General features: G+C 70.2%; 52 protein-coding genes and 1 riboswitch (1 of these 53 only partly in view). Of the genes, 17 read left to right on the forward strand and 35 right to left on the reverse strand.

Annotated elements, in window-relative coordinates; genetic code table 11:
- Positions 1-122: 122 nt before the first annotated feature.
- The 6 genes from AB0M01_RS17800 to AB0M01_RS17825 form a co-directional block, all read right to left on the reverse strand.
- Positions 123-491, reverse strand: coding sequence for a DoxX family protein (locus AB0M01_RS17800; RefSeq protein ID WP_363670607.1), 369 nt, complete (start codon positions 489-491; stop codon positions 123-125).
- A 27-nt stretch (positions 492-518) separates the two neighbouring features.
- Positions 519-1,841 (reverse strand): M14 family zinc carboxypeptidase, encoded by a 1,323-nt coding sequence (locus tag AB0M01_RS17805; protein ID WP_363670609.1) that lies wholly within the window; start codon positions 1,839-1,841, stop codon positions 519-521.
- 82 nt (positions 1,842-1,923) lie between these two features.
- Complete coding sequence (locus AB0M01_RS17810; RefSeq protein WP_363670611.1) at positions 1,924-2,748, reverse strand: GNAT family N-acetyltransferase; 825 nt, start codon at positions 2,746-2,748, stop codon at positions 1,924-1,926.
- 48 nt (positions 2,749-2,796) lie between these two features.
- Complete coding sequence (locus AB0M01_RS17815) at positions 2,797-4,053, reverse strand: MFS transporter (RefSeq protein ID WP_363670613.1); 1,257 nt, start codon at positions 4,051-4,053, stop codon at positions 2,797-2,799.
- Positions 4,050-4,688, reverse strand: coding sequence for a VOC family protein (locus tag AB0M01_RS17820; protein WP_363670615.1), 639 nt, complete (start codon positions 4,686-4,688; stop codon positions 4,050-4,052). Before AB0M01_RS17820 ends, AB0M01_RS17815 begins: the two co-directional genes overlap by 4 nt.
- Positions 4,685-4,849, reverse strand: coding sequence for a CopG family transcriptional regulator (locus AB0M01_RS17825; RefSeq protein WP_363670617.1), 165 nt, complete (start codon positions 4,847-4,849; stop codon positions 4,685-4,687). Before AB0M01_RS17825 ends, AB0M01_RS17820 begins: the two co-directional genes overlap by 4 nt.
- Positions 4,850-4,885: 36 nt before the next feature.
- Between AB0M01_RS17825 and AB0M01_RS17830 the strand changes: the two genes are divergently transcribed.
- The gene (locus AB0M01_RS17830; RefSeq protein WP_363670619.1) at positions 4,886-5,248 is read left to right on the forward strand and encodes a VOC family protein; all 363 of its coding nucleotides are present in this window, start codon (positions 4,886-4,888) and stop codon (positions 5,246-5,248) included.
- Between the two features lie 10 nt (positions 5,249-5,258).
- On the opposite strand, the gene trxA is transcribed toward AB0M01_RS17830, so the two are convergent.
- The gene (gene trxA / locus AB0M01_RS17835; protein ID WP_363670621.1) at positions 5,259-5,588 is read right to left on the reverse strand and encodes a thioredoxin; all 330 of its coding nucleotides are present in this window, start codon (positions 5,586-5,588) and stop codon (positions 5,259-5,261) included.
- Complete coding sequence (locus tag AB0M01_RS17840) at positions 5,575-5,955, reverse strand: MerR family transcriptional regulator (protein ID WP_363670623.1); 381 nt, start codon at positions 5,953-5,955, stop codon at positions 5,575-5,577. Before AB0M01_RS17840 ends, trxA begins: the two co-directional genes overlap by 14 nt.
- A 114-nt stretch (positions 5,956-6,069) precedes the next feature.
- Between AB0M01_RS17840 and AB0M01_RS17845 the strand changes: the two genes are divergently transcribed.
- A complete protein-coding gene (locus AB0M01_RS17845; protein WP_363670625.1) occupies positions 6,070-6,597 on the forward strand; it encodes an NUDIX domain-containing protein in 528 nt (175 codons plus the stop codon).
- On the opposite strand, the gene AB0M01_RS17850 is transcribed toward AB0M01_RS17845, so the two are convergent.
- Complete coding sequence (locus tag AB0M01_RS17850; RefSeq protein ID WP_363670627.1) at positions 6,518-7,729, reverse strand: MFS transporter; 1,212 nt, start codon at positions 7,727-7,729, stop codon at positions 6,518-6,520. The two genes, AB0M01_RS17845 and AB0M01_RS17850, sit on opposite strands and share 80 nt — an antisense overlap.
- Positions 7,730-7,872: 143 nt before the next feature.
- Here AB0M01_RS17850 and AB0M01_RS17855 point away from each other — a divergent pair, with 143 nt between their 5' ends.
- Positions 7,873-8,943 carry an ArsR family transcriptional regulator gene (locus tag AB0M01_RS17855; protein WP_363670629.1) on the forward strand — a complete coding sequence of 357 codons (1,071 nt, stop codon included), beginning with the start codon at positions 7,873-7,875 and terminating at the stop codon, positions 8,941-8,943.
- Positions 8,944-8,947: 4 nt separating this feature from the next.
- Here AB0M01_RS17855 and AB0M01_RS17860 read toward each other — a convergent pair whose 3' ends face one another.
- From AB0M01_RS17860 to dxr, 4 genes are all read right to left on the reverse strand, one after another.
- Positions 8,948-9,502 carry a nucleosidase gene (locus AB0M01_RS17860; protein WP_363670631.1) on the reverse strand — a complete coding sequence of 185 codons (555 nt, stop codon included), beginning with the start codon at positions 9,500-9,502 and terminating at the stop codon, positions 8,948-8,950.
- 105 nt (positions 9,503-9,607) lie between these two features.
- The gene (ispG, locus tag AB0M01_RS17865; protein WP_363670633.1) at positions 9,608-10,759 is read right to left on the reverse strand and encodes a flavodoxin-dependent (E)-4-hydroxy-3-methylbut-2-enyl-diphosphate synthase; all 1,152 of its coding nucleotides are present in this window, start codon (positions 10,757-10,759) and stop codon (positions 9,608-9,610) included.
- A 24-nt stretch (positions 10,760-10,783) separates the two neighbouring features.
- Entirely contained in the window at positions 10,784-12,094 is a 1,311-nt protein-coding gene (locus tag AB0M01_RS17870; RefSeq protein WP_363670635.1) for a M50 family metallopeptidase, read from the reverse strand.
- The gene (gene dxr / locus AB0M01_RS17875) at positions 12,091-13,317 is read right to left on the reverse strand and encodes a 1-deoxy-D-xylulose-5-phosphate reductoisomerase (RefSeq protein ID WP_363670637.1); all 1,227 of its coding nucleotides are present in this window, start codon (positions 13,315-13,317) and stop codon (positions 12,091-12,093) included. Before dxr ends, AB0M01_RS17870 begins: the two co-directional genes overlap by 4 nt.
- A 97-nt stretch (positions 13,318-13,414) precedes the next feature.
- On the opposite strand from dxr, the gene AB0M01_RS17880 reads away from it, so the two are divergent.
- The 4 genes from AB0M01_RS17880 to AB0M01_RS17895 all read left to right on the forward strand — a co-directional run bounded on the left by AB0M01_RS17880 (position 13,415) and on the right by AB0M01_RS17895 (position 16,072).
- The gene (locus AB0M01_RS17880) at positions 13,415-13,990 is read left to right on the forward strand and encodes a DUF1707 domain-containing protein (RefSeq protein WP_363670639.1); all 576 of its coding nucleotides are present in this window, start codon (positions 13,415-13,417) and stop codon (positions 13,988-13,990) included.
- Between the two features lie 68 nt (positions 13,991-14,058).
- A complete protein-coding gene (locus tag AB0M01_RS17885; protein ID WP_363670641.1) occupies positions 14,059-15,222 on the forward strand; it encodes an acyl-CoA dehydrogenase family protein in 1,164 nt (387 codons plus the stop codon).
- A gap of 128 nt (positions 15,223-15,350) precedes the next feature.
- Positions 15,351-15,644 (forward strand): hypothetical protein, encoded by a 294-nt coding sequence (locus tag AB0M01_RS17890; protein WP_363670643.1) that lies wholly within the window; start codon positions 15,351-15,353, stop codon positions 15,642-15,644.
- A 53-nt stretch (positions 15,645-15,697) separates the two neighbouring features.
- Positions 15,698-16,072, forward strand: coding sequence for a nuclear transport factor 2 family protein (locus tag AB0M01_RS17895; protein WP_363670645.1), 375 nt, complete (start codon positions 15,698-15,700; stop codon positions 16,070-16,072).
- Here the strand turns inward: AB0M01_RS17895 and AB0M01_RS17900 are convergent.
- The 6 genes from AB0M01_RS17900 to recA all read right to left on the reverse strand — a co-directional run bounded on the left by AB0M01_RS17900 (position 16,069) and on the right by recA (position 24,007).
- Entirely contained in the window at positions 16,069-16,557 is a 489-nt protein-coding gene (locus AB0M01_RS17900) for a GNAT family N-acetyltransferase (RefSeq protein WP_363670647.1), read from the reverse strand. The genes AB0M01_RS17895 and AB0M01_RS17900 overlap by 4 nt on opposite strands.
- A 41-nt stretch (positions 16,558-16,598) precedes the next feature.
- On the reverse strand, positions 16,599-18,410 hold the full coding sequence (gene rny, locus AB0M01_RS17905; RefSeq protein ID WP_363670649.1) for a ribonuclease Y: 1,812 nt from the start codon (positions 18,408-18,410) through the stop codon (positions 16,599-16,601).
- 497 nt (positions 18,411-18,907) lie between these two features.
- A complete protein-coding gene (locus AB0M01_RS17910) occupies positions 18,908-19,327 on the reverse strand; it encodes an antitoxin (RefSeq protein ID WP_363670651.1) in 420 nt (139 codons plus the stop codon).
- 202 nt (positions 19,328-19,529) lie between these two features.
- Positions 19,530-20,024, reverse strand: coding sequence for an NUDIX domain-containing protein (locus AB0M01_RS17915; RefSeq protein WP_363670653.1), 495 nt, complete (start codon positions 20,022-20,024; stop codon positions 19,530-19,532).
- Positions 20,025-21,069: 1,045 nt separating this feature from the next.
- Positions 21,070-21,591, reverse strand: coding sequence for a regulatory protein RecX (locus AB0M01_RS17920; RefSeq protein ID WP_363670655.1), 522 nt, complete (start codon positions 21,589-21,591; stop codon positions 21,070-21,072).
- Between the two features lie 1,339 nt (positions 21,592-22,930).
- Positions 22,931-24,007, reverse strand: coding sequence for a recombinase RecA (gene recA / locus AB0M01_RS17925; RefSeq protein WP_363670657.1), 1,077 nt, complete (start codon positions 24,005-24,007; stop codon positions 22,931-22,933).
- Between the two features lie 243 nt (positions 24,008-24,250).
- Between recA and AB0M01_RS17930 the strand changes: the two genes are divergently transcribed.
- From AB0M01_RS17930 to AB0M01_RS17940, 3 genes are all read left to right on the forward strand, one after another.
- Positions 24,251-25,042, forward strand: coding sequence for a hypothetical protein (locus AB0M01_RS17930; protein WP_363670659.1), 792 nt, complete (start codon positions 24,251-24,253; stop codon positions 25,040-25,042).
- A 40-nt stretch (positions 25,043-25,082) separates the two neighbouring features.
- Positions 25,083-25,649, forward strand: a complete 567-nt coding sequence (locus AB0M01_RS17935) for a GrpB family protein (RefSeq protein ID WP_363670661.1) — start codon at positions 25,083-25,085, stop codon at positions 25,647-25,649.
- Positions 25,650-25,779: 130 nt separating this feature from the next.
- Entirely contained in the window at positions 25,780-27,897 is a 2,118-nt protein-coding gene (locus tag AB0M01_RS17940) for an MMPL family transporter (RefSeq protein ID WP_363670663.1), read from the forward strand.
- Positions 27,898-27,919: 22 nt separating this feature from the next.
- On the opposite strand, the gene AB0M01_RS17945 is transcribed toward AB0M01_RS17940, so the two are convergent.
- Both AB0M01_RS17945 and AB0M01_RS17950 read right to left on the reverse strand, forming a co-directional pair.
- Positions 27,920-28,114 (reverse strand): DUF3046 domain-containing protein, encoded by a 195-nt coding sequence (locus AB0M01_RS17945; protein ID WP_363670665.1) that lies wholly within the window; start codon positions 28,112-28,114, stop codon positions 27,920-27,922.
- On the reverse strand, positions 28,111-29,220 hold the full coding sequence (locus AB0M01_RS17950) for a hypothetical protein (RefSeq protein ID WP_363670667.1): 1,110 nt from the start codon (positions 29,218-29,220) through the stop codon (positions 28,111-28,113). Before AB0M01_RS17950 ends, AB0M01_RS17945 begins: the two co-directional genes overlap by 4 nt.
- A gap of 90 nt (positions 29,221-29,310) precedes the next feature.
- Between AB0M01_RS17950 and AB0M01_RS17955 the strand changes: the two genes are divergently transcribed.
- The 3 genes from AB0M01_RS17955 to AB0M01_RS17965 all read left to right on the forward strand — a co-directional run bounded on the left by AB0M01_RS17955 (position 29,311) and on the right by AB0M01_RS17965 (position 35,265).
- Positions 29,311-33,882, forward strand: a complete 4,572-nt coding sequence (locus tag AB0M01_RS17955) for an ATP-dependent helicase (RefSeq protein ID WP_363670669.1) — start codon at positions 29,311-29,313, stop codon at positions 33,880-33,882.
- Between the two features lie 10 nt (positions 33,883-33,892).
- On the forward strand, positions 33,893-34,702 hold the full coding sequence (locus AB0M01_RS17960) for a DNA-formamidopyrimidine glycosylase family protein (RefSeq protein ID WP_363670671.1): 810 nt from the start codon (positions 33,893-33,895) through the stop codon (positions 34,700-34,702).
- Positions 34,703-34,770: 68 nt separating this feature from the next.
- Positions 34,771-35,265, forward strand: a complete 495-nt coding sequence (locus tag AB0M01_RS17965) for a hypothetical protein (RefSeq protein ID WP_363670673.1) — start codon at positions 34,771-34,773, stop codon at positions 35,263-35,265.
- An 11-nt stretch (positions 35,266-35,276) separates the two neighbouring features.
- Here AB0M01_RS17965 and AB0M01_RS17970 read toward each other — a convergent pair whose 3' ends face one another.
- From AB0M01_RS17970 to AB0M01_RS18005, 8 genes are all read right to left on the reverse strand, one after another.
- On the reverse strand, positions 35,277-35,561 hold the full coding sequence (locus AB0M01_RS17970) for a helix-turn-helix transcriptional regulator (RefSeq protein WP_184794210.1): 285 nt from the start codon (positions 35,559-35,561) through the stop codon (positions 35,277-35,279).
- Between the two features lie 163 nt (positions 35,562-35,724).
- On the reverse strand, positions 35,725-36,366 hold the full coding sequence (locus AB0M01_RS17975) for a CinA family protein (protein ID WP_363670676.1): 642 nt from the start codon (positions 36,364-36,366) through the stop codon (positions 35,725-35,727).
- The gene (pgsA, locus tag AB0M01_RS17980; RefSeq protein WP_363670678.1) at positions 36,363-36,986 is read right to left on the reverse strand and encodes a CDP-diacylglycerol--glycerol-3-phosphate 3-phosphatidyltransferase; all 624 of its coding nucleotides are present in this window, start codon (positions 36,984-36,986) and stop codon (positions 36,363-36,365) included. The genes AB0M01_RS17975 and pgsA overlap by 4 nt, the downstream gene beginning before the upstream one ends.
- A complete protein-coding gene (locus tag AB0M01_RS17985; protein WP_363670680.1) occupies positions 36,983-38,725 on the reverse strand; it encodes a radical SAM protein in 1,743 nt (580 codons plus the stop codon). The genes pgsA and AB0M01_RS17985 overlap by 4 nt, the downstream gene beginning before the upstream one ends.
- 84 nt (positions 38,726-38,809) lie before the next feature.
- Entirely contained in the window at positions 38,810-39,718 is a 909-nt protein-coding gene (locus AB0M01_RS17990; RefSeq protein ID WP_363670682.1) for a phosphotransferase, read from the reverse strand.
- A gap of 33 nt (positions 39,719-39,751) precedes the next feature.
- Positions 39,752-40,507 carry a RodZ domain-containing protein gene (locus tag AB0M01_RS17995; RefSeq protein ID WP_363670684.1) on the reverse strand — a complete coding sequence of 252 codons (756 nt, stop codon included), beginning with the start codon at positions 40,505-40,507 and terminating at the stop codon, positions 39,752-39,754.
- An 87-nt stretch (positions 40,508-40,594) separates the two neighbouring features.
- Positions 40,595-41,395: a hypothetical protein gene (locus AB0M01_RS18000; RefSeq protein ID WP_363670686.1), complete on the reverse strand. Its 801-nt coding sequence runs from the start codon at positions 41,393-41,395 to the stop codon at positions 40,595-40,597.
- A 521-nt stretch (positions 41,396-41,916) separates the two neighbouring features.
- A complete protein-coding gene (locus tag AB0M01_RS18005) occupies positions 41,917-44,556 on the reverse strand; it encodes a DNA translocase FtsK 4TM domain-containing protein (RefSeq protein ID WP_363670688.1) in 2,640 nt (879 codons plus the stop codon).
- Between the two features lie 774 nt (positions 44,557-45,330).
- Between AB0M01_RS18005 and AB0M01_RS18010 the strand changes: the two genes are divergently transcribed.
- On the forward strand, positions 45,331-46,224 hold the full coding sequence (locus AB0M01_RS18010; RefSeq protein WP_363670690.1) for a hypothetical protein: 894 nt from the start codon (positions 45,331-45,333) through the stop codon (positions 46,222-46,224).
- Positions 46,225-46,377: 153 nt separating this feature from the next.
- On the opposite strand, the gene AB0M01_RS18015 is transcribed toward AB0M01_RS18010, so the two are convergent.
- Entirely contained in the window at positions 46,378-47,142 is a 765-nt protein-coding gene (locus AB0M01_RS18015; protein WP_363670692.1) for a DUF4184 family protein, read from the reverse strand.
- A gap of 204 nt (positions 47,143-47,346) precedes the next feature.
- Complete coding sequence (locus tag AB0M01_RS18020) at positions 47,347-47,862, reverse strand: DinB family protein (protein ID WP_363670694.1); 516 nt, start codon at positions 47,860-47,862, stop codon at positions 47,347-47,349.
- A 377-nt stretch (positions 47,863-48,239) separates the two neighbouring features.
- Positions 48,240-48,353, forward strand: a riboswitch (SAM riboswitch).
- Between the two features lie 15 nt (positions 48,354-48,368).
- Between AB0M01_RS18020 and AB0M01_RS18025 the strand changes: the two genes are divergently transcribed.
- On the forward strand, positions 48,369-49,724 hold the full coding sequence (locus AB0M01_RS18025) for an aminotransferase class V-fold PLP-dependent enzyme (RefSeq protein ID WP_363670696.1): 1,356 nt from the start codon (positions 48,369-48,371) through the stop codon (positions 49,722-49,724).
- A 103-nt stretch (positions 49,725-49,827) separates the two neighbouring features.
- Here the strand turns inward: AB0M01_RS18025 and AB0M01_RS18030 are convergent, their stop codons facing one another.
- Complete coding sequence (locus tag AB0M01_RS18030; protein WP_363670698.1) at positions 49,828-51,894, reverse strand: prolyl oligopeptidase family serine peptidase; 2,067 nt, start codon at positions 51,892-51,894, stop codon at positions 49,828-49,830.
- A 156-nt stretch (positions 51,895-52,050) separates the two neighbouring features.
- Positions 52,051-53,583, reverse strand: a complete 1,533-nt coding sequence (locus AB0M01_RS18035; RefSeq protein WP_363670700.1) for an alkaline phosphatase D family protein — start codon at positions 53,581-53,583, stop codon at positions 52,051-52,053.
- Between the two features lie 134 nt (positions 53,584-53,717).
- On the opposite strand from AB0M01_RS18035, the gene AB0M01_RS18040 reads away from it, so the two are divergent.
- Positions 53,718-54,419, forward strand: coding sequence for a GAF and ANTAR domain-containing protein (locus AB0M01_RS18040; RefSeq protein WP_363670702.1), 702 nt, complete (start codon positions 53,718-53,720; stop codon positions 54,417-54,419).
- 116 nt (positions 54,420-54,535) lie between these two features.
- Positions 54,536-55,612: an acyl-CoA desaturase gene (locus tag AB0M01_RS18045; RefSeq protein WP_363670704.1), complete on the forward strand. Its 1,077-nt coding sequence runs from the start codon at positions 54,536-54,538 to the stop codon at positions 55,610-55,612.
- Here the strand turns inward: AB0M01_RS18045 and AB0M01_RS18050 are convergent.
- Both AB0M01_RS18050 and AB0M01_RS18055 read right to left on the reverse strand, forming a co-directional pair.
- Positions 55,609-56,637: a LacI family DNA-binding transcriptional regulator gene (locus tag AB0M01_RS18050; RefSeq protein WP_363670706.1), complete on the reverse strand. Its 1,029-nt coding sequence runs from the start codon at positions 56,635-56,637 to the stop codon at positions 55,609-55,611. The genes AB0M01_RS18045 and AB0M01_RS18050 overlap by 4 nt on opposite strands.
- Positions 56,638-56,664: 27 nt before the next feature.
- On the reverse strand, positions 56,665-57,171 hold the final stretch of the coding sequence (locus AB0M01_RS18055) for a ribonuclease J (protein ID WP_363670708.1). It continues 1,188 nt past the right edge of the window; only the last 507 of its 1,695 coding nucleotides appear in the window; the start codon falls outside the window, past its right edge; the stop codon is at positions 56,665-56,667.

Here is a 57,171-nt window from a genome sequence, read left to right on the forward strand (position 1 = left end):
TCTGCACCAGCAGCCGAGCCAGCCGGACGCCGTCCGCACCCTGCGTGGACGGGTAGACCGCTGCGCGGCGCACGGCGGGTGGGAAGAGGCGAGGAGTCCGGGGGGCCTGACCGACCCGGTGGCTACACCTCGCGCGAGGCCTTCAGCGCCGCGCGGATCAGCGGGATCTGCAGCGGCAGCCGCCCGAACGCGATCGCCTTCGCGCGCGGCGATCCCTTCCGGTTCACGTCCGCGGCCATCTGCACGTTCGCCGGGAAAACGACCGCCAGCAGCCCCGCGCTGGCCAGCCCCGCGAGCCGCCGCGTCCGCGGGTGGAGCAACCCCGCGGCGCAGACCAGCTCGGCCACCCCGGAGGCGTAGACCAGCTCACGCTTGGCCGGCAGCGCCTTCGGGACGATCCGCTCGTACGGCTTGGGCTGGGCGAAATGCAGCACGCCCGACACGGCGAACAGCGCGGCCAGCCCGGTGGTGCTCCTGCTCCGTCGACTCATGAGCACCACCTTATTACCTGCCAGTAATCACGGCAGCGTCCCGTACGGCGTGGCCGCCGCCTTCGCGGCGTACAGGAACGCACCCTTGTTCTTCGGCCAGAACGTCGAGTCCATGCACGAGTACGCCGGGAAGAACCCGCTGCACGCCCCCGACCCGGCGCCGACCTCGAACGTGTACGACGGCACGCCCCGCGTCCCGTACAGCCAGTCGTCGGTCGCACCCGGCGCGAAGTACCCGACCCCGCCGTCCCCGGTCGACACCGGGTACCCGTTGAAGGCCCCCATCTTCTTGCCCAGAGCAACCAAAGCGGCCCGGTTCGGCGCGGCCGTGTTGGTGTACCCGTACGGCGCCAGAATGTCGTTGCCGTAACTGTGCAGCGTCAGGAACACCCCGGTCGTGTCGGGCGAAGCCGGCGACCCGACGTCCCCCTTGGTGTCCCGGAACAGCTTGTCCAGCAGTCCCTGAACAGCAACGGTCTCCGGCTCGGAGACCGCCTTGACACCCGGGTACGTCTCGTCGCACGGCCCGCCTTCCTCCGGATCCCACTGGAAGCTCGAGTTCCGGTTCAGATCGATCCCGGCCGACGAGGCCGGGCAACCACCAACAGTGTTGTTCACGTTCTTCCGCTGCATCACCGGCCGGCTCGGCGACGACGCGACCACGTCGACACCGTCCGGATTGGCCATCGGCACAACCCACAGCTCGCGGGTGTCCATCAATGAGGTGATCTCCGCGTCCTTCCCGTACGACGAAACCAGCAGGTCGATCCAGCGGTACGCCAGCTCGCCCGTCGACAGCTCGCGCGCGTGAATCTGCGCGTGCAGCACGAACTTCGGCTTCTTCCCGGTACTGCTCAAGGTGCAGTCGCCGGCCGCGAGCTTGGTGATGCAGAGCGCCTGGATGTCGTGCCCACCCTGGCCCTTCGTCTTCTTCCACGAGTCGCCGATGTCGTACAGCTTCACCAGGTCCGGGTGCGCGGCCGCGACGGCTGCGTTGTGCTCCTCGTGCCCGATCGACGTGTGGTAACCGCCGTAGAACGTCCCAGCAGCGGCCGCACCACGCGGGAGCGGCTGGTACACGTCCCCGATCTTCCCGAGCTCGACTCCGCGCTCGCGCAGCGACGCGACCTCGTCAGGAGTCGCAACGACGACCGGCCGCGACCCGTGGCCGTGGCTGATGTCGTACCCGTCGCGGATCAGCCCGGCGACCGTCGTACCGGCCGGGAGCTTGAGCGAGTAGTACGCCGGTTCAGGTGCGGCGATCGGTGGGGCGGCATTGCCGCTGGGGGCGACGACGACAGCTGCGGCGGCGAGGGCCAGACAGGCCAGGGGGACAGCGATTTTCCGCATGGGGTTCCTTCCGCGGGGCGGGGCGGTTCGGAACAGCAAACCTCACCCGCAGTCGCCGTACCATCACAGCGAGCGCTCAGCCTCAGAACAGGATGGTCGCGAAGGTCTCGACGGTCCGGAACCCCACCCGCTCGTACGCCGCTCGCGCGGGCGTGTTGAACGCGTTCACGTACAGCGTCACCACCGGCGCGATCTGCCGCGCCAGCTCGACCACCGCGGCCATCCCGGGCGCGGCCAGGCCCTGACCGCGCCGCTCCGGATCGACCCAGACGCCCTGGATCTGGCAGACGCCGGTCCCGACCGAGCCGACCTCGGCCTTGAACACGACCTTGCCGTCCTCGATCCGCGCGAACGCGCGCCCGGCGCGGATCAGCTCGGCGACCCGCGACCGGTAGAAGGTGCCGTCGGGCCCGGTCTGCGGCGGGACGCCGACCTCCTCGGTGTACATCGCGACGCAGGCCGGGTAGAGGATCCCGAGGTCGACCGGCTCGACCGGACGGACCAAGGGATCGGGCTCGACCTCAGGCGGTCCGTCGATCACCATGAACGGCTGCTCGCCACGGATCTCGCGGGCCGGTCCCCAGTGCGGTTCGAGCGCCGTCCACAGCTGGTCGACGGCGACCGCGGGCCCGAGGATCTGGAAGCAGGTCCGGCCCCGGCGCAGTGCGTACGCCGCGAACGCGCGCAGCGCGGCCTCGCCCGCGCCGACCGGAACCATGTTGCCGCCGGCATGGCACAGCGACTCGAGCACGCCCTTCTCGACGTACCCCCAGACCTCCGCGCCGCGGCGCGGATCGAGCCCGGACGCCTGCACCAGACTGTCCACGAACACGTTCACGACAGGGTCGCGGGCGATGACGGCCCTCGCCGCTGAGAGGTCGCGAGGACCCAGAACCCGTACGCCCACGCGGAGAACCTAGCCGATCGCACGCGTTCTGGCGCGTAGCGGGTCGCTTCAGACTTGCACCGGGCCGGATTCACCCGCCAGCCGGCGCAGCGGCGAGGTCCACGCGACCAGTACGCCGGTGAACGCGAACACCCCGAGCACCACCATTCCGGTGCGCACACCGAGGTGGCTGCCGAGCAGTCCCCCGGCCACCGAACCGAGCGTCCAGCCGACTCCCCAGGACAGCATCCGGCCGGCTGTGTTGACCCGCCCGAGCAGGTGCTCGGGCGTGACCTGCTGCCGGTACGAGATCGAGTTGACGATCACCAGCACGTACGCCGAACCCCAGACCAGCAAGGCGATCGCGGCCAGCGGCCAGGTCGGCATCAGCGGCGTCACGACTCCGAGCGCGGCCGACATCGGCAGCGCGTACAGCGTGATTGCGGCGGGTTGCAGGCGGCGCAGCAGCCGCGGCAGACCGGCCGCCGCGGCGAGGGCGCCGATCCCCCAGGCGCCGTACACGAGACCGAAGCGCAGACCCGACGTACCGATGTGCAGGACGCGGTCGGTCCAGACCACCATCAGCGCCATGAAGCCGCCGCCGGCGAAGGACTGGATGCTGCCGACGATCGTCATCGTGCGGACGCCGGCGTGCCCGATCAGGTACCGCACGCCTTCGGCGATGTCGGCGAACACGACGCGCGGTCGCAACGGCGCACGTCCGGCGCGCTGCTCCGACATCGCGCGGAGGATGCCACGGATCGCGAGCGCCGACGCGGCGAAGCTCAACGCGTCGAGGGCGAGCAGGGTCGCCGGGTTGATCACGGCGAGCGCGAGCCCGGCGAGCGCCGGGACGAACAGCTCGACCAGACTCGACGCGGTCCAGACGGCCGCGTTCGCCTGCGCGACCTGGGCTCGTCCGACCAGCACCGGCAGGGCGCCGAAGTTGGCGCCGTCGAAGAACGTCGCGACGCCTTGGACGAGGAAAGCAACGACGAGCACCTGCGCGACCGTCAGCGCGTCGAGCCAGTACGCGATCGGCACCGAGCTGATCAGCGCGGCGTTGACGAGATCGGCCGCGACCATCACCCGCTGCCGGTTCCAGCGATCGGCCAGCGCTCCGGCGAACAAGCCCGCGAGCAGGTACGGCGCCGCCTCGAGCGCGGTCACCAGGGCCGTCAGCAACGGCGACCCGCTGAGCCGGTAGACCAGCACCGGCAACGCGATCGCCGTCACCATCGAGCCGGCCGTCGACAGCACCCGGCCGAGCCAGTACCGGCGGAAGTCGGGGTCGTCGCGCAGGCGGACCGACGTACCGGCGGTCACGCGTGGACCTGCACCGGCTGACCGTCCGGGTCGATGAGGGTGATGCTCTGGGCTTGAAGCTCGGCGCCGGGCAGACGCGCGGCGACCTCGGCCAACGGCTCGCTCGTCCACAGCTCGAGCCGTACGTCGAACTCCCCCGCCGGCGCGCCGAAGGTCACCGCGTCCCGGGCACCGAGGAGCTCCAGGAACGGCATCCACTCCGCTTCCGCCGCGCCGAGCAGCCGAGGCCTGACCGCGAGCCGCTCGTCAGGCTTCGACTCGTGCAACCGGTACCCGTACAGGTCCTCGGAGCGCTCGTCGATCCAGATCACCACGCCGCCCGGCCCGGTGACCGACAGCACCCGGCCGTACGCCTCGTCGAAGGTCGTCGCGTCGTCGTAGCCCGCGGCAACCAGCCGGTCCCGCAGCTCGTCGATCGTGTCGGCCTCGAAGGTCAGCCGGGTGTCGCCGTGCTTGCCGCCGGTCGACGACGACGCCGCGTCGTGCAGCGCGACCATCCCGTTGCCCGCCATCAGATCCACCCAGCCACCTTGCGTCCCTTCGACGCGCGGCGCCAGACCGAGCGTCTCCAGGAACCCGCGCATCGCCGCGACGTCGGCCGTGAACCGCAACGGCCGGATCACCACGTGGTTCATCCTCGCGCCTCCCCGTGCTTGTCCAGGTACTCCGTCATCGCCTGCTCGACCAGGGCGGACAGGCTCGCGCCCTCGTCGATCGCCTTGTGCTTGACCCGGCGGATCAGGTCGGGCGGCAGGTAGACGTTGAACTGCGCCTTCTTGGCAGCCTCGTCGGTCATGGTTAGGATGCTAGCAAGCTACCAAGGAGGACGGCAATGCGCTTGAACCACCTGAGTCTGCTGACCGACACCGACGCGAAGAACCAGGAGATCGCGGACTTCTTCGGCCAGGTCCTCGGCCTGCCGGTCCGCGGCAACGCCGGCGAGGGGTACGCCGAGATCGACGCCGGCGACATCGTCGTCTCGCTGCACCGCGGCGCGCTGATCGACGACTACGGACCGCTCGGCGGCACGCTGCTGCAGTTCGAGACCGAGGACGTGCACGGCGACATCGAGGCGATCCGCGGGCGCGGCGGGAAGGTCGTGCTGGAGCCGATGGAGACCGACTGGGGCAGCACGAGCGCGTACGTCGCCGGGCCGCACGGCGTACTGGTGGAGATCTGTCACATGCACGGGTGACCCGTGCATTTCAGACGGCAGCGGCGACCAGCGCGTCGTCGAGGTTCTTCAACAGCCAGGCCTTCGGCCGGGCGCCGACGACCGACCAGATCAGCTCGCCGCGGTGGAACAGCATCAGCGTCGGCATCGCCATCACCCGGTAGCGGGCCGGGATCTCCGGGTTCTCGTCGGCGTTGAGCTTGACGATGCTCATCCGGTCCGCGCGCTCGGCCGCGATCTGCTCCAGGACCGGGACGATCTGGTGGCACGGCGGGCACCACTGCGCCCAGAAGTCCACCAGCACGGGCTTGTCGGCCCGGAGGACGACCTCGTCGAAGTTGCCTTGGTCAACGATCTGCATCGGTACTTCTCCTTCTCCAGCTCTCGGCATCGGCGAGGAGGCCGGTCAGCTTGCCGCGCAGGTCGGTGAGCTCGGCGATCCGCCGGTCCACCTCCGCGATCCGCAGCCGGTACGCCGTCAGCGACGCCGGGCACACGTCGGCCCGGTCGTTGCCGGCCCGCAGGCACTCGATGAACGGGTAGGTCTGCTCCGCGGTCAGCCCGAGACTCAGCAGCGCCTTCACCTCGCGGACGATCACGACGTCCTCGGCGCGGTAGCGCCGGTAGCCATTCGGCTCCCGCTCCGGCTTCAGCAGCCCCTGCGCCTCGTAGTACCGCACCGCCTTGACCGTCACACCGGCCTCGGCCGCCAGGTCCCCGATCTGCATCCCTGCCTCCTCGTCCCCGACCGTAAACCTTGCCCCTGGGGGCAAGGTCAAGCGTAGAGCGCGGGATCGACACCGCCGGGCTGCCGAAGACCGACGACGCGCGAGAATGGCCGCATGATGCTCGGCAGCTTCCGGCACGACCCGGATCTCGACCTGACCGGCCGCACGCTCCAGCGCACCGCCGTACGGGGTGCGCTCTTCCGCGGCGACCAGCTGCTGATGCTCGGCTCGCGCCACGGCGACTACAAGTTCCCCGGCGGCGGCGTCGAGGCCGGCGAGGACCAGTCGGCCGCGCTCCAGCGGGAGTACCTGGAGGAGTGCGGTCTGGACGGCGTCGAGGTCGGCCTGTCCTTCGGCAGCACGATCGAGTACCTGCGCCCGATCGAGCCGGAGTACCGGGTCTTCAAGATGACCTCGCACTACTACTTCTGCTCCTCCGACGCCTCACTCGGCGACCAGGTCCTCGAGGGCTACGAGGCCGAGCTGGAGCTGACGCCCACCTGGATCACCGTCGCCGAGGCCCTGCGCGCCAACCAGGCCGTGCAGGAACGCGGCACCGGCGTCATGCGGTGGCTGGTACGGGAGACGAAGGTGCTGGAGCACCTGCTGACTGCCGAGCGACCCGCGCCAGCGGACGGGTGAGCGCGGCCGACGTGAGCAGCGACAGGACCGCCAGCGCGGTCATCGCCGCGGCCGGGCCGACCAGGTCCGCAGCAGCTCCTGCGATGACAGCAGTGACGCCGAAGGTCGTCATCCGCAGCGCCGACTCGAGCCCGAGGACCTGACCGCGCAGCTCGATCGGGGTCGCATCGGTCAGCAGCTCCTGCTGCGCCAGCGAAGCGCCGTACCCGATGGTGCCTAGGGCAACCAACCCGGCCAGTACGCCGAGCGGCAGGTCGAAGGCGAAGCCGAGGAACGGTGCCGCGAGCAAGAACCGCAGGTACGCGCTCACGCGGCGACGGCCTTCGCGGGTGAGGAAGCGGCCGACGACCAGGTCGCCCGCCATCATGCCCGCGGCGCCGGTGGCGAGGAGCAGGCCTGCGCCCGTACCGGCGTACGGGACGAAGAGTGCCTCGCAGCCGACAATCAGTCCGTTGGGGATGCAGAGGGCGAGCAGGAGCGGGCGGGTGCTCGGGCGAGCGAGCAGCGCTTTGTTGCCGCGCCAGGTCTCGCGGAGACTCGTGCCGGCGAGGCGGCGCGGCGGGCGGTTCTGGAGGCCGAAGCGGAGCACCGGGACCGCCAGACCGGCGAAAAGGGTGGCGAGCCAGAAGACCTGCTGCGGTGTGAGCACCTGCAACAGCAGCCCGGCCGCGCCGAAGCCCGCGATCTGCATCGCGCCGACCGACAGATTCATCGCCGACCGCCCGAGCACGAACTGATCGGGCGCCACCACCTCGTTGAGCAGTCCCCACCGCACGCCCGCGCCGATACTCAGGCCGTACGCGACGACGAGCGTCAGCAACACCCGCGCGGCCGACGGCAGCTCCGCCGCTGCCTGCACCCCGACAGCGATCGTCGACAGCACCGCCAGCAGCACCAGAATCCGCCGCGGTCGCGCCGTGTCCGCCGCGGACATCAGCGTCGACGCGCCCACGACCTGCGCCAGCGACGGCCCGAACATGACGAACGCCGAGAGCAGCGCGGAGCCGGTCTGCTCGTTCACGACGATCGCGAGCGTCAGGCTGGTCATGGTCGACGAGGCGTTGCCGAGCGCGCTGCTGAGCCACAGGCTGCGGAACTCGGAGCGGCGGAAGATCTCGCGGTAGGTGCTCATGCCCAAACCCTCGCCGTACGGCGGGCGGCCGCCTACAGTTTCGCCTGGAGCCGAAACGTCGTCGCCTCCGGGCCGCCTGGCCGCGGATGTCGGTATCGCCGTCGCTCTCGTCCGGAGTCCGTGTCCTCGTCGGAGGTGGGAGTGTGTCCGAGTTCCTCGTCGACGCCGACGTCCTGGTGAACGCCCGCTTCGGCACCTCCCAGCTGACCGAGACCGTCTCGGCGCTGAAGATGCTCCGCCAGCCGTCGCAACCCTGGTACCGCGCCTGGCGCGACCAGCACCTCCCGGAATGGCAGGCCCAGCTCGCCGCTCACCCGCTCGGCGCCGCGATCCTCGACGCAGCCTTCGGACCGCGCTGGACGGCGGACTTCCTCACCGTCCCGCCGCTCGCGCCCGACCTGACGTTCGCCGAGGAGATCGCCTCTCTCGCGGCCCTCACCGACGACCGCATCCGCGCCGACCTGCTCGTGACCCGCTCGCCGTCGAAGGCATCCTTCGCCGGCACCAAGCCCCGGCCGCTCTCATCACCCGGCCATCCCTCCGACGCCCGCTCGCGGCCGGCGCCTTCTCCCCCCGTCCTCTCCCCCGACGACCTCCGTGCCCTCCCCACGATCGTTGCCGAGAGCCACAACCTCGCCGCCGCGGTCGTCGACCTCCTGCGCTGGATCTGGACCACCACCGTCGAGCCCGACTGGCCCCGCCGCTACCGCGTCCTCCAGGCCGACATCGTCTCCCGGACGTCGAGCCTCAGCGCCCGCGGCTGGTCCGGCGTACTGGCGGGACTCGGTCCCGACATCCGCTGGCTCGGCGACGGCCGGCTGCAGGTCAACCGCACTGACTTCCCACCGACCGACGTCCGCGGCCACGACCTGATGTTCATCGCGACCCACAGCCTCCGCCCGAGCGTGACCTGGCGCCTCCCCGACCAGTTCGCGATCACCTACCCGGTCACCGGCATCTTCGCCGCCGTCCAGCCGCTCGCCGAACCCCTGGTGCGTCTGCTCGGCCGCAACCGCGCCCGCATCCTCGTCGAAGCCGCGGCCCCGGTCAGTACGACGTCGCTCGTGGCGACCACAGGCCTGTCGCTGGCCAGCGTCGCCGACCACCTCCGCGTCCTGTCGGACGCAGGCCTGCTCCACCGCCGCCGCTCCGGCCGCCAGGTGCTCTACTGGCAGACCAGCACCGGCCAGGCCATCACCAGCCAGGCCGACTAGCCGATCAGCTGATCCCAGTCTCCTGCCGCACCCACTCGGCGAGCACCTTCGCACTCGCATCCACCTGCGCCGGCCAGTCCAGCGCCGTGTCGTCAGCCGAGTCCGACACGTGCTTCACCAACCGCACCCGTACGCCGAACTCCCGGCACGCGTACACCACGCCGTACGCCTCCATGTCGACCAGATCGGCCCGCTCCGCCAGCCGATCACGCAGCACCGGATCGGCGACGAACACGTCTCCCGACGCCAGCACCGTCCCGTCGCCGCCCTCGATCGGCAGGATGTCCGCCATCGGCAGGCCCAGCCCGCGCAGCGCGTCGGCGTTCACGTCGTGGTTGAGCACCTGGCTCGGCAGGTACAACCCCGCGAGCCCGTCCTTCAGCGCCCCCGTCGTACCGACGTTCAGGACGACGAGGTCGGTCGTGTCCGTCCCTGCGAGCGCCTTCGCGGTGGCGACCGCGGCGGCGGTCTTGCCCACCCCGGTCAGCACCACCGGGATCGCGTCCGGAACGTACTTCGCCTCGCCGGCGACGGCGCTGACCACCAGGTACCGAGTCACGCCCGAATCCTACCGGCGGACCGGAACGCGAAAGGTCCCCCGGCCGGAACCGTGGCACCTTCACGACACATCTGAACGCGACGCGAACGCGCCGCAGGTGTTCGGCTAGCCGACGGTCACCGTCGGCTCGCCGCCCTCGACGGACTCGCCCATCTCCTCGGCGATCCGCATCGCTTCCTCGATCAGGGTCTCGACGATCTGCGACTCCGGCACCGTCTTGATCACCTCGCCCTTGACGAAGATCTGGCCCTTGCCGTTGCCGGAAGCAACACCGAGGTCGGCCTCGCGGGCCTCGCCCGGACCGTTCACGACGCAGCCCATCACCGCGACCCGGAGCGGGACCTCCATGCCCTCCAGCCCGGCGGTCACCTGCTCGGCCAGCGTGTAGACGTCGACCTGGGCCCGCCCGCAGGACGGGCAGGAGACGATCTCGAGCTTGCGCTCGCGCAGGTTCAGCGACTGCAGGATCTGCAGGCCGACCTTGACCTCCTCGACCGGCGGCGCGGACAGCGAGACCCGGATGGTGTCGCCGATGCCCTTGGACAGCAGCGCCCCGAAGGCGACCGCGGACTTGATCGTGCCCTGGAAGGCCGGCCCGGCCTCGGTGACACCGAGGTGCAGCGGCCAGTCGCCGCGCTCGGACAGCAGCTCGTAGGCCTTCACCATCACGACCGGGTCGTTGTGCTTGACCGAGATCTTGAAGTCGTGGAAGTCGTGCTCCTCGAACAGCGACGCCTCCCAGACCGCGGACTCGACCAGCGCCTCGGGCGTGGCCTTGCCGTACTTCTGCAGCAGCCGCGGGTCCAGCGAGCCGGCGTTGACGCCGATCCGGATCGAGGTGCCGTGGTCCTTGGCGGCCGCGGCGATCTCCTTGACCTGGTCGTCGAACTTGCGGATGTTGCCCGGGTTCACCCGGACCGCCGCGCAGCCGGCCTCGATCGCGGCGAACACGTACTTGGGCTGGAAGTGGATGTCGGCGATCACCGGGATCTGCGAGTGCCGGGCGATCTCCGGGAGCGCGTCGGCGTCGTCCTGCGAGGGGCAGGCGACCCGGACGATGTCACAGCCGGCCGCGGTCAGTTCCGCGATCTGCTGCAGCGTGGTGTTGACGTCCGACGTCAGCGTCGTCGTCATCGACTGCACCGACACCGGCGCGTCGCCGCCGACCAGCACCTTGCCCACCTTGATCTGGCGGGTCTTGCGGCGCGGGGCGAGGGTCGGCGGAGGCAGCGCGGGCATGCCCAGGGAGATGCTCATTTTTCCTTTAACCGTTGAGGAGGGTTATCCGTTGAACAGCCGGATCGGGTTGACGATGTCGGCGATGACGAGCAGCACACCCATCACCACGATCACGCTGGCTGCCGCGTAGGCGATCGGCAGCAGCTTGGCGGTGTCGACGTAGCCCGGGTCGGGCCGGCCGAGCAGCTTGGCGAAGCCGCGCTTGATGCCCTCCCAGATCGCGCCCACCATGTGGCCGCCGTCCAGCGGCAGCAGCGGGATGAAGTTGAACAGGGCGAGGAACAGGTTCAGCGAGGCGAGCAGCGAGATCAGGAACGCGATCCGGGCGGCGCCGGTCAGATCGTTGTTCGAGGCCACCTCACCGGCCACCCGGCTGGCGCCGACGACGCTCATCGGGCTGTCCTGGTCACGGTCGCCGCCGACGATCGACTTGGCCACCCCGACCAGCTTCTCGGGGAAGTTGCCGAGGGCCTTGACCGTGGCGACGGTCAGCTCGCCCATCCGGTCGACCACGAAGCCGAAGTCCTGGCGCTCGATCTTCTGCTCCGGCGAGACGCCGAGGAAGCCGACCGAGACGAACTTGTCGGAGTTCGCCTCCTCGCGGACCTGGTTCACGATCGTGTTCGTGGTCAGCGTCTGCTGGGCGCCGTTGCGCTCGACCACGATGGTGGCCGGCTTGTCGGTGTTGGCCCGGATCAGCGGCGTGAGCTGGTCCCAGCTCTCGATCGCGGTGCCGTTGAAGGAGACGATCTTGTCGCCGACCTGGAACCCGGCGGTCTTGGCCGGCGACTCCTTGTCACCCGTCTGGCACTTACGGTCGGCCGAGGCCTGCGAGGCCGGGATCACGCAGTCGGTGACGGTCGCGACCGTGGTCTGCGCCACACCCGTGCCGTAGATCATGAACAGCCCGGCGAACAGCACGAACGCGATCACCACGTTGACCAGCGGGCCGGACGCCATCACGATCAGCTTCTTCCACCAGACCTTCTGGTAGAACAGCCGGCCGTCGTCGGCCGGGTCGATCGTCTCGTACTCCGCGGAGCGGGCGTTCTCGACCATCGACTGGATCGGGCCGGTGTTGGCCTTGCGGACCTTGGTCGGGTCCTGGCCCTTGGCCGGCGGCAGCATCCCGATGATCCGGACGAACCCGCCGGCCGGGATCAGCTTGATGCCGTACTCGGTCTCGCCGCGCTTGACCGACCAGACGGTCCGGCCGAACCCGACGAAGAACTGGGTCACCTTCATCCCGAACAGCTTGGCCGGGACCATGTGACCGACCTCGTGCAGGCCCACCGAGACGAGGATGCCCACGACGAACAGAACGACGCCGATGAGGGTCAGTAGTGCGGTCATGCCGGTGTGGTCTCCTGGCCGTTGTCATTGCCGCCGCCGGTCAGCTCACGGGCCCGGGTCCGCGCCCAGGCGTCCGCGGCGAGCACGTCGTCGATGGACAGTTCCTCGTACGAGGGTACGTCGTGCTCGGTCACCACCCGGGCCACGGTGTCGACGATCCCCAGGAACGGCAGCCGGCCGTCCCGGAACGCCTGCACGCAGACCTCGTTCGCCGCGTTGAACACCGCCGGCGCCGTACCGCCCCTGGTCCCGGCCTCGCGGGCCAGCTGGACCGACGGGAACGCCTCACCGTCGAGCGGCAGGAACTGCCAGGTGCTCGCCTCGGCGAAGTCCCACGGCGGCGACGCGTCCGGTATCCGGTCGGGCCAGCCCAGCCCGAGCGCGATCGGCAGCGTCATCGTCGGCAGCCCGACCTGGGCGATGGTGGCGCCGTCGTGGAACTCGACCATCGAGTGCACCGCCTGCTGCGGGTGCACCACCACCTCCACCCGGTCGATCGGTACGCCGAACAGCAGGTGCGCCTCGATCAGCTCCAGCCCCTTGTTGACCAGGGTCGCGGAGTTGATCGTGACGACCGGGCCCATCGCGAAGTTCGGGTGCGCGAGCGCCTGCTCGACGGTCACCTCGGCCAGCTCCGAGCGGGGACGGCCCAGGAACGGCCCGCCGCTCGCGGTCAGCAGCAGCTTGCGCACCTCGTCACCGCTGCCGCCGCGCAGGCACTGGGCGATCGCGCTGTGCTCGGAGTCGACCGGCACGATCTGGCCCGGCTTGACCCGCCGGGTCACCAGCGGCCCGCCGATGACGAGGGACTCCTTGTTGGCCAGCGCCAGCGTGTTGCCCGCGTCGAGCGCGGCCAGCGTCGGCTGCAGCCCGAGCGACCCGGTGATGCCGTTCAGTACGACGTCGCACGGCAGCGCCGCCAGCTCGCTGGAGGCGTCCGGCCCGGTCAGGATCTTCGGGATCCGGAACTCGCCCTGGGCGTAGCCCTGCTTCTGCGCCTCGGCGTAGAACGCGAGCTGCAGGTCCTGGGCCGTCGTCGCCTTCGCGACCGCGACCACCTCGACCTCGAACTCCAGCGCCTGCCGCGCCAGCAGCTCGACGTTGCCGCCGCCGGCCGACAGCGCGGTGACGCGGAACCGGTCGCGGTTCCGCCCGATCAGCTCCAGGGCCTGGGTGCCGATGGAGCCGGTCGAGCCGAGAATGACGACGGTACGCGGATTCACCAGGCCATTGTTTCAGGTCCGACCCCGGCGCAGCGATTCGTCCTTCGACGGGCTGTGGACAGCGCTTTCGACCGGCTGTCGGCGATACCTTTGACCCATGAGTCTGGAGCAGCCCCCACCCGCCCGCCGTGCCTCCGACCGCGACCGGGAAGAGGCCGCGTCCGTCGTCCAAGAAGCGCACGGCGACGGGCGGCTCGATTTCGAGGAGCTGGACCAGCGGCTGACCCAGGTGTACGCCGCCAAGACCGAGATCGAGCTGCGGGCGGCGACCGCCGATCTGGTCCCCGCCGAGCCCACCAGTGGGACCGATCTGACGATCCGGGCCAAGCACAGCTCGCAGAAGCGCGAAGGTGCCTGGCAGGTCCCGGCCCGCGTCGTCGCCCTGGCCGAGCACTCGAGCATGAAGCTCGACTTCACCGACGCCGTCGTCCGCCGGCCCGAGGTGCACGTCGACGCGCAGCTGAAGCACAGCTCGATGACCGTGATCGTGCCGCAGGGCTGGGTGGTGAACATCGACGAGATCGACGTCACCGGCAGCTCGACCAACAACAAGACCGGCCCGGCCGGGCGGGACGGCGTACGGCTGATCATCAGTGGGCAGGCGAAGTGGAGCTCGGTCACCGTGCGGCACCCGCGCAAGCGGCGCTGGTGGTGGCCGTTCTACAGCAAGTGAGGAGTTCCACAGCCAGGTCTGTGGATGACCGCGAGCCCAGCCGGCGCCGTTGCGGATAGTTTGACGTCATGACCGTTTCGCTGGATCTCGTCGACGTCGACTCCCTGCTCACCGAGGAGGAGGTCGCCATCCGCGCGACCACTCGCCGGTTCGCCGACGAGCGCCTGCGCCCGTCGCTGCCCGAGTGGTTCGAGTCCGCGTCGATCCCGGCGCGCGACCTGGCCAAGGAGCTCGGCGCGCTCGGGCTGCTCGGCATGCACCTGACCGGTTACGGGTGCGCCGGCCTCGGGCCGGTGGCGTACGGGCTGGCCTGCCTGGAGATCGAGGCGGCCGACTCCGGCATGCGGTCGCTGGTGTCGGTCCAGGGTTCGCTCGCGATGTACTCGATCTGGAAGTACGGCAGCGAGGAGCAGAAGACCGAGTGGCTGCCGCGGATGGCGGCCGGCGAGGCGATCGGCTGCTTCGGGCTGACCGAGCCCGACTTCGGCTCCAACCCGGCCGGGATGCGGACCAACGCGCGGCGCGACGGCGACGACTGGGTGCTGAACGGGTCGAAGATGTGGATCACCAACGGTTCGGTGGCCGACGTGGCGGTGGTGTGGGCGCGGACCGACGACGGCGTCCGCGGGTTCGTCGTACCGACGTCGACGCCAGGGTTCTCCGCGCCGGAGATCACCCGCAAGCTGTCGCTGCGGGCCTCGGTGACGTCCGAGCTGATCCTGGAGGACGTCCGGCTGCCCGGCTCGGCGATGCTGCCGGAGGCGCGTGGGCTGTCCGGCCCGCTCGGCTGCCTGAACGAGGCGCGGTTCGGGATCATCTTCGGCGCGATGGGCGCAGCCCGCGACTGCCTGGAGACCGCCGTGGCGTACGCCGGTGAGCGGCAGGTGTTCGACAAACCGCTCTCGGGGTACCAGTTGACGCAGGCGAAGCTCGCCGACATGGCCGTCGAGCTGAACAAGGGCGTTCTGCTCGCCGTGCACCTCGGCCGCCTGAAGGAGAAGGGCGCACTGCGCCCCGAGCAGGTCAGCGTCGGCAAGCTCAACAACGTGCGCGAGGCGATCGCGATCGCGCGGGAGTGCCGCACGATCCTGGCCGCGAACGGGATCAGCGGGGAGTACCCGGTGCTCCGGCACGCGAACAACCTGGAGTCGGTGCTCACCTACGAGGGCACCTCGGAGGTGCACCAGTTGGTGATCGGCCAGGCGCTGACCGGGCAGGCCGCGTTCCGCTGATCCGGCCTGGTTGGTTGTGCATGCCAACTGGACTAGATGGGTACTGGGAGTGAGCACGACTCACCCAAAGTCACCCCATCCCCCGCCCAAGTGATCGGCCGCGCGCGGCCAGGAAACGGAGGCACCGGATGCGCATCGGCGTCGGAATCGCTCTGGTCACCGCGGGCGCGATCATCGCGTTCGCGATCCGCGACACCTCGGGCCCGATCAACTTCACCGTCGTCGGCGTCGTCATCATGCTCGCCGGGATCGCCGGCATGTGGCTGTCCTACCGGGTCGCCAACCGCACCCACCCCGAGCACGACGAGGCCGGCATCATCAAGCCGCGCGTCGAGGAGCAGTACAGCACCGAGCCGCACGCGTACCCGCTCGACCACGAGATCGACGTGACGCCGACGGAGTACAAGGACGAGCACCGCTGACCTACCCGATCCCCTCCGGCGGGCGCATGCTGAGCCTGGGAGGGGTGATCGCGATGACCGATCCGAACCGTGAGGTGCTGGAGCGACTCTGGCCCACCGACGGCGTCCTGGCGCTGTCGGCCGAGGACGAGCACGCGCTGCGCGCCGAGGACTACGTGCTGGAGATGCCACAATCGGGCGAGCGCCTGGTCGGCCGCGACACCATGCGCGCGCTGCAGTCGGCGTACCCGAACCCGCCGTCGATCGAGATCCAGCGCATCGACGGCGAGGGCGACCACTTCGTGGTGCTCGGGCGGTCGGACTACGGCGGCGACATCTACTACGTCGCGAACGTCGTCGAGTTCCGCGACGGGCGGATCGCCCGCGAGACGCGGATCTACGGGTCGCCGTTCGAAGCGCCAGCCTGGCGGGCGCCGTACACGAGCTAGAGACGCTTCAGCAGGTACTCGCACGGGTCCGCGTGCGCGGTCAGAACGGTGCCGTCGGCATCGACCTCGGTCCACTCGTCGATCACCTGCAGGTCCAGCGGCTGGTAGCCGAGCCGCGCGTACAACCGCTTGGCGCCGGCGTTGTTCAGCTCGACGCCGAGCCCGATCGTGTCCCGCCGCCACGTCCTCGCGAGCTCCTCGGACGCCGCGATCAGCGCCGAGCCGATCCCCGCGCCCTGCACGAAGGCGTGCAGCCCGTTGATCTCGGCCGGCCCGTACGCCGCGGCGACCTCGGCGTACTTCGAGGTCGCCAGCAGGCTCGTCTGCCCGACGATCGCGCCGCCGTCGTGCGCGAGCAGGAACGCCGCCGCGCCGCTCTCGTGGTCGCTCCACCGATCCGTCAGGTGAGCGCGCCGAGCCGGCGACTTGGCGATCGCGAGCAACCGATCGACGTCGGGGCGGGTGGCGGGCCTGATCTCGAGCACGCTTCGACCGTAGTCAACCCGCCCCGCGGCCGCAGCCCGATTTACTTGGCGACCTCGGTCGCCCGGGACTCGCGGACCACCGTGACCCGGATCTGGCCCGGGTAGGTCAACTCCTCCTCGACCTGCTTGGCGATGTCGCGGGCCATCACCTGCGCGGCGATGTCGTCGACGGCGTCCGGCAGCACCATCACCCGGATCTCGCGCCCGGCCTGCATCGCGAACACCTTCTCCACGCCGTCGTGGTGCATCGCGATCTCCTCGAGCCGTTCGAGCCGCTGCACGTACGCCTCTAGCGACTCGCGCCTCGCGCCCGGCCGACCACCGCTCACCGCGTCCGCCGCCTGGGTCAGCACCGCCTCGACGGTGCGCACCTCGACCTCGTTGTGGTGTGCCTCGATGCAGTGCACGACGTCGTCGTTCTCGCCGTACTTGCGGGCCAGGTCGGCCCCGACGATCGCGTGACTGCCCTCCGACTCGTGCGTCAGCGCCTTGCCGATGTCGTGCAGGAACGCGCCGCGCTTGCACAGCTTCGGGTCCAGCCCCAGCTCGGCCGCCATCATCGACGCGATGTGGGCCGACTCGACCAGGTGCTTGAGCACGTTCTGCCCGTACGACGTCCGGTAGCGCAGCAGCCCCATCGTCCGCACCAGCTCCGGGTGCAGATCGGTGATCCCGACCTCGGCCATCGCGTCCTCGGCCGCGCGCTCGCACAGCTCGGCGACCTCGCCCTTGCTGCGCTCGTAGATCTCCTCGATCCGGCTCGGGTGGATCCGGCCGTCGAGGACCAGAGAGTCCAGCGTCAGCCGCGCGGTCTCCCGGCGTACGGGGTCGAAGCAGGACAGCAGCACCGCCTCGGGGGTGTCGTCGATGATCAGGTTGACGCCGGTGGTCTGCTCGAAGGACCTGATGTTGCGGCCCTCACGGCCGATGATCCGGCCCTTCATGTCGTCGCTCGGCAGGTGCACGACCGACACGACCGACTCGCTGGTCTGCTCCGACGCGAGCCGCTGGACGGCGCCGGTGATGATCTTGCGGGCCTTGATCTCGCCCTCGTCCTGCGCCTGGCGCTCGATGTCGCGGACGATCGTGTGCGCGTGCCGCTTGGCCTCGGTCTCCAGCGCGGCGACCAGCTCGGCCTTCGCCTGCTCGCTGGTCAGGTTCGCGACCCCTTCGAGGATGCGGCGCCGCTCGCCCTCCAGGTCGCGGATCTCCGCGCGCTGCCGGTCGAGCTCGGCGAGCTGGCCGGTGAGCTCGTTCTGGCGCTCCTCGATCCCGCGCAGCTGCTCGTCGAGCCGCTCCTCACGCTCGGTCAGCCGGTGCTCGCGGCGTTCCATCTCCAGCCGCTGCTCGCGCAGGTCGTCGCGGATCGACTGCGCCTCGGTCTCGGCCTCGCGCCGTACGTCGGACGCGCGCTGCTCGGCCTCACGCCGTACCTCCGAGGCCCGGTCCTCGGACTGGCGACGCACCTCGTCGGCGCGCTGCTCGATCTCCTTCGCGCGCGACTCGGCCTGCCGGCGCAGCTCCTCGGCCCGCTGCTCCGCCTCGCGCTTGACCAGCTCGGCCTGCTGCTCGGACTCCTTCACGCGGGTCCTGAGCAGCGCCGCCTCGTCCTCGGCCTCGCGCCGGATCCGGTCCCCGACCGACTTCGCCTCGGCGACCGCGGTCGCGGCCTCGAGCTTCGCGTTCGCCTCCGCGGCGGCCACCTCGGCGCCCTTGCGCCGGGTCAGCGTCAACCCGATCCAGGCCAGCAACCCGACCACCAGGAGACCGACGACCACCAGCCCGACGGACGTCGCCGTCAGCGGTGCGGCGTACGAGATCACGGCGTACGGCCCGGCCGAAAACTGCGGCACCGGCGTCTCCCCTCATCGAGCCACGCCTCCGGCGTGACCAGCTCTGGTCGAAGGGATCACCACACAGCGGTTCCAGAAGAGGCCGCGGCCACACCGTCGGAGGAGTCGTCCAGCAGACGGTACGCCGGAACGCGCCACCGGGATCTCGCCGCCGTCGCCGATGGCCTTCGTCCCCCGGTGAACGCCGGGTCCGTTCCTATACGGCGCCGGGCTGCGTGCCCACCGCCGACAAGCTCGCAAGAGCTCTGGTCTCGTATCCCCGGACCACGCCTGCGCGCACCCCGGCCTCCGGCCAGCTGGCCGACCTCTGCTATGTCATCAACCGTCCGGGTGGACAGTCCCCTTACTGATTCCGAGGCTAAGCGCGCCTCCCCACACGGTCAAGACGGACACACTGCCGCCGATCGTGCTGTGCTGTCCCTCCAACGCCGGCACCCCGGCCCGGAGGCGCGAACGCCATCCACGAACCGGGGTGCGGCAATGCTCCGTACCTCCAACTAGCGAGGCCCCGGCAACCCACCGTCCGACGTACCGGTCGCCGTACCGCCGGTCTCAGCACCTTCGGTCCGCGACCCGGCCGAGCTGGCGTCGCTCTCACTCACGTCAGGCGCCTCGCCCCCGACCACCGCACCGGGACCGCTGTCGCCCGCGTCCTGGGCCTGCGACCCCGCCTCCGGCGCCCCGTCATCGGGTCCGGTCGGCGGCTGCCCCTCGGTCTGCTCGGTCTGCTCCCCGGTCTGCGAGTCGACATAGTTGCCGACCTTCTGCTGCACCGAGTCGACCTTCTCCGCGTACTTGCCCCCGGTCTGCTTGTCGATCAGGTCGCCGGCCTTCTCCACACCTGCCTTGATCTTGTCCGGGTTCTGCTTGACGACGTTCCGGAGCCAGTTCTTCGCCTGTTCCTGGAAATCGTTCATTGCACCCTCCAAAGAGGTGTCAGGGGCGGATCTCAACGAAAAAACCCAGCCTACGACCGACGCCAAGCCGGTCTCTCCTTCGGATGACACACCCGTACCCGACACCCGTCAACATCCCTCGCCGTCCACCCCACGCATTGCAACCCGCCCCGCCACCCCACCCGAACCCCCGTTTCCCCGCCCCAATCCGCCGAAAATCCCCTCACCGCCCCTGAAACACGCCCGTCCGCAAGTACTCCCGATAAAGCCCCAGCACCACCTCCGTCTGCCCCTGCAACTCCCCCGGCGGATCATCCACAGCGAAGAACCCAGCCTCCGTCACCTCATCCACCCCCACCCGCACCTCCCCCTCCCAGACCCGAGCCTCGAACAGCAACGCAAAGCAATGCACCCGATCCCCGTTCGGATACGTGATCTCGTGCACCCCCGGCTCCGACAACGACCCGAACGGCACCAACTCCTCCTCCCTAACCCGCAACCCCGCCTCCTCGAACACCTCCCGCACCGCAGTCCCCCGGAAACTCAACCCAGGCTCCGCCGCCCCCGCCGGCACCTCCCACAACCCCGAATCCCGCCGCCGCTGAAACAAAACCCGCTCCCCCTCCCCAACCACGACCACCTGAGCCCCCGGCATCAACAAGAGCTCGCTCCCCACCCGCTCCCGCAACCGCCACAGGTAAGACCCCACATATCCCATTCCCCCAGTCTGCCCACCACCCCAACCATCGACCGAGCTCCCGCCGCCCACCTGCCCCGGCAACCCCAAACCACCGACCGAGCTCCCCCCGCTCACCTGTCCCAGCAACCCCAACCACGTTGCCCCAAGCCACAACCCACCCACCAGTTGCCCGCAGCCACTGCCCTGGCCCGGCCCCACGCGTACCGCCCAGCCACCACTCGGCTGCAGATCGACACGGATGTCACGGCCACCGCACCGACTCCCCGCATAAGCACCTGCACTGCCACCTCAACGCACACCCCACCCCGTACGCCCACCCCAACGCACTCCCCCACCACCCATCACCCATCACTCGGACGCGGACGCGGACGCGGACGACTTCATCCCCTCTCCGCACCTGCCTGCCACCTCTGCCACCACCCCGGCTGCACCACCGACACACACCGCGTCATCCGCCAAGCGAGGTCACGAGCGCTGGACGAGGTGAGACAACAAACGGAACCAACCGCGCAAACGCCGGGCGACTGCCGTCGCCGCGCGCTCGACCACCTTCGCCACGGCACCCGAGCGCGACATCAGCCCAAGCTCCCCAGCGTCGTACATCGCGATGCCGCCCCGCGCCCAATCCGCCATCGAGCGCTGCCTCCGCACCGAAGCCGCACAAGCAGCAGCCAAGACCGAAGGCGCTGGCGCTGGCGCCGGTGCTGACGCCGGTGGTGATGCCGAGGCCGGTGCTGGTGTGGATGCCGATGCTGACGCCGGTGCCAGCGCTGGGTGTTTGCGCCGCGCCGTCGTCGATCGCACTCGCGTTCGATGTCTCCGCGCCGACCTCCCAGGTGCCTGTACGGCCGGACGCCCGGGTGCGACCTGCGGGCTGCGGGCTGCGGGCTACAAGTCGGCGCCCATACAGGCAATGCGACACAGCGGAGACAACGCCAAGCGGGGGCAGGCAAATCCAGAGGCGGGCAACGGCAGCGGATGTTCTGCATCGCGTCGGCCGGACTGCCTGGCTGGGCCCGCGCCATCTCCCCGCCAAAGGCGACCACCATCGCGCAGCTTCGGACTACTCGGCTTCGAGCCCCGAGTCGTTGAGGAGCGGCAACTCTTCGTCAGACGCAGCAAGCTCCTGCTTCACCACAGTCATCGCCAGTCCACCCGGATACCCCTTGCGAGCAAGCATCCCGATGAGCCGGCGCATAGCCACTTGCCGATCCAGATTCCGCATCGACCGCAACTTCTTGCGAACCAGAGCCCGAGCAGTCTCTTCCTCCTGAGACGAGTCGAGCTCTTCCAACGCATCGCGAGCCAGCTCATCGTCCACCCCGCGACGCCGAAGCTCCTGAGCCAACGCCCGCTTGCCAAGCCCCCGCCCACGATGCCGCGACTCAACCCACGCCGTCGCAAACGCGGCATCGTTGATCAGCCCGACCTCAGTGAACCGATCAAGCACCTCATCCGCGACCTCGTCAGCGATCTCCCGATCAGCCAGTACGTCGGCCAGCTCAGCCCGAGTCCGCGGCTGCCCCGTCAGCTTGTCGAGCAGAATCGTCCGCGCCACCTGATACGGATCGGCCTCCCGATCCAACGCCGGATCCGCCGGCGCCCCAGGCTCATCCCCATCACGAGCCCCCCGCCGCGACCGCCCACCAAACCCCCGAGCCGGCCGCCGCCCAGACCGCCCACTCCGTCCCGAGCCACCCGCCGACTCATCACCCGAACGCCCAGCCGCCGCTGATGCCGAGCGCTCAGCGCCTCCGCGGCCCGCCGAGGCACGGCCGGTGCTCTCGCGTCGCGTCAATGCCCGGGACGAAGGTGCATCGGACAGCTCTTCAGTCGGCGGTCTGTCGCCGCGGGAGATGGCATCCGCAGCGTCACTGCGGGAGAGAGCATCCGCAGCATCAGCGCGGGAGGAAGCATCCGCAACGTCACCGCGAGAGAAGGCGTCCGCATCCTGCGCGTCATCAGCCGGCTGTTCGACGTCGTCGTCGTCCGACGTCCGCGCACGCAGAAGGCTGCTACGCGCCCTGTCGTCCGACTCCCCCGCAGGCCGCAGGCTGCTGCGAGCCTTTGCAGGCTTGGCTTCAAGGTCGTCCCACGGGTCGGCCTCGTCGGCCGGCGCCTGGCGCTTGGGAGTGTTCGAGGTCAGCGAGTCCCACGGATCCGGCTCGTCGGAGTCCGGGCCCTGGACACCAGACGTCGGAGGCACCAACGAATCCCACGGGTCGGGCTCTTCCTGAGCGGACGCGCGGCGGGACTTCTGGTTGCGGACTTCCTCCTCGAGGGTGTCCCACGGGTCGGGGAGCTCGGGAGCAGCCGCGCGGATGCCTGACACCGCGCCGGACCGGCGTTCGGTGGTCGGCCAGGCGTCGTCACCGTCGGTGAATCGGCGTGCCGAGGATCTGCGCGGCGCACGGCGGGCGCTCTCCGAGGCCGCTTCCCGGGACGACGTACGGCGCGACGCAACGCGCCCTTCGACTGGCGATTCGACACCAGCCACGGCGGCCAATCCGACATCAGACTCGACGGCCGATCCGGCACCAGCCCGGACGGCTGGTGCGGCACCAGAGTCGGGGATCGATCCGGCACCAGCCTCGGTTGCCGGTAGAGCACCAGACCCGTTGGCCGCCGCGTCTCCAGACGCAGCCGCCCGCGCGCCGTCATACTCGGTCGGCGCACTCGACAGGCCCGCTGGATCGACTCCCCGAGTCGCCGCAGGACGGTCGCCAGCCGCAGACCGACCGCCGGCGCCCGATGTAGAGCCCTCCGCCCGGTCGGCGTCCGAAGACGCCGACCCAGCGGCAGGTGAGCTGGAGTCCCGCGCGCTCTCGGGATCCCAGAGGGTGGAGCCCGTTGGCCCGTTGGCTAGGAGCCGGCGGGCCAACGCCAGTCGCTCGGCCTGGGTGAGGCCGGTGGCGGGCTGGGGGTCAGAAGTCGACATCGACCTCGACCGGCGGCGTGGCGTCGGCCGCGGCTTCGCCGCCCTGGCCGATGCCCATCTTCTCCTTGATCTTCTTCTCCAGCTCGTTGGCCAGGTCGGGGTTGTCGCGCAGGAAGTTGCGCGCGTTCTCGCGGCCCTGGCCGAGCTGGTCGCTCTCGTAGGTGAACCAGGCACCGGCCTTGCGGACGAAGCCCTGGTCGACGCCGAGGTCCAGCAGGCTGCCCTCGCGGCTGATGCCCTGGCCGTAGATGATGTCGAACTCGGCCTGCTTGAACGGCGGGGCCACCTTGTTCTTCACGACCTTGACCCGGGTCCGGTTGCCGACGAAGTCGGTACCGTCCTTCAGCGACTCGATCCGGCGGACGTCCAGCCGCACCGAGGCGTAGAACTTCAGCGCCTTACCACCGGTCGTGGTCTCCGGGGAGCCGAACATGACGCCGATCTTCTCGCGCAGCTGGTTGATGAAGATCGCGGTGGTGTTGGTCCCGCTGACCGCACCGGTCATCTTCCGCAGCGCCTGGCTCATCAGCCGGGCCTGCAGACCGACGTGGCTGTCACCCATCTCGCCCTCGATCTCGGCGCGCGGCACCAGCGCGGCCACCGAGTCGATCACGACGATGTCGATCGCGCCGGAGCGGATCAGCATGTCGGCGATCTCCAGCGCCTGCTCACCGGAGTCCGGCTGGGAGACCAGCAGGGCGTCGGTGTCCACGCCGAGCTTGCGGGCGTAGTCGGGGTCGAGCGCGTGCTCGGCGTCGATGAAGGCGGCGATGCCGCCGGCCCGCTGGGCGTTGGCGACGGCGTGCAGCGCGACGGTCGTCTTACCCGAGGACTCCGGACCGTAGATCTCCACCACGCGACCGCGCGGCAGACCACCGATCCCGAGCGCGATGTCGAGCGCGATCGATCCGGTCGGGATGACCTCGATCGGCGCCTTGCCCTGCTCACCCAGCCGCATCACGGAGCCCTTGCCGCACTGCCGCTCGATCTGCGTCAGCGCGGTCGCCAGCGCCTTCTCGCGATCCGCCGCGGCCCGCTCCGCACTCGCTGCTGCACCAGCCATCTGACTGCCACCTGACCCATCTAGTCGTTTCGGGCCGCTGTCCCAGCCGCCCGGAGGAATTTCGTTGTCGTCAGAGAAGGTATGGGTTCGCACCGACAATTTCCGGAGCCGTCCTGAATCTGTGGACAACCCGGGCCTCGTCCGGCGAATCCCGTACGGCACAAAATAACCCGAACACGTGTTCGAACCACAACTGACACGCCGACAACTCCCGAGAACCCGCCGGCGCCTACGCTGACCAGCGTGACCGACCGTCCCGACGTCCCCGACTCCGCCGTCGTCCTCGCGCTCAGCCGGGTCGAGTTCGGCATCGACTCGGTGCTCGACGCGCTCCGCACCCAGGACCCCTTCGGCATCCGCACCACCCTGGCCGAGTACTCCGCCCAGGAGCAACCGAACCTGGCCGAGAAGGCGCTGATCGTGGCGATCGACCGCCTGCTCCAGATGAAGGTACCCGGCCACGCAGAGTGGCCGATGCTCCCGCTGGCCAAGCGCTGCGACTGGTGGGTCGACCGGCTCGGCGGGTTCGCCGCCGTGGTCGCCGGGCTCCCCCGGCTCAGCGGCGCAGCCGCCGACGCACTGCCGATCAAGGACACCCTCGGCGCCGCCGTACAGGCCATGGTCATCGGCGCAGTCTGCCGCGAGTACGGCGTGGAGGCACATGCCGACCGTACGGCGATCATCGCGCGCGTCCTGACCAGCCGGCCGATCACACCGGACGACGTACTCCGGTACGACGACCCGACGGAGGCCGGCCAGGACGTCGCCAAGCAACTCGGACTCGGCGACGAGTCGGAGGAGCGCGGCCTGCGCCAGGGCGTCCGGTTGGTGTGGCGGATCTCCAAGCTGCTCGGCGGCCTCGGCGAGGTCTTCGAGGACCGCCCACGCGGCAGCCTCGGCGCCCGGGCCATCGGCAAGCTCCCCGCGGTCGGCGTGGTCGGCGGCTTCTTCGACGAGCGCAAGGGCATCAAGAAGGCCGCGTACGCCGCCGCGGACCTGCTGACCAACAGCTCCTTCCGCGTCAAACCGGTCTGAACGCCTGTCCGAGCCGTGCCCGCCCTGGAATGATCAGGACATGAGCTCGTCGATCACCATCGTCCGCCCGGACCCCACCTGGGCCGCGCAGTTCGAGAAGACGGCCGACGCCGTCCGCCGGATCGTCGGCGACACAGTGATCCGCGTCGACCACATCGGCTCGACCGCCGTCCCCGGCCTGGCGTCCAAGGACGTGCTCGACATCCAGGCGACGGTCGCCGGCGAGCCGCAGCTCGACGACGCCGCCGAGCTGCTCGTCGGCGCCGACTGGGAACTCAGGCCGCCCCGCCGCGACCACCCGGTGCCGGGGCTGCCGCCCGAGGAGCTGCAGTGGGTCAAGCGCCTCGTCGTCGAGCCCATGTACCGCCGCCGGGTGAACCTGCACATCCGTGTCGAGGGCCACGCGAACCAGCGGTACGCGCTGCTCTTTCGCGACTACCTGCGAGCGCACCCAGACACAGCAGCGGCGTACGGCGAGTTCAAGCAGCGCGCGGCGGCGCTCCCGTTCGACAACGTGGGCGACTACGCCGACCTCAAGGACCCGGTCTGCGACCTGATCTACCTCCCCGCCGAGGAGTGGGCGGCCCGGACCGGCTGGACGCCGTAGCGTGACCGCAGTACTACTCCGGGCTCGTTGACGCCTCCAACGGCAGCGGGGACGCTGAATTCGGGGGTGCCGTCGTCGTTGACCCGACGTACGGCGGGCGGGCGGTTGCCCCCTGGGGGCGTGATCTCGGATGAGCGGAACCGGCCGGCTGGCGGCGCTGCCGTGCGGCAAGGTGTCCAAGTGGGTCGTGCTGGTGCTGTGGATCGCCGCGATCGCGGTGTCCTTCGGTCCGGCCGGCAAGCTGACAGGGGCTCAGGACAACGACGCCGTGTCCTGGCTGCCCGGCAACGCGGAGTCCACCGAGGTGCTGCAGGCAACGGCCCGGTTCTCCTCGCCGGACGAGATCCCGGCCGTACTGGTGTACGAGCGCTCGTCCGGGTTGACTCCTGCTGACCAGCAGGCCGTTGCGGCGCATGTCACGGCGTACGGCGAGCTGGAGGGTGTCGACAGAGAGGTGGTCGGCCCGATCCCGTCGGAGGACGGTCAAGCGCTGCAGGTGCTCGTGCCGATCAACGCTGGCTCTGGCGGCTGGGAGGTGATTGGTGAGCGCGCTGCGGAGCTCCGGGAGATCGCTGCCGATCGCCCTGACGGGTTGAGCTTCCACATCACCGGGCCGGGCGGGACAGCTGCCGACTCGCAGAAGGCGTTCGAGGGGATCGACGGCAAGCTGCTCTACTCGGCAGGCGCAGTGGTGATCGTGATCCTGCTGTTGACCTACCGCAGCCCAGTGCTCTGGCTGCTCCCGCTCATCTCAGCAGGCACTGCGCTGTTCGCAGCACAGGCCGTGGTCTACCTCCTGGCGACCAGAGCCGACCTGACGGTCAACGCACAGAGCGCAGGAATCCTTACTGTGTTGGTGTTCGGCGCCGGTACGGACTACGCCCTGCTGCTCGTCGCTCGCTACCGGGAAGAGCTGCGTCGACATCAGGACCGCCACGAGGCCATGGCGTTCGCCCTGCATCGCTCCGGCCCAGCCATCGTTGCCTCTGGCTCCACAGTGGTCGCCGGGATGCTCTGCTTGCTGCTGGCCTCGATGAACTCGACCAGCGGGCTCGGTCCGGTCGCAGCAGTCGGCATCGTCGTCGCCCTGCTGGCCATGCTGACGCTGCTGCCCGCACTGCTCGTCATCTGCGGCCGTTGGGTCTTCTGGCCGCTCCGGCCGACGTACGGGTCGGAGGACAACACCGAGACGAGTGTCTGGGGCCGGATCGGTCGCCGGATCGCGGTGCGGCCGCGGCTGACGTGGGTGACGACCACGGTCCTGCTGGGCGCTGCAGCACTCGGGATGCTGTCGCTGAACCCGGACGGGCTCTCCAACGAGGAGTCCTTCACCGGTACGCCGGACTCCGTCATCGGCGAGCGCATCGTCGCCGCGCACTTCCCTGCGGGCGCCGGCAACCCCCTGGTCGTCGTCAGCAACGCGGATCAGGCTGCTGCCGTCAGCGCTGCCCTCAGATCGACACCGGGCGTTGCGGCCGTCGCTGAGCCGCAGTCGGCGGAGGGAGTCGCTTACATCGAGGGAACGCTGCAGGACCCTGCAGACAGCCAGGCAGCGAAGGACACGGTCGACCGGGCCCGCGCAGCCGTCCACGCCGTACCTGATGCGGACGCACTCGTCGGCGGCGGTACGGCGATCCTGCTGGACACTCAACGGGCTGCTGCCCATGACAACAAGGTCATCATCCCCGTCGTACTGGCTGTGGTGCTGCTGATCCTGGCGCTGCTGCTGCGGTCGTTGCTGGCACCTGTACTGCTCGTCGCGACCGTCGTGCTGTCGTTCGGGGCCGCACTCGGCATCAGCTCGCTGGTCTTCCACCACGTGCTCGGGTTCGAGGGAGCGGACACGTCGCTGCCGCTGTTCGTCTTCGTGTTCCTGGTGGCGCTCGGCATCGACTACAACATCTTCCTGATGACCCGTGTGCACGAGGAGGCGAAGCAGCACGGCACCCGGCGCGGTGCGCTGATCGGGGTCGCGGCGACCGGCGGGGTGATCACGTCGGCGGGATTGGTGCTGGCGGGGACGTTCGCCGTACTGGCGACGCTGCCGCTGGTGGCCTTCGCCGAAATCGGGATCGCTGTGGCGCTGGGCGTGCTGCTGGACACGATCGTGGTCCGGTCAGTGCTGGTGACCGCGCTGAACCTGGACATCGGCCGGCACCTGTGGTGGCCGAGCAAGCTGGCCCAGAAGCGTGATCCCGAGCCGGAGACGACGGTGCGCGAGCCGGAGACGACTCTGGCGAGCAGCTAGGTCCTGCTGCTCGCCAGAGGTGTCAGCGCTCGCTGGGTGGTAGCTGGAGGTGCGACCAGACGGCCCGCCAGACCGTCTTGGCGTGCTCTCCTTCGGCCAGCGCCTCGGCGACCGTGCGCCCGCCGAGGCCGCTGATCACCTGGGTCTCGGCCCAGGTCCTCGAGTACGACGCGCCGAGCGCGTGGTCCATCCGTTCCCAGAACTCAGTGAGCCTCATGCCCGCCCGTCATCCTGCGGCGGGCGACCCCATCCAGGCTGCTGCCCCTGCTGCGGCGGCTGACCCTGCTGAGGAGGCTGCCCCTGCTGAGGCGGCGGCTGCTGACCCTGCTGCGGGGGCTGGCCCTGCTGCGGGGGCTGGCCCCAACCACCCTGCTGCGGAGGCTGCTGCTGGTGCGGCGGCTGTCCCCAGCCCTGCCCGCCCTGCTGAGGCGGCGGCTGCTGCTGCCCACCCCACTGGCCGGGCTGACCCTGCTGAGGCTGCCCGGGGTACTGCGGCTGACCCGGGTACTGCGGACCGCCAGCAGGCCCGTACTGCGGGCCAGGCTGACCGTACGGCCCAGGCTGCTGCCCGTACTGACCGGGGCCGCCCTGCGGGCCGCCGTACTGGCCGGGACCCTGCGGACCCCACTGACCCGGCTGCGGCTGACCCGGGTACTGCCCGTACTGGCCACCGCCTGGGTACTGCTGCTTCTTCTTGCCACGCAGGACGAAGAACACCACCGCGGCCACGGCGAGGAGCACCAGCACGGCGATCAGCACGATCGCCCAGATCGGGAACGCACTGCCTGCCTCGGACGTCAGCGAGACCTTGCCGAGCTTGTCCAGGCTGTCGTACGTCGCCGTCCGGCCGCTGATCTGCGCGCCGTCGTCGTGCTCGAGGATCTTGCCCGGCATGGTGATCTTGAACTTGACCACCGGCTGGACGCTGGACGGGATCTGGCCGCCCAGGTTCGCGTCCTTCACGCTCACGACGAACTTGTCGCCCTCCTTGCGGAAGCCGACCCCGCCGGCCGTCGACGACCCCATGTCGCTGAACGGCACGTTGTCGAAGCTGCAGTCCGAGCCGACGTAGCTGTCGTCCTCGTAAGGCTTGCAGCTGACACCGGCGGTCGCGGTCTTCTTGATCTGGTCGTCGACCTGCTTGCGGATGGCGTCGAGCGACTGGCCGCTGGACTCGACCAGCTTCTTGTCGACACCGATCTTCATGGACCCCGAGACGGTCTCGTCGGAGTTCACCTTCAGGTCGGCGTCGAGGTTCACGCACCCGGTCAGCCCGACCAAGCACGCCCCGAGCACGAGCGCCATGCGCAAGCGGTTCTTCATGACACCGATCATTCCAGACCAGGGGGACAGAACGTGTCCGGGCGGGTACCTGAGGCGTCTGACCGGAAACTGTCGGAGGGACCCGGCAAGATGGGGAACGTGCAGAAGTCCACCGCGTTGAGCCGTTTCTCGCCCGCGACCCGGGCGTGGTTCGGCGACGTCTTCGAAGCGGCCACCCCGGCCCAGCTCGAGGCGTGGGACGCGATCACCGCGGGCCGGGACGCGCTGGTGGTCGCGCCGACCGGTTCCGGGAAGACGCTGGCGGCGTTCCTGTGGGCGCTGGACCGGCTGGCCAGCACTCCCCCGCCCGACGACCCCAAGCTGCGCTGCCGGGTGCTCTACGTCTCGCCGCTGAAGGCGCTCGCGGTCGACGTCGAGCGGAACCTGCGCGCCCCGCTGATCGGGATCCGTGAGACCGCGCGACGGCTGGGTGAGGCGCCGGTCGACGTCGAGGTCGCGGTGCGGTCCGGGGACACGCCCGCGAGCGAGCGGCAGCGGTTCGCGCGGCGGCCGTCCGACGTACTGATCACCACGCCGGAGTCGCTGTTCCTGATGATGACGTCGCAGGCGCGGGAGTCGCTGCGCGGCGTCGAGACCGTGATCGTCGACGAGGTGCACGCGGTCGCCGGGACGAAGCGGGGCGCGCACATGGCGCTGACGCTCGAGCGGCTCGACGCGCTGCTGCCCAAGCCCGCCCAGCGGATCGGGTTGTCGGCGACGGTCCGGCCGGTCGAGGAGGTCGCCCGGTTCCTCGGCGGCGAGCGGCCGGTGACCGTGGTCCAGCCCAAGTTCACCAAGCAGTGGGACCTGAGCGTCGTCGTACCGGTCGAGGACATGGCCGAGCTGGCGAGCACGGAGATCGAGACGTCGGGCTCGGCAGCCGGTCCGCCGCAGCACGCGTCGATCTGGCCGCACGTCGAGGAGCACGTCTTCGACCTGATCTCCACGCACCGCTCGACGATCGTCTTCTCCAACTCGCGCCGCCTGGCCGAGCGGTTGACCGCGCGGCTCAACGAGATCGCCGCCGAGCGGGCGGAGCTGGAGCTCGCCGAGGAGGGTTCGCCGGCGCAGGTGATGGCGCAGTCGGGGGCCTCCCTGGCCGCGCCGCCGCTGATCGCGCGGGCGCACCACGGCTCGGTCAGCAAGGAGCAGCGGGCGCTGATCGAGGCCGACCTGAAGTCCGGGCGGCTGCCGTGCGTGGTCGCGACGAGCAGTCTCGAGCTGGGTATCGACATGGGCGCGGTCGACCTGGTGATCCAGGTCGAGGCGCCGCCCTCGGTCGCGAGCGGGTTGCAGCGGGTCGGTCGTGCCGGTCACCAGGTGGGTGCGACGTCGCGCGGTGTGCTGTTCCCGAAGTTCCGCGGCGACCTGGTCGACACGGCCGTGGTGGTGCAGCGGATGCGCGACGGGCTGATCGAGAGCCTGCACATCCCGGCCAACCCACTCGACGTGCTGGCGCAGCAGATCGTCTCCATCGTCGCGCTCGACACGATCGACGTGGACGAGCTGTACAACCTCGTACGCCGGTGCGCCCCGTTCGCGACGCTGCCGCGTTCGGCGTACGACGGGGTGCTCGACATGTTGTCGGGGCGCTACCCGTCGGACGAGTTCGCCGAGCTGCGGCCGCGGATCGTGTTCGACCGGGTCAGCGGCGAGATCTCCGGTCGCCCGGGCGCGCAGCGGCTCGCGGTGACCAGCGGCGGCACGATCCCGGACCGCGGGCTGTTCGGCGTCTTCCTGGTCGGCGAGTCGACCAACCACCGGGTCGGCGAGCTGGACGAGGAGATGGTCTACGAGTCGCGGGTCGGCGACGTGTTCACGCTCGGCGCGTCCAGCTGGCGGATCGAGGACATCACCCACGACCGGGTGCTGGTCTCCCCCGCGCCGGGTCAGCCCGGGCGGTTGCCGTTCTGGAAGGGCGACGCGGTCGGGAGGCCGGCCGAGCTCGGTGCGGCGACCGGCGCGTTCGTGCGGACGATGGCGTCGCTCTCACCGGCGAAGGCGATCAAGCGGGCGCGCGACGCAGGGCTCGACGAGTACGCGGCGAACAACCTGGTCGCCTACCTCGGCGAGCAGCGCGAGGCAACCAGCCGGGTGCCCGACGACGTGACGATCGTGGTCGAGCGGTTCCGCGACGAGCTGGGTGACTGGCGGGTCTGCATCCATTCGCCGTACGGCGGGCAGGTTCACGGCCCGTGGGCGCTGGCGATCGCGGCCCGGCTGCGCGAGCGGTACGGGATGGACGCCCAGTCGGTCTCGGGTGACGACGGGATCGTGCTGCGGCTGCCGGAGACCGACGAGCCGCCGCCAGGCGCGGATCTGGTGCTGTTCGACCCGAACGAGATCGAGGATCTGGTGACCGCGGAGGTCGGCGGGTCGGCGCTGTTCGCGGCGCGTTTCCGCGAGTGTGCCGCGCGGGCGTTGCTGCTGCCGCGGCGCAATCCGGGGAAGCGGTCGCCGTTGTGGCAGCAGCGGCAGCGGTCGGCGCAGCTGCTGAGCGTCGCCAGCAAGTACGGGTCGTTCCCGATCGTGCTGGAGACGCTGCGCGAGGTGCTGCAGGACGTTTACGACTTGAGCGCGCTGAAGGATCTGCTGACCGGGATCGGCGAGCGCCGAATCTCGGTCGTCGAGGTGGAGACGCCGGAAGCGTCGCCGTTCGCGAAGTCGCTGCTCTTCGGGTATGTGGGCGCCTTCATGTACGAGGGCGACGCACCGCTGGCCGAGAAGCGAGCAGCTGCGCTGGCGCTCGATCAGAGCCTGCTCGCCGAGCTGCTGGGCCGGACGGAGCTGCGGGAGCTGCTCGACGCCGAGGTCGTACTGCGAACCGAGGCCGAGCTGCAGCGGTTGGCAGAGGACCGCCGGGCGCGCAACGCGGAGGGGCTGTTCGACGTACTGCGGCTGGTCGGGCCGTTGTCGGTGCACGAAGCCGGTCAGCGGTGTGTCGACGGGTCCGATGCGGAGGCGTGGCTGACGGAGCTGGCGGCGGCTCGGCGGGTAGTTCGGGTTCGGATCGCGGGCGAGCATCGGTGGGCGGTCGTCGAGGACGTTGCGCGGCTGCGCGATGCACTCGGCGTACCGGTTCCGCCCGGTGTGGCCGAGGCGCATGCCGAATCGGTCGCTGATCCGCTGGGCGATCTGGTCTCGCGCTACGCGCGGACGCACGGGCCGTTCCGGGCCGTGGATCTGGCGACTCATCTCGGCATCGGTGTGGCGGTGGTGACGGATGCACTGCGGCGGCTCGGTGCTGCCGGCCGGGTGGTCGAGGGCGAGTTCCTGCCGGGCGGCATCGCGATGGAGTGGTGCGACAGCGAGATCCTTCGACTGCTGCGGCGGCGGTCGCTGGCCGCGCTGCGCAAAGAGGTCGAGCCGGTCGAGCCCGCCGCGCTGGCACGATTCCTGCCTGCCTGGCAAGGGATCACGAGCAGCCGCGGACGTGGGTACGACGTGCTGCTCGGTGCGATCGAGCAACTGGCGGGATGTGCTGTGCCTGGGTCGGCGCTGGAGTCGATCGTGCTGCCGGCACGCGTGCCTGGGTATCAGCCCTCGATGCTCGACGAGCTGACCGCGACGGGTGAGGTGATCTGGGCAGGGTCGGGATCGCTGCCGGGGACCGATGGTTGGGTCTCGCTGCATCTGGCGGACAACTGCGATCTGACGCTGCCCGATCCGGATCCTTCGCTCGAGCTCGGCGAGACCCATCAGGCGGTGCTGGATGCGTTGTCGGGAGGTGGCGCGTTCTTCTTCCGCCAGCTCAGCGACGCGGTCGGTGCTGCGAACGGGGTAGTGGATGACGAGACGATGGTCGGGATCCTCTGGGATCTCGTCTGGGCTGGGCATCTGACCAACGACACGTTGGCGCCGGTGCGCGCGTTGGTGAGCGGCGGTCGCGGGAGTCATAAGACGCGACGGGCGACACCGCGCGCACGGCCTGGGCGAGCGCCGCGGCCGGGGCGGCCGTCGATGCCGGCGCGGAGTGGTCCGCCGACGGCCGGCGGGCGGTGGTCCCTGCTGCCGGAGCGCAGCGAGGACGCGACTCGCCGGGCGCACGCGGCGGCGGAGACACTGCTTGATCGGTACGGGATCGTCACGCGGGGCTCGGTGATCACCGAGCGGACGCCCGGCGGATTCGCGGCCGTCTACAAGGTTCTGAGCGCTTTCGAGGAGTCGGGGCGTTGCCGGCGTGGGTACTTCGTGGCTGGGCTGGGAGCGGCGCAGTTCGCGCTTCCTGGCGCTGTCGATCGACTACGGGCGCTCGCGGACGGCGCGCCGGGCGGCGGACGCGAGGATTCGGCGGCGCGCGCCGTGGTACTGGCTGCATCGGATCCTGCGAACCCGTACGGCGCTGCGCTGCCGTGGCCCGAGCGGGAGAACGCCGGCGGGCATCGGCCAGGGCGGAAGGCGGGCGCGCTGGTCGTCCTCGTCGACGGGAAGCTGATCGTGTACGTCGAGCGTGGCGGGCGGACCGTGCTGAGCTTCACCGAGGATCCGGAGATACTGCAGCCGGGCGTCGACGCGCTCGCGCTGGCGATCAGGGACGGGCACCTCGGCAAGCTGAGCGTCGAGACCGCGGACGGCGAGCAGGTGCGGCACACGGCGTTCGGCGACGCGCTCGCGAAGGCGGGCTTCCACGCGACGCCGCGCGGGCTGCGGCTGCGCGTCTGAGGCGGCCGGCATGCCCGAAGGAGACACCGTCTGGCGCGCGACCAAGCGCCTCGACCAAGCGCTCGGCGGGAAGGTGCTGCTGAAGACCGACTTCCGCGTGCCGACGCTGGCCACGACCGATCTGAGCGGGCGGACGGTCGTCGAGGTCGTTCCGCGGGGCAAGCATCTGCTGATGCGCCTCTCCGACGGCACGACAATCCACAGCCATTTCCGGATGGACGGCAGCTGGCACCTGTACCGGCCTGGTGAGCGGTGGAGAGGCGGACCCGACCATCAGGTTCGGGCGGTGCTGTCGACGGAGTCGTGGACGGCGGTGGGCTATCGGTTGCCGGTCCTGGAGCTCGTCGCGACGTCCGCTGAGGAGAGCGTGGTCGGACATCTCGGGCCTGATCTGCTGTCGCCGTCGTTCGACCGAGCGGTTGCCCTGGACAACTTGGCGTCCGATCGCGGGCGGACGATCAGCGAGGCCCTGCTGGATCAACGGAACCTGGCCGGGATCGGGAACTTCTACCGCACCGAGGTCTGCTTCCTGCTCGGGCTGCATCCTTGGCGCCCGGTCTCGGCGGTCGATCTCGGCGCTGCGGTTGACCTGAGCCGGCGGCTGATGAAGGCGAACCTGGTACACGCCGCGCAGGTCACCACCGGTGTCGACCGGCCCGGCCAGCGCAGCTGGGTCTTCGAGCGCCCGGGAAAGCCGTGCCGACGGTGCCGTACGACGATCCTGACCGCTCCGATCGGTGAAGCACCGCGAGCGCGGGTCAGTTACTGGTGCCCGCGCTGCCAGCCCGAGAACTGGGCTGTGGACAACCCCGGCGGATAGCACCGAAACGGATACCTTCTCTGATGAGACGAGATCGAACATGCGTTCGACTCGGAGAGGAGAAGAAGATGACCACGATCTGCCACCGACGACCGGGCGCCGATTCCGCCCGCCAGGTGCAGGACCTGATCCACGACCAGGGCTGGGTCGTCGAGCATCTCGACCGACGGACACCGGTCACTTCGACTCTGGGCCTGTGCCGGCGCGGGCATCCGGAGTTCGTCGTGCTCGGCTGCGACGCGCTGGAAGGTTTCCGGCTGCTGGAGCCACTGGCCCTGGCGGTCGAGGACGGTCTGCAGTTCCACGGGAGCACCGACCTGACCCGCTTCTACCCCGGCCCGGAGCAGATCATCCTGGTCCACTTGCTGACCACGGCGCCGTACCTGCCCACGGCGAACAAGCTATTCCGCCGCGAGGGCACAGCGCCGATCCCCGCGTTCGTCCTACTTCGGACTGATCCGCTGTGGGAGCCGTCGAACGTCAACAGCCCGCCGCGCGTCGAGGCGACGTTCGACTTCCGCACACCGCTCCCCCAGCCCGTACTGCCGACAGGGGATGCATGATGACGACCGGATCAGGCCGCGACGACCTCGGGCTCGATCGTCGTGTGCGCCAGCACCAGGGCCTCTTCACGGGCCAAGTCCTCGCTCACCTCGGCGAAGATCATCGAGAGCGGGACGTCGAGGGCCGTGCAGATCGCTGCCAGCAGCTCGCTCGAGGCTTCCTTCTGACCGCGCTCCACCTCGGAGAGGTAGCCCAGGCTCACCCGGGCCTCGGCGGACACCTCGCGCAGAGTGCGCCCCTGGCGCAGCCGCTTACGCCGCAGTACGTCGCCCAGCAGGCCACGAACCAGCACCATGAGGTTTCTCCCTTCCGCCTGTCGGACCGAATCTACTCGCACCGTAGCTCGACCGTGGGAACCAACGGTACCCGTTGCCGGGTCACTACTGTTCGCAACGTCCAGCTTCGGTGCGCCGCTCCAGTCTGCCCTACCTCTGCCCATGCTGGTCTCAACACCCCGATCAGCCCGGATCTTCCGTCATCAACTCGGCTCCGAGCCGCAGCACTGCCTCGACACTCCCCCAGCGGATGGTGGCCCGGTCTCCGCTCAGCGACAGCTTCCGGACCTCGACCTTGGTCGGGCCCGCTGCCGCGACGTACACGGTGCCGGCCTCGATACCCGCTTGCGGATCCGGTCCGGCCACACCGGTCGTGGCGAGGCCGTAGGTGGCCCCCAGCCGCTCCCGGACGCCCGCCGCCAGCGCGCGGGCCGTATCGGCGTGCACAGGCCCGACAGCGGCCAGGAGGTCCTCGGGGACACCCGCGAGGGTCGCCTTCAGGTCGGTGGCATAGACGATCACGCCGCCGCGGTAGACCGCCGAGATGCCGGGGACATCGGTCAGCGTGGCGCCGACCAGGCCGCCGGTCAGCGACTCGGCGGTGGCGACGGTGGCTTCGCGCTCCTTCAACAGCTCGACGAAGCGAGCGAGCGCGGTGTCCAGGTCGTCCTGTCGCGTCGCAGCAGTTCGGTCGCGTGATGCGCTGTGCCGTCCGGAGGCGCCTGAGTTCGGTGCGGCCGTCGCCGCACCGGGCTCCGCAGTTGCGGTCGCGTCGGAGGTCGGCGTGTTCGTGCCATCTGCTCCGGGCGTGTCGCCGGCGGTCATGGGAGCGGACGTTTGGCGGCGGCGCGCAGCCTGAGCGCGCGGCCGACGTAGTCGAGGCCGGTCGCGATCGTCACGATCACGGCGGCGGCCATGAAAGCCACGGCGGTCCAGTGCAGGACCGCCACCGAGTGCCAGGGAAGGAGGTAGAGACCGAGTGCGATCGCCTGCAGGACCGTCTTCAGCTTGCCGCCGCGGCTGGCCGGCATCACGCCGTGCCGGATCACCCAGAACCGGAGCGCGGTCACCCCCCACTCGCGGACCATCACGACGATGGTGACCCACCACGGCAGGTCGCCGAGCAGCGACAGCCCGATGAACGCGGCACCGGTGAGCGCCTTGTCGGCGATCGGGTCGGCGATCTTGCCGAAGTTGGTGACCATGTTCCAGCGGCGCGCGATGTCACCGTCGAACCGGTCGGTGACGATCGCGACCACGAAGGCGGCGGTCGCGAGCAGCCGGTTCCCGTCGTCGGCACCGCCGTCACGCAGCAGCAGCCAGACGAACAACGGCACCAGGACGAGCCGCAGCACCGTCAGCGCGTTGGCCACGTTCCAGGCGCTCGGCGCGCTGATCGGACCGGTGCCCGCGTGCGGCACCGGATTCGTCGGCGGGTTCGTCACGCGGTCAGGTTAGCTGCCTGGACGAGTTCCTGGGGCTGCACGTGCGCGGCGTACTCCGCGACGAGGTCGACGCCCTCGCTCGCCACCACGGTGGCGACGACGAGATCGCCGAGCGCCAGACCGTCGGGAAGTCCGGTGAGCGTGGTGGAACCGTCGACCTCCGGACCCTGGTGCGCGGCGCGGCCCTCGGCGGTGTCGCCGTCCAGGGACTCGACCAGGACCTCGACCGTCTCGCCGACCCGAGCCTCGGCCCGGGCCGAGGTCAGGTCCTCGGCCAGCCGCGTCACCCGGTCCAGCCGGGCGGCGATGGTGTCCTCGTCCAGCTTGCCGTCGTAGGTCTCGGCCTCGGTGCCGTCCTCGTCGGAGTACCCGAACACCCCGATCGCGTCGAGCCCGGCGCGGGAAAGGAAGTCGCAGAGAATGTCCACGTCCTCCTCGGTCTCTCCCGGGAACCCGACGATCACGTTGCTCCGGATACCGGCGGTCGGTGCCTGGGCACGGACCTGCTCGATCAGCTCGACGAACCGCTCCGCGTCACCGAACCGGCGCATCCGCCGCAGCAGCGGGCCGGAGGCGTGCTGGAACGACAGGTCGAAGTACGGGACAACGCCCGGGGTCGAGGTCATCGCCGTGAGCAGCGTCGGGCGCATCTCGGCGGGCTGCAGGTACGAGACGCGAACGCGGGTCAGGCCCGGCACGGCAGCGATCTCGCCGACGAGGGTCTCCAGCAGCCGCAGGTCGCCCAGGTCCTTGCCGTACGACGTCGAGTTCTCCGAGACGAGGAAGACCTCGCGTACGCCGTGCTCGGCCAGCCAGTGCGCCTCGCCGAGCACCTCGGTCGGGCGCCGCGACACGAACGCGCCGCGGAACGCCGGGATCGCGCAGAACGCACAGCGCCGGTCGCAGCCGGAGGCCAGCTTCAGCGGCGCCATCGGCCCGCCGTCCAGCCGCCGCCGCATCACGCGCGGCCCGCTGGCCGGCGCGCTCGCGAGATCCGGCGCGTCGATCTTCAGCTCGGAGGGGTCGGTCGGTTTGACCGCGCGGCCCTTGAACTCGGCCGTCGCGCCGGCGGCGAGCGCGTCAACGTCCGCGGAACCGTTCGTGGGCTTCAACGAGGAAGGGATGTGAGAACCGTGCGCACCGGCAGCCACGTGCGCGGACACCGCGCCACCCGCGGCAGATGCCGAGCGGCCCTGCGCGGAGTCGGCGTCGCTTCCCGCCGTGTCCTTGCCCGCCTGTGCGGAGCCCGACTCACTGCGGGCCGAGTCGCCGTGGCCAGGGACCGCGACGCCGTGAGCGCCGGCCCGGTCGGCTGGAGCGAGCGGGAGCAGCTTGCGGCGGTCGCGCGGTACGTGCGACTGGTGCTTGGTCCCGGCCAGGATCGAGCGCAGCTTGTCGGAGATGTCCGCATAGTCGTCGAAGCCGAGCACCGCGTCGGTCTCCGGCAGCGCGTCGGCCAACTGCTCGCCGTACCGCTCGGCGAGGCAACCAACGGCGACGACGGCCTGGGTGCGGCCCGAGTCCTTGTAATCGGACGCGGCCAGCAACGTGTCGACCGAGTCCTTCTTGGCGGCCTCGACGAATCCGCAGGTGTTCACCACCACGGTGTCCGCCTCGGACGCGTCCTCCACCAACCGGAACCCGCCAGCCTCCAACCGGCCGGCCAGTTCCTCGGAGTCCACATCATTACGAGCACAGCCCAGCGTGACCAGGGCGACAGTCGTGGGGTTCGTAGTCATCACCCCGAGTATGACTGCTGCAACCCCAACGGCCCTAACCAGTCACCTCTGCCCAGGCGGAACGTAGGCGCTGGGCGACGAGTACTAGCCAGCGCAGAACGGCCGGAACCGGGTCAGGTCGTGGTCGAGCCTGGCCAGGCGGTCGAAGCCCCAGGTCTGCACGCCGGGGCGATCCACCTCGTCCAGGATCCGCGCGGTCAGATCGCGGAGGGCACGCGAGAGGAGCGCGTACTCCAGGTGAACGAGGCTCAGGTCACGAGCGCCGTACTCGGTGAGGAAATCCTCCAGGTGCCGGGTCTCCGCCGCGATCCACAGGTCGTGCTCGCGAGGGGCGACCGCCGCCTGGTCCCAGTCGAGGATCGCGGCGATCTGGTTGTCGCTGCCGATCAGCAGGTTCTGCGCGATGAAGTCCGTGTGGCAGATCAATTCAGGTGCCGGGCTCTGACGTGCGCGACGTACGACGTCGTCGAGGCGCTCGATGGCGGCGACCAACTCGTTGCCGCGTGGCGCGATCCAGGGTTGGTCCAGCCGATCGAGCAGGTTACGCGCGTACGAGTCGTCGATTCGGGCGACTGTGAGCGCGGCCGGGATTGGCCGGGCGTCGTGGACCTGTCGAAGGGCACGCGCCCATTGGCGCCAGTCGCTGTCGATTGCCGGACGGCCTTGTACAGCTGGGAACACGGCGTACGCGCGGTTGTTCCAGGTCGCCTGGACGGCGCCCGACGCGGTGGCGATCGGCGCGGCGACGGGGAGACCGAGGTCCTGCAGGTCGCGAAGGACGTCGAGCGAGCTCGGCTCCGGGGTGATCCCGGCACGCCACACCTTCAGGAACCAGGTGCCGTCGGCAACCCAGCCCTCACTCTCGAAGCCGCCCGCGTGCGCCGCCAGGCCCGAGACGGTCAGGCCGTAGTCCCGCGCGAGATCAGCCGGCGTGGGCCCGCGAGACGCTGCGGAATCGGCCTCGGCGGCGGGTTTGCCGGAGTCACCCGTCACAGCATCCCCCTCCCCCACGTGTCTCTCGCGAGGTCAGGGGGTCTTCTGGATCGCGCCGGTCGGAGTGATGAGGAAACGCTTGCTGGTGGGCGTCGCCTTCTTGCCGTTGATGGTGATCGTGAGGTTCTTGAGCGCGCCGACCTGGACCCGGATCGAGCCCGGGTAGGTGACGGTCTGTGTGGAACCGGTGCCGAGGAGGCCCTGGAAGAGCTTCTCGCCGTAGTAGTTCCGGAGGGTCACGTAGGTGCCTTCTCCGGTGGACTTGAGTACCACGACGACCTTCGAGGGCGGCTTCGGCTTCACGGGAGTGGACGGCTTCGGCGGCGCCGGCTTGGTTGCCGTCGGCTTGGCCGGGGTCGTGACGGCGGGAGTCGGACTCGAGGTCCGGGAGGCGTTGGCTTCGACGTCGCTCGGCAGTGTGAACAGCCGAACCATGCCCCAGCCCATCAGACCGACCAGAATCGCGCCGACGACCACCGCCCACCGCGGGCGGACCGGGTGCAGGCGTGGTTTCCGCGGCTCGATGCGTTCGTCGCGGCGGGCGCGATCGGGTTCGCTGGGCGGGTACGCCTCGTCGAACGCCGCCAGCAGCGGTGCCGGGTCAGCCTTGACCACACGGGCGATCGAGCGGATGTGGCCGCGAGCGTAGAAGTTGCCACCACAGCGGGAGAAGTCGTCGGCCTCCATCGCGACCAGCAGACCGGTTCTGATCCGGGTGGCCGCGCTGAGCTGCTCGATCGACAGGTCCGCCCGTTCGCGGGCCGCCGTGAGCTCACTGCCGATGGTCACGATCCCACCGCCTCTCCACCACCCGTGTGCTTCACCGATCCGCCGACATCAAGTCAACGGCCTTGGCCCGGCGGGGTCACGGCAGAGTCAGATTTGTTCCCTGACCGGACATCTCGCGTCCGCCAGCATGTGCAAAGCCTGTACCACTTCCCCGTTCGACGGACGTGCCGTCAACCCGAACGGTACCGCGAGAGAGGTTCCGGTCAGGCGACGGTTGGCGTCCGTGGTCCGGCGCGTCGCGGCCGGCATCGTGGCCAGGACCGGTCCTGGGTCGAGCAGGTGAACGGCGATCCGGCCGTCGTCGAGCGGGTGCCGGCGACGCAGGACGGTGACCTCCTCGATCTCCTCCCAGCGGGTGCCGATCCACTCGTCGTTGATCCGCAGCCGGATCCCGACGCGGTCGGCGACCAGCATGTCCCCGACGGTCAGGGCGCGGGCACAGATGACGGCCAGAGTCGCGAAGGCGGCCGCGGCGAGCCAGCGGAGTACGCCGGTCGGCGAGGTCGATGCCGAGGTCGCGAAACCGATCGCGACCAGCCCGGCGCCGACTGCGAGGGCACCGTGGACCTTCTGCGAGGAGCGCACGGTGAACTCCTGCTCCAGCTCGTCGGGTTCGACGTCGAACTCCGCGACGTCGAACTGGGCGTCGTACACCGGTGCCTCACCCTCGTACGCCGGGACGTCGCCGCCCGGACCGTTCAGTCGTTCGTCCCGCGTCGGCGCCGCACCGCGGGCCTCGACGGGGGTTTCGTTGCGGACCCGCACCGGAGCACCCACCTGGGCCCCGACGGAGGCCTGTGCGCCGACCAGAGCCAGCCCAGGCGCCACATCAGCCGGGAAGCTGGTGGGCGCCTCCTTCTCGCGGCGTTCCTGCGCGATGCTCCGCACGGGGGACTGCTGCGTTTGCCGAGCCGACGGAACCTGACGGGTCGGGTGGGCCTCATCGGACGCGGTCGCACGCGGCCCGCGGGAGGTCGACGACGGCATCGGACGAGCGCCCTCGCGCGTCGACGTGTGCGAGACTGGACGGACGCCGTCAGGCGCCGACTGCGGCACCGGCCGGACACCTTCAGACGCCGCCTGCTGCGGCTCGCGGGGCGTTGCAGGCTGCCCGGAGCGCATGCCCTCGGACATCTGCGGCGCCGGGTCGGCGTCCTGGGACGGCTGTGGGGCTGGGCGGATGCCTTTCGGCGAGGACAGCGGTTGGGCGCCGCGGGTGGGCGCTGTCTGGCGGAGTGCGCGGCCGGAGGGGCCGGTCTGCTCTGCTTCGGGCGCGGAGGGTCGTGGAGCCGGCGCCTGCGGGATTGGCTGGGCGCTGCGCTGCTTGGGCTGCGGCATGGTGGATTCCGGGGCGGCGGGGGTGGTGGGGTCGGACGGCTCACGGGGGATCTTGGTGGGGGCCGGCACAGTCACTCTCCTCGCAGGGTGGCGACGAAGTCCTCTAGGTCGTCGGGTTTGACCAGGACGTCCCGGGCCTTGGAACCCTCGCTCGGCCCGACCACTCCCCGGCTCTCCAGGATGTCCATCAGCCGGCCCGCCTTCGCGAAGCCGACCCGGAGCTTGCGCTGCAACATCGACGTGGAACCGAACTGGGTGGAGACGATCAGCTCCGCGGCCTGGACCACCAGGTCGAGGTCGTCGCCGATCTCGTCGTCGAGATCCTTGCTCGGACCGGCTGCCACCGTGACGTCCTCGCGGTACGTCGGCTGCAGCTGCTCCTTGCAGTGCTCGACGACCGAGCGGATCTCGTTCTCGGTGACCCAGGCACCCTGGATCCGCATCGGCTTGCTCGCGCCCATCGGCAGGAACAAACCGTCGCCCTGGCCGACCAGCTTCTCCGCGCCGGGCTGGTCCAGGATGACCCGGCTGTCCGCCAGCGACGAGGTCGCGAACGCCAGCCGGGACGGCACGTTGGCCTTGATCAGACCGGTCACCACGTCCACCGACGGCCGCTGGGTCGCCAGCACCAGGTGGATACCGGCCGCTCGGGCCAGCTGCGTGATCCGGACGATCGAGTCCTCGACGTCGCGCGGCGCGACCATCATCAGGTCGGCCAGCTCGTCGACGATCACCAGCAGGTACGGGTACGGCGAGAGCACGCGCTCGCTGCCCGGCGGCGGCTTCACCTTGCCGCCGCGGACCGCCTTGTTGAAGTCGTCCACGTGCCGGAAGCCGAACGCCGCGAGGTCGTCGTACCGCATGTCCATCTCGCGGACGACCCACTGCAGCGCCTCGGCCGCCTTCTTGGCGTTCGTGATGATCGGGGTGATCAGGTGCGGAATGCCCTCGTAGTTGTTCAGCTCGACCCGCTTGGGGTCGACCAGGATCATCCGCACCTCGTCCGGGGTGGCCCGCATCAGGATCGAGGTGATCAGCGAGTTCACGAACGACGACTTACCCGAACCGGTCGCACCCGCGACCAACAGGTGCGGCATCTTCGCCATGTTCGCGACCACGAACCCGCCCTCGACGTCCTTGCCGAGGCCGGCCACCATCGGGTGGTGGTCGTTGCGGGCGGTCGCCGAGCGGATCACGTCGCCGAGGCTGACGATCTCCTTGTCGGTGTTCGGGATCTCGATACCGATCGCGGACTTGCCCGGGATCGGGGACAGGATCCGGACGTCGGCCGAGGCGACGGCGTACGCGATGTTCTTCGACAGCGCGGTGACCTTCTCGACCTTCACCGCCGAACCGAGCTCGACCTCGTACCGGGTGACCGTCGGGCCACGGGTGTAGCCGGTGACCTGGGCGTCGATGCCGAACTGGTCGAACACCTCGGTCAGCCGGTCGACGACCGCGTCGGACGCCTTCGTCCGGGCCTTGTGGACCGAACCCGGCTTCAGCGTGTTGCCGTCGGGAAGCGTGTAGGTGATGTCACCGGACAGGCTGAGCTGCTCGACGCGCTGCGGCAGCGGCGTGTGCGGCGGCGGCTCCGGAGCGGACTCGGCCTTGGCGGCCTTCGCGCCCGCGCCCGCGGCCGCCGGGCCGGAGCCCGACGCAGCAAGGTCGGTGGTGTCGGCGTCGCCGTCGACGTCGTACGGGTCTTCGTCGACCGGCGGCTTGGTCTTGCGTCCGCGCTTCGAGATCTCACGGCCCTCGAGGACCGGGGAGTCGTACGGCTTGACCGTCGGGTCTCCGTCGTCGTCGAGCGCTGCCTTCGCGCGACGCTCCTTGCGGGTGAGCCGCACGGTGTCGTCGGTGCTCGGCTGCGCCGACGGCGCGTCCGCGGGGATCTCGGTCCGGCCGAGCAGTACGTCGAACGCGGCGCGGACCCGGACCGGGATCGCGTAGATCGGCGTACCGGTGACGACCAGCGCGCCGAAGATCGTCAGCAGCACCAGGAGCGGCGAGGCGACGTACGTCGTGAGCAGGTCGGACAGGAGCGAGGAGACGACGTACCCGATCGCGCCGCCGGCGTCCTGCAGCGGCGGGTCGCCCGCTTCGCTGGGGCGCGGGATGCCGTGCGCGATGTGGACCAGGCCGAGGATGCCGAGCGAGATCGACGTCCAGCCGATGACCTGACGTCCGGCCGGGCCGTTGCGGTCGGGGTGACGCAGGGTGCGCAGCGCGATGAACAGGAGCATCAGCGGCACGGCCCACCCGAGCATGCCGACGCTGCCGCTGACCACGGTACGGATCGCGTTGCCGACCGCGCCAGGCAGCGTCCACCAGATCGCGGCCGCGACGATCACGGCCAGACCGATCAGGCCGAGACCGGCGCCGTCGCGGCGGTGCGCGGGATCGAGGTCACGGGCGCCGTTGCCGACGCCGCGGACGATGCTGCCGAGCAGGTGGGCGAAGCCGAGCCACAGCTTCACCAGGCCGCGGCCGATCGCGATCATCGCGGCCGCGAAGGGTCCCGCTCCCCCGCTCGCACCGGATTTGGGCGTGCTGGTCCGCGCGGCGGTGCTACCACCGCGCTTCGCGCTCTGCCCACGCTTCTGGGCGCCAGACGGACGGGAGCGTCCACCGGCCGCCGATCGCGCCGAACTCGGGCGACCTGCTGCCGACTTCTGCGCCCGCGCCGGGGAAGACGTGCGGGTCGCCATGCTGCCCAGGCTACCCCGCCGACCACTCGAGCCACACGTGTCACACGCCGATCACACCACCCCATCCGTCCCGTCACAGGCCGCCGCTGCGCGGCGAAATGGGGTGGTGCGCGGCGGGACTTCTGATGGTGCGTACGCGGCGTGTTGCGCGGGGCGAGGTGTTTGGCGGGCGAGCGAGAGCGCGCACGACCGCCGCTTGGCGCGGTGCATCGGCGGCCGGATCTGGCGAGGCCGGGAGGCCGCCGGGCTTGGCGCGGGTGGAGTGGTCGGCCTGGCGAGTGTCGTCCGAGCGTGGGAAGCAGCCGAGCCGAGCAAGGCGCGGCGGGGTGGCGGAGTGGGGTGGCGGGGGCCAGGAGCGCCGCGGGGCGGTCGGTTGGTGGGGGCGCGGGCGCGGTGTGGGTCGATGGGCGGGCGGGTTGTTATCCGGCGGGGCGGGTGGTTACGGGGTGTAGTTTCGGCACTGGGTTTGTGAAGGTTGGGTGTGGTGGCCAACTAAATGGGGGTTGGGGGCATCCGACCGGGTGGTCGAGGTGAAGGTGGCGGGTTGAGGTGGCGGGTTTGCGGGTTCGGTTGACGGTGTTGGTGGCTGGGTTGACCGTGGCGGCGGCTGTGGTGGGTGGGACGGTGGCGTTTCGGCAGGTGCCCCGGGAGCGGGTGGATGCGGCGGGGCCGTTGGCGGGGGCGGGTGGGAAGACTTCGGCTGGGACGGCTGCTGAAGGGGCTACTGAGGTGAAGGTCGCTTTGGCGAAGCTTCCGGTGGGGCAGGGGCCGCAGATGGCGTTTCTGGTTGATCGCGTTGTGCGGGGCGGGACCGGGCCGGTGGTCGAGGTGCCGGGGAAGCAGCCGATCGAGCAGGTTGTTCGGTTCGGGGGTGGGGTGCTCGTGGTGGTGTCGACGGGTGAGTTCACGACCGAGCTGAGGAGGGTCGAGCCGTACGCGGAATCGTTCAGCGCGGGGCGGGTCGCTGGGGTGACGAGTTTGGTCACGTCGCCGGAGGAGGACCTGGCGGCGTACGCGGTGCAGGATCAGAGCGCCGTCTACTGGGCGGACTCGCGGGACACCGAGTTGGTGCAGCGGTCGTTGAAGCGGGCCGAGTACGGGCGGACGAACGTGCTGGCGGTGCGCGGGGACGTCGTGTACTTCGGTGCCGAGGGCAAGGGGTATCCGGCGCCGGAGAAGTACTACCGGTGGGACTCGAAGTCGGGGCAGGTCAGTGCGATCACCGGGGTGCGGACTGTCGAGGGGGTCAACAGCGGCGGGACGGCGGTTGCTGAGTTCGTGAGTGGGGCGGCTCAGACGTTCTGCAGTTCGGTGGCTGAGTTGCCGAGCGGGAAGCGCAACTTCACGACATGTCAGTACTCATTGGACGGGTTCACGCCGGATGACCGGACTGTCGTCGCCAGCGAAGGGTTTCGGGGCGGTGGGGCTGAGCGGTTCACTGCAGCGCTGGATGCGGCGACGGGGCATGTGCGGCGGCAGTGGGTCGGGGTTCAGTTCGTGATGGCTGTGGCCGAGGACGACGACCACCTGTTGATGGTGGTCGACACGGGCGAGAACACGCCGGTGGGGATCATTCGGTGCAGCATCGGGGACGGGACGTGCGAGGTCGCGCTGGCGCCTGATCGGTACGGGCGGGACAACGTGCAGTTGCTGGGCGCTCGGGTCTGAGAAACCCTCGGATCTGAGAAACCCTCTGGGCTGAGCGACCGTGGTCGGGTACGACCGTGGTCGGGTGCGCCGTGATCAGGTGCGCCGTGGCTAGGTGCGGCGGAGGTCCGGTGCGACCGAGTCCGGTGCGGCCGAGGTCCGGTGCGGCGGAGGTCAGGTGCGGCGGAGTCTGAGGAGTTGCCAGGCCACGACGTAGAAGACCAGCGCGGCTACCGCTCCCGAGGCCAGGCCGGTGAGGGCGAAGCGGACTGCGGCTTCGCCGACCAGCTCGGAGTCCTGGGCGGCGCGGCGGACCTCGACCACGGCGGCGACGACTGCGAGGACGGCGGCCGCGGCCAGTACGGCGTACCGGGTGGTGGGGGCGAGGCCCGACTCGACTGGTGACGGGGTGGTGCGGCGCCACCACAGGTACAGGTAGATGGCGATCAGGGCGATGCCGCCGACGCTGCTGACGTACTGGAGGACGCGGTTGACGTCCCAGGTCGGGGTGATCGCGGTGGTCAGGAACGACCAGCGGTCGACGAAGTAGCCGTCGCCGTGGGTGAAGGAGTCCCAGAGGACGTGGGTGAAGCCGCCCAGGTAGAGGGAGATGACGGTCCAGAGCACGCTCGGGCGCTGTGGTGCTGGGAGTCGGCCGGCGAGGGCGGCCGGCGCGAGGGCGATCAGAGGTCGCTTCACCAGCAGGTGGAAGACCAGGAACCCGAGCAGCGCCAGGAGCGGGTCGAGCCAGAGCGCTGACGTGAAGTCGTGGGTGAGGGTCAGCGTCAGGTTGCCGTTGATGTAGCGGGTCGCGAAGGTGTAGAGCGGGCCGACGTACAGCAGGTCGGGGGCCAGCGCGCCCGCGACCAGCGCGGACGCGACGAACGGCTTCCGGATCAGCGGGAGGACGGCGGCCGGGTGGGCCAACGGGAAAGGCACCGCCGCAGCCTAAGGGATTAGGGGCTCACAGCAACAGAACGAGGGGCGGCGGGGCGGGGCGGGGCGAGCCGGCCGGCGGCGCGACGGACGCGTTGGGCAAGCAACGGACGCGTTGCGCAGGCGACGGACGCGTTGCGAAAGGAGCCCACGCCGACACCGCCGCGGCCCGTCCCGAGCTGCCGGGATCAAGTACGGGCCGCCGCGTCAGGCGCCGGTGACGCCGTCGAGGTGTTCGCGGAGGAGGTCGGCGTGGCCGCTGTGGCGGGCATACTCGCCGATCAGGTGGATGTAGATCATGCGCAGCGACGACTCCTCGCCGGAGAACGTGAAGCGGTCGTCGAGCGAGCGGCCGGCGGCGGCCTCGTCGGACAGCTTCCACTCCTCGATCAGCGCCTCGTACGACGCCTGCGCGTCGGCCGCGTCGATCAGCTCGAAGTCCGCGTCCTTGCCGAGCGCCGGGTCGAAGACCGGCTCGGCCGGTACGTCGGCGAAGTGGATCCGGAACCAGATCCGCTCGACCTTGCGCGCGTGCCGGATCAGGCCGAGCAGCGACAGGGTGGACGGCGGTGCGCTGCGCTGGGCGAGCTGCTCCGGGGTCAGGCCCGCGCACTTGTAGAGCAGGGTCTGACGGTAGAAGTCCAGGTAGCCGGCGAGCAGTTCGCGCTCGGGGGCGACGAGCGAGCCGGTCGGGCGCTCGACGGCGGGGGCGGTCCAAGTCATCCCGGCATCCTCCCCCGACGAGGGCTCAGCCCGCATCCCGGTATTCCTGCGTCCCGGTATTCCGCATCCCCCTCACCCACATCCCCGCATCGCCGCATCGCCGCATCGCCGCATCCTCCCCCGGGGCGACTCAGGCGCCCCCAGCCAAGTACTTCAGGCCCTCCTTCAGGTAGCTGCGCGGGTTGGTGTCGAGCGCTTCAGCCCACGGCGAGTCTGCCTCGCCGCGGGGCCAGGCGCAGCAGGCCGAGTCCGTAGCCGAACATCGCCTCGGCGGGACACTGGTCACCGCGTGCCGCATCTCACCATACGTCACAAGATCTCACACAGCGAGATAGCTGCTGGCGCACCCACCACTCCCCCGGCTACCGTCTTCGGCAGGTCATGAGAGCCAGCGACAAGCCCCGGCTAGCTGGACGGCAACCCTCCACCGCGGTGGGGTGCCCCGGGTGAGGACCAGGCCGTGCGGACACCCCGTTCGGCAAGTGCGGACTTCCGGGAGCAGCAGCATGTCCATCCTCTCCATTCTCGAGCCGGCCAACGCCACCAGCACGCGGCAGGCGGTCGCCCGGCTCACCACCGGCAGCATCCCGGCCACGGTCGGTGCCGATCTGCTGGTGCCGCTGGCCGACGGGCGGGTCACCGACTACGCGAACTTCGACCACGGTGCGAGTGCGCCGTGTCTGGAGTCCGTACGCCGGGCCGTCGAGGCGGCGCTGCCGTCGTACGCGTCGGTGCACCGCGGCAACGGCTACGCGTCGCGGATCACGACGCAGTGGTACGAGCGGGCCCGCCGAGAGGTGCACGCGTTCGTCGGCGCTCGCGAGGACGACCAGGTGGTCTTCACGCGGCAGACCACCGACGCGCTCAACCTGCTGGCCAAGGCGCTGCCGGCCGACGCAACCGTGATCGTGTTCGAGTCGGAGCACCACGCCGCGCTGCTCCCCTGGCCGGCTGAGCGGACCGTTCGGCTCCCTGCGCCGACCACCACCGCGGGGGCGGTCAGCGCCGTCGCCGACGCGCTGCGTCAGGCGCCCGAGGGCCCGCGGCTGGTCGTCGTGACCGGCGCGAGCAACGTGACCGGTGAGATCTTCCCCGTCGCCGAGCTCGCCGCCGTCGCCCGGGCGCACGGTGCTCGGATCTGCCTGGACGCCGCGCAGCTCGCTCCGCACCGTGAGGTCGACATCGAGCAGCTGGACGTCGACTGGGTCGCGCTGTCCGGGCACAAGCTCTACGCGCCGTACGGCGCGGGCGCGCTGATCGGTCGCGCTGACTGGCTCAACGCGGCCGACCCGTACCTGTACGGCGGCGGCGCGACCGCCGCTGTCACCACCGACACGACGGTCTGGAACGAGGGGCCGGCCCGGCACGAGGGCGGCTCCCCCAACGTCATCGGCGCGATCGCCCTGGCCGCTGCGTGCGCGGCGATCGCCCAGCACCGCGAGGCGATCGAGCAGCACGAGCGCAGCCTGCTCGCGCGGCTGCGGACCGGTCTGGCGCAGATCGAGGGTGTGGAGACCTACGACATCTTCGGCGCCGACGCCGATCGGGTCGGGACGGTTTGCTTCACGATCGACGGGCTCAACTCCACGCTGGTGTCTGCGGCGCTGTCGGCGGAGTACGGGATCGGTGTGCGGGACGGGAAGTTCTGCGCGCACCTGCTGGTCGGACACCTGCTGCAGGACTCCGGTACGGCGGTCCGTGCGAGCCTCGGGCTCGGCACGACGCGTGAGCACGTCGACCGGCTGGTCGGTGCGGTGCGCACGCTGGCGACCAAGGGGCTCACGCGGCAGTACGAGGAGTCGGCGTACGGCTGCCAGCCGGCCGACGACCCGCGCGACCTGGACGCTCCGCAGATCTGGTGAACACCCAGCACTCACCAACCTGCTGAACCAGGCCGAGCCACCGCTCGGCGAGGCCTGCGAGACCGTCCGACGACGAGGTTGGTGAGTGCTGCAGCTCCGGCAGCTAGAGCTCCGAAGACGAAGAAGGCACCGATAGACCTGTGTGGTGAGCGGCGAACGCCAGCAGGTCGGCCCACTCCGAGGCGACCATGGCGGCGGGTTTTCCGAACCCGTGGCCGGTGTCGACCTCGATCCTGGCCAGCACCGGCGCCTCCCCCGCCTGTGCGTGCTGCAGCGCGGCGATGAACTTGTGGCTGTGCAGCGGCACCACCCGGTCGTCGTGGTCACCGGTGACCACGAGCGTCGCCGGGTACGCCGTACCGTCGTGCAGGTTGTGCAGCGGTGAGTAGGCGAGCAGGTCCTCGAACTGGGCCGGGTCGTCGGGCAGACCGTAGTCCGACGCCCAGCCCGCGCCCACGGTGAACAGGTGGAAGCGCAGCATGTCCAGTACGCCGACGCCGGGCAGTGCGACGGCGAAGAGGTCAGGTCGCTGCGCCATCACAGCACCGACGAGCAGACCGCCGTTGCTGCGCCCGTGCATCGCCAGCTGCGCCGACGTGGTCACGCCGGACGCCACGAGATGCTCGGCGACCGCGATGAAGTCGTCGAACACGTTCTGCTTGTTCGCGAGCCGTCCGGCGTCGTGCCACTCGCTGCCGAACTCGCCACCGCCGCGCAGGTTGGTGACGACCAGCACTCCCCCGGCCGCGAGCCAGGCGGCCCAGCCGGGGCGGTAGTCGGCGAAGACGGGGATGCGGAAGCCGCCGTAGCCCCACTGCAGCGTCGGCCGCGGTGCATCGAAGCCGAGATCACCGCGGCTGATCAGGTAGTACGGCACCGATCGGCCCGGCTCGACCCGCCGCTCCACCGAAACAACAGGCGGTGTGTACGAGGCACCTGACGGCACCAGCTCAGGCAGCGCGCGGGCAACGCCGTCGACCACGACATAGGACAAAGTCGGCTCGACGGTCGTGGAGAAGCCGACGAAGATCTCGGCAGACTTCACCGACGCGTTGAGCCCGACCAATCCCCCAGACCCCGCCGAAACAACCCGCGCATTCCCACCATCCACGTCGTACAGCGTGATCACCGGCTGCGCATCGACCAGCGACACAGTCACCAGACCATCAGCAGTCCCACGCACCTCCAGCAACGTCGCCGACCCCTCCGGCACCACGTCCACGAACTCCCCGGACAGATCACTCGACACCACCCGCCCCCGCGGCGCGTCCCGATCCGTCCGCAGCACCAGCCGATCACCGGCCATCCGCACGAACCCAGCCTCGTAGGCGAACTCGTCGATCACCTTCACCGGCTCCCCAAGCCCACCGTCGACCAGCGGGTACACCCACAGCCGCGTCCGCGGATCCGTGCCCTCGAAGATGTGCAGCACGACGTACCGGTCGTCCTCCGTGACCTGGACGTCGAAGTACAGCCGCGGGTTCGGCAGCCGCAGCACCAGCTCGTCCTCGCTCTGCGGTGTCCCGACCCGGTGCAGCTTCAGCTCACCCGCTCCCAGCGCACGCGTCTCGGTGCCCTCGGAGCGCCCACCCGACGGGTAGTGCACGTACAGGTACGCCGACGAGTCCGGCAGCCAGGTCGCCTCGCTGAACTTGGCCTCGCCGACCACGTCGTCGACCGGCGTCCCGGTGGCGATGTCGAGCAGCCGGAAGGTGATCCAGTCGCTGCCGCTCTCGTTGATCCCGTACGCGAAGTACTTGCCGTCCGGGCTGACCGTGAAGCTGCCGAGCGAGTCGGTGCCACCCTCGGACAGGGTGTTCGGGTCGATCAGCACCCGCCCGCCGGCCAGCAGCTCGTCGAGCGACTCCGCGACGTACACGACGTCCTGCGCCTGGGTCCCGTCGTTGCGGCCGACGAAGTACCAGCCGGACTTGCGCACCGGTACGCCGGCCCGCGGCCGCGCCAGGATCGCGCTCAGCGTCTCCTGGAACCAGGCCCGTTCGCCGTACGACGAGAGCTCGGCCTCGGTGAACGCGTTCTGCCGCGTCACCCAGTCCTTGGTCTCGGCGGAGTCGGGATCCTCCAGCCAGCGGTACGGGTCGGCGATCTCGCGTCCGTGCAGTGTGTCCACGACATCGTCACGGCGGCTCGTGGGGAACTCGGAGGTCATGCGGTCAAACCTAGCCCGACGCCGCCGCCGAACGCCGACGGATTTCCCTACCGACCTACCGACGATCAACCGTCCCACCCGGCCCGGATCTCCGGCTGGCGGCATCCCGCACAGGCGCCGGCCCCGGACCGGGTGGAACGTCCCCAGAGAGTGGCTCTAGTGGCGACGCGCCGGCGGCAGATCCTTGCGCCAGAGGACCTTCCCGTACAGGTCCCGCAGCGACACCGTGAAGACCTCCGACCGCGGATCGATCTCGACGTGCCCGAAGAACTGGTTGCCCCCGCTCGGCGGCTGGTTCGGGTAGTCCGCGGCCTTCACGAACTCCAGCTGCGGCCCGAACGTCGGGTCGAGCGCGTTCGGGCCGAACGTCCCGGCGTTCACCGGCCCGGCGACGATCTCCCAGAACGGGTCGAAGTCGGTGAAGGTCGCCTTCGCCGGGTCGTAGTGGTGCGCGGCGCAGTAGTGCACGTCCGCGGTCAGCCAGACCGTGTTCTTCACATTGCGCCGCTTGAACTGGCTGAGCACCCAGGCGATCTCGTGCTCGCGGCCACCGGGCGCACCGGCGACGCCGTTCGCGACGGCCTCGATCAGGTCGCCGTCCGGAACCAGTACGCCGAGCGGCATGTCGCTGGCGATCACCTTCCAGGCCGCCTTCGACGCCGCGACCTCGCGGACCAGCCAGGCGGCCTGCTCGGCGCCCAGCATCGCGACCGGCCCGGCCGTGCCCGGCGTCGGGTTCGCGCCGCGGTAGGTGCGCATGTCGAGGCAGAACACGTCGAGCAGCGGGCCGTGGCTCACCTTGCGGTAGATCCGCTCCCGGCCGCCCTGGTGCGCGATCGGCAGGTACTCCAGGAACGCCTTCTTCGCCCGCTGGGCCAGCACGTTGACGCGCTTCTCGGTGTAGCGGTCGTCGGTGAGGATCTCGCCGGGGTACCAGTTGTTCACGGTCTCGTGGTCGTCCCACTGGCTGACGATCGGTACGTCGGCGTACAGGTCGCGGACGTTGTGGTCCATCAGGTTGTACTTGTACCGGCCGCGGTACTCGGCCAGCGTCTCGGCGACCTTCGCGACCTCCTCGGTCACCACGTTCTTCCACACCGTGCCGTCGGGCAGCGTCACCGCGGCCTCGATCGGGCCGTCGGCGTAGATGTTGTCGCCGGAGTGCAGGAAGAAGTCGGGGTTGGTCCGGTGCATCGCGCGGTACGCGATCATGCCGCCGAAGTCGGGGTTGATCCCCCAGCCCTGGCCGACGGTGTCGCCGGTCCAGACGAAGCTGATCCCGCGGTTGCGGCCGGGCGTGCTGAACGAGCCCTCGAGGCTCTCGCCGCGGCGGCCGTACGCGTCCTCGAACGACACCCGGCAGTCGTAGCGCTGGCCCGGGCGCAGGCCCTTCAGCGGCAGCTGCGCGGTGAAGTCGTCGTCGGGGCCGGTGACCGGGCCGCGGAGGCGGATCGCGCGGTCGAAGCGGCCGGTGCTGGTCAGGTCGACGACCAGGCGCGAACGCCGGTCGGTGCGCGACCAGACGACGGCGGAGTTCTCGGTCACGTCACCGCTCATCAGACCCGACGGGAGGGCCGGGCGGTCGCGGCGGACAACAGCGGGGACAGCAGCGGAAGCGACACCCGGTACGGCGAGCGAAGCGCCCGCCACCGAGGATGCGGCCAGGAGCTGGCGGCGGCTCAGGTTCATGTCCCGAAGGTGCTCCTCGTGAGTGACTGCCGCGTGACCCTGAGGCGAACTGACTGACAACTCAGCCACGCTGGTCCGGGGCTGGTGGCAGGCCCGATGATGGAGGCAGCGACCGAGGAAGGGACGATCAGCGCATGAGCAGGGAACGCCGCCTCGCGCAGGTCTTCGTCCTCCTCGCCGACACCCTGGTCGACGAGTTCGATCTGGTCGACTTCCTGGGCGTGCTCGCCGAGGTCAGCGTCGAGCTGCTGGCCGTCGACGCGGCCGGGCTGATGCTCGCCGACGACCACGGCCTGCTGCACGTGATGGCGTCCTCGGACGACCAGGCCGAGATCCTCGAGCTGGTCGAGCAGCAGCACGAGGACGGGCCGTGCCTGGAGTGCTTCCGGACCGGTCAGCCGGTGCTCGACGCGGACATCAGCCGCTGGCCCGAGATCGCCAACTCCGGCGCCTACCTGTCGGCGCACGCGCTGCCGCTGCGGCTGCGTGGGCAGGTGATCGGTGTGATGAACCTGTACCGCTGCGACCCCGCGCCACTGCGCCCCGACGACGCCGAGCTCGGCCAGGCACTGGCCGACATGGCCACGATCGGCATCCTGCACGAGCGCGAGATGCGCGGGTACGTCGAACTGACCGCCCAGCTGCGGCACGCGCTCGACAGCCGGGTCCAGATCGAGCAGGCCAAGGGCATGCTCGCCGAACGCGCCGGCCTGAGCCTGTCCGACGCCTTCACCGCGATGCGCAAGTACGCCCGCGGCCACAGCCAGGGCCTCACCGCGGTCGCACAGGGAGTGTTGGAAGGATCACTGAGAACGTCTGTCCTGCTGGCTCGCTAGTTGCGTGTCGCGCCTGGGCATGGTTCGGTTGAGCCCGTCAAGCCACATACTCGTGGCGCTGCCCCGGACCCCGGTAGCGCATCGACCGATGCACTCCAGGGAACGAGGCGTTTTCCTTGTCACAGACCGTCCTTGACGATCAGACACCCCAGCAGCGCTACACCAGCCTCTACAGCGACCTGTTGCACACCGTGCGCGACCTCGGTCTGCTCCGGCGCCGGTACACCTACTACTGGACCCGGATCGGGTTCGTCCTGCTGTCGCTGGCCGGGATCGTCACCGGCTTCGTCCTGCTCGGCAACTCCTGGTACCAGCTGCTGATGGCCGCCGCGCTGGCGCTGGTGCTGACGCAGGTCGCGTTCCTCAGCCACGACAGCGCGCACCGGCAGATCTTCGACTCCGCCGCCTGGAACGACTGGACCGCCCGTGTCCTGGCCGGCGGGATCGCCGGGGTCAGCATCAGCTGGTGGCGCACCAAGCACAGCAAGCACCACAACGCCCCGAACCAGATCGACAAGGACCCCGACATCGGGCCTGGGGTGCTCGCCTACGTCCCGCAGTACTCCGAGACCCGCAGGGGCTTCGCGAAGTGGTTCACCGACCGGCAGGGCTGGCTGTTCTTCCCGCTGCTGACGCTGGAGGGCATCAGCCTGCACGTGTCGAGCCTGCAGCACCAGGTCCGCAAGGGCGCCTCGCGCGCGGAGCGGATCGAGGCCGCGGTCGTCGTCTCCCGCCTCGGCGGCTACGTCACCGTGCTGTTCCTGCTGCTCCCGCCCGGTAAGGCCGCGGCGTTCCTCGGCCTGCAGCTCGCGCTTTTCGGCGTATTCCTCGGCGCGTCGTTCGCCCCGAACCACAAGGGCATGCCGCTGGTCCCCAAGACGATGAAGATCGACTTCCTGCGCCGCCAGGTGCTGATGTCGCGCAACATCCGCGGCGGCGTCGTGGTCGACTTCCTGATGGGCGGCTTGAACTACCAGGTCGAGCACCACCTGTTCCCGAGCATGCCGCGGCCGAACCTGCGCCGGGTGCAGCCGATCGTGCGCGAGTACTGCGCCAAGCACAAGGTGAAGTACACCGAGGTCGGGCTGTTCGAGTCCTACGGGATCGTCATCGACTACCTGAACAACGTAGGGCTGCGCGCCCGCGACCCGTTCCAGTGCCCGCTGACCGCGCAGTACCGAACGGCCACCTAGGCCGGGGGAATCTCCCCTGACCCGCGGATCGTGAGCTTGACCGGGACGCGCACCGTGCGTCCCGGTCGATGCGGCTCGGGCAGCCGCTCGGTCATCAGCTGGATCGCCGTCCGCGCCATCACGTCGGCCGACTGCGCCACAGCGGTCAGCCCCGGGCTCAGCAGGTCGCCCAGCGCCAGGTCGTCGAACGAGACCAGAGCAACCTGGTCCCGCCGCCCGGCCATCCCGCGCAGCACCTCCGCGGTCGTCATGTTGTTCGCCGACAGCAACGCGGTGGCCGGTTCCGGCCGATCCAGTACGGCGGACAGCGTGATCCCGATGCCCTCGGTGGTCGGCTCGGACAGGTGCACCAGGTCCTCGTCCACCTCGATCCGGTGCCGTGCCATCGCCGCGCGGTAGGCCACCACGCGTTCGCGCGCGGTGAAGATCCGCTCGTCGTCGCCCAGGTAGGCGATCCGGCGGTGCCCCTGGCGGACCAGGTGGTCGATCGCCTGGTCGATACCGCCGGCGTTGTCGGCCAGTACGGCGTCCGCCTCGATGCCGTGCGCCGGCCGGTCGATCGTGACCACGGCCATCCCGGCGTCGACGTGCGGCGCCAGGTAGTCCTGGGTCTCCCCGATCGGCGCCATGATCAGCGCGTCCGGCCGCCGGGCCACGAACTCCAGGCAGACGTCGCGCTCACGCTCCGGGTCCTCGTCGGTCAGGCCGATCATCACCACCGAGCCGCTGGAGCGCGCCCAGAGCTCGACCGCGCGGCCGAGCGAGGCGAAGAACGGGTCGCCGATGTCGCGGATCACCACGGCGATCGTGCCGGTCCGGCCTCGGCGCAGCATCCGGGCCGACTCGTTCGGCGTGTAGTTCAGCTCCTTGATCGCGGCCTGGACCTTCGCGGTCAGCTCGGGGCTGACGTTCGGCTCCTCGTTGACCACCCGGGAGACCGTCTTCAGCGCGACCCCGGCCCGGGCCGCGACCTCCTTCATGGTGGGCCGGCGCTGCCCCGCTCCGTTGACACCGCTGATACTCACGGCCCACCCCTCCCCTAGAAGAAGCCCTTAGCTTTCCACGACGACCGGGATGATCATCGGCCGGCGACGGTGCGTGTCGCTGACCCACTTGCCGACCACGCGGCGGATCACCTGCTGCAACTGGTACATGTCGTCCACCCCGCTCCCGATCGCCTTCTCGATCTCGGCCTCGATCTTCGGCTTCAGGTCGTCGAAGACGGTGTCGTCCTCGGCGAACCCGCGGGCCTGGATCTCCGGCCCGGCGGTCAGTTTGCCGGTCACCGAGTCCATCACGGCGATCACCGAGATGAAACCCTCGTCGCCGAGGATCCGCCGGTCCTTCAGCGAGGTCTCGGTGATGTCGCCGACCGTGGAGCCGTCGACGAACACGTACCCGCACTCGACCTTGCCCGCGACCACCGCGCGGCCCTCGACCAGGTCGACCACCACACCGTCCTCGACGACCACCACGTTCGCGGCCGGTACGCCGGTCTGCCGCGCCAGCTCCGCGTTCGCGTGCAGGTGCCGGATCTCGCCGTGCACCGGCATCACGTT

It is taken from the genome of Kribbella sp. NPDC051770, from assembly GCF_040681455.1.
Classification (GTDB): domain Bacteria; phylum Actinomycetota; class Actinomycetes; order Propionibacteriales; family Kribbellaceae; genus Kribbella.

Bases quoted from the DNA above. Each gene is read 5' to 3' on its own strand.
- AB0M01_RS18025 (WP_363670696.1), top strand. From the start codon at position 48,369: ATGTCCATCCTCTCCATTCTCGAGCCGGCCAACGCCACCAGCACGCGG.
- AB0M01_RS17960 (WP_363670671.1), top strand. From the start codon at position 33,893: ATGCCCGAAGGAGACACCGTCTGGCGCGCGACCAAGCGCCTCGACCAA.
- AB0M01_RS17840 (WP_363670623.1), bottom strand. From the start codon at position 5,955: ATGCAGATCGGGGACCTGGCGGCCGAGGCCGGTGTGACGGTCAAGGCG.
- AB0M01_RS17805 (WP_363670609.1), bottom strand. From the start codon at position 1,841: ATGCGGAAAATCGCTGTCCCCCTGGCCTGTCTGGCCCTCGCCGCCGCA.
- AB0M01_RS17870 (WP_363670635.1), bottom strand. From the start codon at position 12,094: ATGACCGCACTACTGACCCTCATCGGCGTCGTTCTGTTCGTCGTGGGC.
- AB0M01_RS17940 (WP_363670663.1), top strand. From the start codon at position 25,780: ATGAGCGGAACCGGCCGGCTGGCGGCGCTGCCGTGCGGCAAGGTGTCC.
- AB0M01_RS17975 (WP_363670676.1), bottom strand. From the start codon at position 36,366: ATGACCGCCGGCGACACGCCCGGAGCAGATGGCACGAACACGCCGACC.
- AB0M01_RS17910 (WP_363670651.1), bottom strand. From the start codon at position 19,327: ATGAACGATTTCCAGGAACAGGCGAAGAACTGGCTCCGGAACGTCGTC.
- AB0M01_RS17845 (WP_363670625.1), top strand. From the start codon at position 6,070: ATGATGCTCGGCAGCTTCCGGCACGACCCGGATCTCGACCTGACCGGC.
- recA (WP_363670657.1), bottom strand. From the start codon at position 24,007: ATGGCTGGTGCAGCAGCGAGTGCGGAGCGGGCCGCGGCGGATCGCGAG.
- AB0M01_RS18010 (WP_363670690.1), top strand. From the start codon at position 45,331: ATGGCGTTTCTGGTTGATCGCGTTGTGCGGGGCGGGACCGGGCCGGTG.
- AB0M01_RS17970 (WP_184794210.1), bottom strand. From the start codon at position 35,561: ATGGTGCTGGTTCGTGGCCTGCTGGGCGACGTACTGCGGCGTAAGCGG.
- AB0M01_RS18035 (WP_363670700.1), bottom strand. From the start codon at position 53,583: ATGAACCTGAGCCGCCGCCAGCTCCTGGCCGCATCCTCGGTGGCGGGC.
- trxA (WP_363670621.1), bottom strand. From the start codon at position 5,588: ATGCAGATCGTTGACCAAGGCAACTTCGACGAGGTCGTCCTCCGGGCC.
- AB0M01_RS17965 (WP_363670673.1), top strand. From the start codon at position 34,771: ATGACCACGATCTGCCACCGACGACCGGGCGCCGATTCCGCCCGCCAG.
- AB0M01_RS17830 (WP_363670619.1), top strand. From the start codon at position 4,886: ATGCGCTTGAACCACCTGAGTCTGCTGACCGACACCGACGCGAAGAAC.
- AB0M01_RS17895 (WP_363670645.1), top strand. From the start codon at position 15,698: ATGACCGATCCGAACCGTGAGGTGCTGGAGCGACTCTGGCCCACCGAC.
- AB0M01_RS18020 (WP_363670694.1), bottom strand. From the start codon at position 47,862: ATGACTTGGACCGCCCCCGCCGTCGAGCGCCCGACCGGCTCGCTCGTC.
- AB0M01_RS17825 (WP_363670617.1), bottom strand. From the start codon at position 4,849: ATGACCGACGAGGCTGCCAAGAAGGCGCAGTTCAACGTCTACCTGCCG.
- AB0M01_RS17915 (WP_363670653.1), bottom strand. From the start codon at position 20,024: ATGGGATATGTGGGGTCTTACCTGTGGCGGTTGCGGGAGCGGGTGGGG.
- AB0M01_RS17935 (WP_363670661.1), top strand. From the start codon at position 25,083: ATGAGCTCGTCGATCACCATCGTCCGCCCGGACCCCACCTGGGCCGCG.
- AB0M01_RS17880 (WP_363670639.1), top strand. From the start codon at position 13,415: ATGAGTCTGGAGCAGCCCCCACCCGCCCGCCGTGCCTCCGACCGCGAC.
- AB0M01_RS17945 (WP_363670665.1), bottom strand. From the start codon at position 28,114: ATGAGGCTCACTGAGTTCTGGGAACGGATGGACCACGCGCTCGGCGCG.
- AB0M01_RS17850 (WP_363670627.1), bottom strand. From the start codon at position 7,729: ATGAGCACCTACCGCGAGATCTTCCGCCGCTCCGAGTTCCGCAGCCTG.
- AB0M01_RS18030 (WP_363670698.1), bottom strand. From the start codon at position 51,894: ATGACCTCCGAGTTCCCCACGAGCCGCCGTGACGATGTCGTGGACACA.
- AB0M01_RS18040 (WP_363670702.1), top strand. From the start codon at position 53,718: ATGAGCAGGGAACGCCGCCTCGCGCAGGTCTTCGTCCTCCTCGCCGAC.
- AB0M01_RS18005 (WP_363670688.1), bottom strand. From the start codon at position 44,556: ATGGCGACCCGCACGTCTTCCCCGGCGCGGGCGCAGAAGTCGGCAGCA.
- AB0M01_RS17955 (WP_363670669.1), top strand. From the start codon at position 29,311: ATGGGGAACGTGCAGAAGTCCACCGCGTTGAGCCGTTTCTCGCCCGCG.
- ispG (WP_363670633.1), bottom strand. From the start codon at position 10,759: ATGAGCATCTCCCTGGGCATGCCCGCGCTGCCTCCGCCGACCCTCGCC.
- AB0M01_RS17885 (WP_363670641.1), top strand. From the start codon at position 14,059: ATGACCGTTTCGCTGGATCTCGTCGACGTCGACTCCCTGCTCACCGAG.
- AB0M01_RS17985 (WP_363670680.1), bottom strand. From the start codon at position 38,725: ATGACTACGAACCCCACGACTGTCGCCCTGGTCACGCTGGGCTGTGCT.
- AB0M01_RS17950 (WP_363670667.1), bottom strand. From the start codon at position 29,220: ATGAAGAACCGCTTGCGCATGGCGCTCGTGCTCGGGGCGTGCTTGGTC.
- AB0M01_RS17800 (WP_363670607.1), bottom strand. From the start codon at position 491: ATGAGTCGACGGAGCAGGAGCACCACCGGGCTGGCCGCGCTGTTCGCC.
- AB0M01_RS17820 (WP_363670615.1), bottom strand. From the start codon at position 4,688: ATGAACCACGTGGTGATCCGGCCGTTGCGGTTCACGGCCGACGTCGCG.
- AB0M01_RS17890 (WP_363670643.1), top strand. From the start codon at position 15,351: ATGCGCATCGGCGTCGGAATCGCTCTGGTCACCGCGGGCGCGATCATC.